Origin of the sequence: Mesorhizobium sp., from assembly GCF_004962245.1 — a bacterium.
In the GTDB taxonomy this organism is placed as follows: Bacteria; Pseudomonadota; Alphaproteobacteria; order Rhizobiales; family Rhizobiaceae; genus Mesorhizobium.
On sequence record NZ_SUHQ01000033.1, the window covers coordinates 1 to 57,671 of the forward strand.

The window sequence follows — 57,671 nt, forward strand, 5'->3', positions numbered from 1 at the left end:
GCGCTCGCGAGCGGCTTCGCTATCGCCGACCTACACCACGCGGTGGGACACGACCCGACGTGACCCGACGTGGCAATCGAGGCGGCGTCGACGACATGGCTTTCGATCCCCTCGGCCTCCAGGATTCGATGGATCCAGAAGCCGTCGAGACCCGCCTCCTGAATGACCACAAGCGCAAAGTGCCGGCCGGCGCGCGCCGGGCCTTGTCCTGAAGCTGGGCGCCAAGATCGGTGCGGATAGCGGCAGGCGCCGCAGACCGATCGGCTACAACACGCATGATTGGCCTCCACAGAGTTGTTGGTCAGCAACCCCACTCTGCCAGAGCGCAAGTCGCTATCCACCACCGGTCATGGGATCTTTGATGGGGCATCTTTATCCTCCGAATCAAAGGATGCACTATGGGCCAGGTTCTTCATGGGAGCGCCACGACGACAGAGGCGATCCGTCGAGCGATACAGCATAGTCAAGAGAGCCTAGGGCGCTGGCCAAACGCTATGGGATAAACCAGAAGACCGTCGCCAAATGGCGGGAGCGGGCCTCGGTGGCCGATCTGCCGACCGGTCCGAGAGAGCCGAGATCGACGGTGCTCTCGCCCGAGGAGGAGGCCGTCATCGTCGCCTTCCGACGCTACACTCTGTTGCCGCTCGATGACTGCCTCATGCCTTGCAACCGACGATCCCACACCTGACGCGCTCGTCACTGCATCGTGTCTGCAACGCCATGGCATCAGCCGCCTGCCGGACGTAGAAGGCGACAAGCCGGCGAAAGAAGTTCAAGAGCTATCCGATCGGCTACTTCCACATCGACGTCGCCGAGGTGCTCACCGAGCAGGGCAAGCTCCACATGTTCGTCGCCATCGATCGAACTCGAAGTTCGCCTTCGTCGAACTGCATGAGAAGGCCACCACTGCCGTCTCCAGAGACTTCCTGCTGCGCCTGGTCGCGGCCGTCCCCTACAGGATCCACACTGTGCTCACCGACAATGGCATCCAATTCACGACGCCCGGCGGCCGGCGGTTCGGCCGTGCCATTGATCAAGGAGGCCATCGCAAACGGCGAACGCTTCTGGGCCCATGCCTTCGAATACGCTTGCGCCACGAACGACATCGAGCACCGGACGACCAAGGCAAGGCACCCGTGGACCAACGGCCAGGTCGAGAGGATGAACCGGACCATCAAGGATGCGACCGTCAGGCGCTTCTACTATGAGAGCCATGATCAGCTGCGCCAGCACCTTGCCGACTTCATCTCGGCCTACAACTTCGGCCGCAGGCTCAAGACCCTCAAAGGCCTCACGCCCTTTGAGTTCATCTGCAACGCTTGGGCTGCACAGCCCGAACGCTTCAAGCTTAATCAGCTCCAGCAAATGCCGGGACTTAACATCTAGAGTCAAGGGCCGATGGGCGGTTCGTCGCCTGTCATGTGCGCGCTCCGGCCACAGATATCCCGGCCCAGTTAACTGTTGTGGCGGATTGTTCGCTCACCGGGGCATAACCGCATACCGTTTCAACTGCGATCGAAAACTGACAGGGAGCCGCTGACACTAACACTAACATTATGCCGAGTACGGCAAGAAGAAGATGAAGGAGAAGCCATGAAAAACCACTCACACCGAACGTTATTCTCCGGTCGAGCGGCAGGATCGGTATGATTTGGTTGGCTCGATTGCAACGAATGTTGCGGACGGCTTCACAATGGTAGCAGAATCGGGGATCTCATTGTCGCGGATAGCTACAATCCCGGTATCGGCGACGTCGTTACCACCCTGCGGGATCTTGCTGTGACGTTGGCAACATGGGCGGCGCTTAGTGACACGCCGGCAAGCGGTCGACTGATGGATCGCCCATGCCCGCATAACCCCAAACCAGCCCTTTCGGCGCCGATCCCTAGCTTTCCTGCCCGCAAAACAATCGGGTTGAGCAGGTAAACGAGCCTTGTAACGCGTGAAAAAAAAGGCCTTTATGGACGCGCACTAGGACCAGCGTTGAGGCGTGGCAAGCCGACATTGGCGCTTCTTACAAGTGGATATTGGTTAGGCTCGGAACTGACTCGAACCGGGCCTCGTACGTTCCCGTCGACCACGATAAGCGCTCGGGGCCTTGCCGAAAACTTCGCGGAAGCACTTCGAGAAATGGGAGGGCGAAACGAAGCCGCATGCGACTGCAATTTCAATAAGCGGCATCTCCGTCTGCTCGATTAGGCGCCTGGCCCATTCAAGCCTCAGGCGCAGATAGTACCGCATGGGTGAGCAGGAGACGTAGCGCTCGAACAGCCGCTCGATTTGACGCGGCGAAAGTCCGATGCATTTCCCGATGTCGTTCATGGGAATCGGGTCTTCGATGTGCTGTTCCATCAGGCGGACGACTTCAGCGAGCTTCTCGCTCATTCCTGCATGTTGAGCGCCGCTCGCCCATTGCCTTTCGGAACCGGAGCGCCACTGGCCGGCGGTCGTATGTCTAAAAACGGCCGATGCGCCTTCTTTCCCGAGGTTTTCGGAAATCAGTTCCAGCGCCAGATCGAAGGACGCGAACTCACCCGCGCAGGTCACCACGTCTCCATCCCGCACAAACAGGCTGTCTGTGACACGGAGGCGACCAAAAGTTTCGGAAAGTGCAGGCAGCTTCTCCCAATGGATTGTGCAGGCATTGTCGTTCAGAATGCCAGCCTCCGCGAGCAGCCAGGTTGCCGTGCCCAGCGCCGCAATCGGAATTCTGTGGCGTCTTGAGAGGCGCAGGAGCTTCATAAGCGAGGCCGGTGCCTGGTTTTCGACCCCTTCACCGGCGCAGACCACTATCATATCGGGCCTGTCGCTGCTCCGCAGGTCCGCCGCCACTCTGGCAAACATGCTCTTAGCAGACACAGATATGCCGCTGGCGCACTCAACTGGCCTGCCGTCCGAACTCGACACCAGCCATTCGAAGAAAGTGCGATCCGAGATCGAGTTCGCGACCCGAAGCGGGTCAACGAACGATGATAGAGTCAACTGCGAGAATCCGGGAACGAGCAGGATGACAATGCGACAGACAGTCGGCTCGGGGCGGGGAATGATGCCCTGCACTCTGCTGTCCCAGTCAAACGCATGCGTGTGGCCAATCGGCGGAAACATTGCATTCATTCAGCACTCACACTCGGATGCCCGCCACCGATCGCCACCGGGCTCGCCGAAGTTGACCTGCTTGTAACTTTGCTAGTCTGGATGTCATCGAACTGCAGTGCGTGGAGGATAGTATTTCCCGACTGAAACAGGAGAGACGGCCGAAACGATGCCGGGCTATCTGGGCAGGAAGCATGAGGACCATGATCTGGTCAGAGGGGCCCGTCATCACCGATCAGCCGGCTTTGCGGAGAAGGCCGCTCTCAGCTCGAAGGAGACGAGATCCTCCGCTTTGTGCCATTCACCTTTCACCCGGGTTCGACCCGCGTCATAAAAGCCCTTAAGCGACGCAACCGCCGGGTATCTTTCACCTGCAATCTCGATCTCGAAAGTTCCGTCGGAGAGCCATTGCGGGCTTACGCCGGTCTCGGCGTTCAGATAGCCCATGCCGATCCCACACCCGACGGTATGGCCGAAACCGGCCGATCGGAGATATCCGACAAGCGTTCCGTTGCGCCAGACAGGCTCCGTGCCGAACATCAGGGGCGCTGCGCCCGACACGGCAAGCTGGACAAGGCGGCGCCGTGGCGTTTTGCCGCGCTGGGCCTCCAATGCTGCGCGACCGATGAAGTCTTCCGCCTTGTTCCACGCAACCGTGAAGCCGAGCCCCGACTCCAGCGGAGAGTCTTCGTCCCCCACGTCGGACCCCCAGTCACGGTAACCGGCTTCAAGGCGCAGCGTATTCAGCGCCACATAGCCGGCGTGACGGAGGTCGAGGTCGCGGCCGGCGGCAACCAGCGCGTCATAGATTCCCAGGGTCTGCTCGGTCGGGACATGAAACTCCCACCCGAGCTCGCCGACGAAGGTCATGCGGAATGCCAGTGCCAGACCATAGCCGATTTCGATCTCGCGTGCCGTCGCGAACGGGAAGTTGGCTTCGGAGAAATCGGCCGGGCTGACACGGGCCAGCAGCTCCCTGGACCTCGGGCCCATCACCGACAGGGTGGCATAGCCTGAGGAGACGTCCGTGACGGCCACGTTGCCGGCACCCTTGGCATGCATCCTCAGCCACGCGAGATCTCGGATGCGCTGGACGGCCGCGGTGACGATGAGAAACTCCTCGTCGCCGATCCGCGCGATCGTCACGTCCGACTCCATGCCGCCGCGCTCGTTCAGCCAAGGTGTGTAAACGATTCGGCCGACCGGCACGTCGATGTCGTTGCTCGACAGTCGCTGCAGCAGCGCAAGCGCGTCGTTGCCCTGGACAAGAAGGTGGGCGAATGAGGTCTGGTCAAACAGCGCCACGCCAGACCGTGTCGCGTCGTGCTCCTCCCCGCTCTGCCCGAACCACTCGTCGCGAGTAAACGTGGCGTGGGAAGCCGGCGCCGAGTCGTTCGGTCCAAACCATTGTACCCGCTCCCAGCCTGCGACTTCACCGAAGTTTGCTCCCGCTTGTGCCAGTCGGTCATGCAACGGCGAAACACGCACTTCGCGGGCAGTCCTCGGGGACTTGTGCGGCCAGTGAAGGTTCCAGAGGTTGCCTACGGCCTCTTTCGTGCGGTCGTAAAGATACTTGCGGTTGCGTTGGAACGGCATGGCACGACGCACGTCCATCTCCCAATAGTCATTGGCGGGAACGCCGGTCGACATCCACTCCGCCATGACCTTGCCGGCGCCACCTGACGACTCTATGCCACAGGAATTGAAACCCGTGGCGACGAAAAGACCGGCAATGTCCGGAGCCGGTCCAAGCAGGAAGCGGTTGTCCGGGGTGAAGCTTTCTGGACCGTTGAAATTCAATTGCAGTCCAACATGCGCCAGCGCCGGCATGCGCGCGATCGCGGCCGCAAGGTAAGGCTCTATGTGGTCGAAATCTTCCGGCAGAGAATCGAAGCTGAAATCCCGCGGGATGCCGTCTATGCCCCATGGCTTGGCATGCGTTTCGAAGAACCCGACGAGGAGCTTTCCTGCGTCCGGCTTGGCATAGACCTTTCCGTCCATGTCACGGATCGTCGGCAGATCCGTGGGCAGACCGGGGATCGCCTCCGTCACGATGTAGAAGTGCTCCGCGGCATGCAGCGGAACCGTCCAGTTCAGATCCGCAGCGACATTCCGGCTCCACAGGCCCGTGCAGATGACGGCCTTCTCGGCACGGACCAAGCCTTCAGCGGTTTCGACACCGAGGAATCGCCCCTTCTCAACCACGATCCTTGTCACCTGGGATCGTTCCAGGATTTTCGCGCCACCCGATCGCGCGCCGGCGGCGAACGCCCGCGCCGTGTCGATGGGGTTGGTCATGCCGTCAGAAGCAATCCACGCCGCGCCGAGCACGTCAGTTATGTCAAGCAGTGGTACGCGTCTCTGAGCTTCGGCCGCGTCAATCATTTCGACTTCCAGGCCGAAAGACCTTCCCATCGAGGAGCCGCGTCTCAGTTCCTCCATGCGTGAAACCGTCGACGCGATCGTGATCGAGCCACTTTGCCGGAAGCCGGTCGGCTGACCCGTCAACTGCTCCAGATCCCGGAACAGTTCCGCTGAGTACTGGGCCAGCTTCGCCATGTTCTCGTTCGACCGAAGCTGCGTAACCAGCCCGGCCGCATGCCATGTTGTGCCACACGTCAGCTGGTCGCGCTCGAGCAGCAGGACGTCCCGATGGCCCAGACGTGTCAGATGATATGCAATCGAAAGGCCTATAATACCGCCGCCGACGATAACGTACTCTGTGTGTGAAGGCAGTTTGCTTTGCATTGAGGTCTCGGAAACTCGTGAACCGGTGGCTCTGCGGCTGGATCCGCATATTCTGCAAAACTATCAGGACGCGAGGATGATTTTCGCCGTTTTGGGAGGCGGAAAGCCGCAATTCTGCGTCTTTGACGGATACAGCGAAGGTGTTGGTCTTGTAAGTGTAGGCTGGCGAGGCTAAATAACGAGCGCTGGAGCATGCTGTATTCGCAGCAGGCTTCAATTGGGTCAGGGATTACGCTGGACCGAGATCCTTGCATCCACAGAACACGCGTCGCTATCGTAAGATTGCCGCACGAGCGATTGGAATCGGGCATTGAGATATCTGCCCTAGCAGTGGAAGGCCCTTTATGAACTATGACCGGATCGATGCTCGCATCCTTGAGCTTGTACAGAAGAACAATCGGCTGACATCCGAGGTCATCGGCGAGCAGGTGGGGCTTTCCGCAACCGCGTGCCAGAGGCGTCTAAAAAGGCTCCGCGCGGAAGGTATCATCGAAGCGGATGTCTCGATCGTCTCCGCAAAAGCGGTTGGCAGGCCGATTCAAATGATCGTGTTCGTCACCCTTGAGCGCGAGCGCGCAGATATCATCGATCGGTTCAAGAAAGAGATTAAGGCCACGCCCCAGATCGCCACTGGATTCTACATCACCGGCGAGTCCGACTTCCTGCTGTATATCACCGCGCGCAGCATGGAGGACTATGAGGAATTCACGCGCCATTTTTTCTATCAGAACGCCCATATAAAGAGCGTCAAGACAATGGTCATTGTCGACCGGGTCAAGATCGGCTTCGGCGTTCCGGTCGAGGATGGGATGGACGTCTGAAGAGCAGTCCTGGGCCGGCGTGGATAGCTGAGACGCTTCTCTATTCGGCGTGTTGAGGTCAAGCGCTACCGAGCTTTTCAGTGTCTCCGGCATTTTAACGTCTTCCGCAGGGCCTTGCTTCTCTCCGGGATCGGCGTTTCGCCCTCCCAATAAGTTTGGGTTGTCTAATCGCCGCTGGGACGTCAAGCATGTAATTGCGTCGAGACGACGCTGCCGGGTGCATGGTTGTCTTCGCGGTCGACATCATGCGGCAACCGATGTTGACCGCGAAGACAACCCGACACACGCACGGATACCCTGCACGACTGCGAGCACTTCCTTCTCCGCAAATCGCGCAAGCCCGGCGTCAGTGTACGCCCCATACCAAAGAAGGGCCCGCGCCCGAAAGCGCTGATCTTGAGCCGATCGGTACAGGATTCAGTTGCGATGCGCTCAAATACGCCCGAAATCGGCATTAGGATTTGTGATAATCGCGGCAAGCTGGCTGTAGGCGGTGAGCCTTGGCCGGATTTATTCTGCGACAAATCCGAGGGAGTTATGTATGGGAGTAGTTAAAGGTCCACAGGTATTCCCGCGCTCGGAATATCTGCGCAGGCTCGCTGCGGTGAAAGCGAAGATGGCTGAGTGTGATATCGCCGCGGTTGTCATCACCGACAATGCACATATCACTTACCTCACGGGTTCCGTGGCTCACTCTTATGACACGCGCGGTGTCGTCATCCTAGCTTCGCGGGAAGAGCCGGTCTTCATCCTACGGTGGATGGACGTTGCCGCGGCCGTGCAGGAGACGTTCATGGGACGCGACAGCATCATCGGCTACTCGGAAGAGTTGATGGGCGATCCCGACAAGAACGGCTACGACGCGGTGATCGATTTCCTGCTGGATCAGGGTCTTGGACAGAGCGGCCTTGGATTCGAGTTTTGCAACCTGACAGTGGATTCGGCGGAGAAGTTCAAGGGCCGCCTGCCGCAGGCGCGCATCGTTGACTTCTCGAACGTAGTCACCCGCATCCGTGCCCTCAAGTCCGACTTCGAAATTGCCGTCATGCGCGAAGCAGCGGCGATTTCGGACGCTGGTGTGCTCAGGGCTGCGGAGGTTATGCGCCCGGGCATGCGGGAGGCAGATGCCATCGCCGAAATTGTCGGGACGCTCGCCCGCGGAGCGAACGGCAAACCCGGAACTTGGATCGCAACACCTTATCTCTGCGCCACGTCCCGGATTGGAAATCCGCATACCACCTGGAGCGAAGACACCCTCAGGAAAGGTTCACAGGTCAATCTTGAGATCGCCGGCGTCCGGCATGACTACTACGCTCCGATCTGCCGGACCTATATCCTCGGCAAACCGTCCGATCGCTTGCTGCGCATCCATGAAGCGCAGCTCGCCGGCCTCGAGGCGGGGCTGAATCTAATCCGTGCCGGCGCCGTCAGCGGCGAAGTGGCCAAAGTGATTCACAACACAACCGAGAAACACGGATTCAAGAAGCGGTCGCGCGCCGGATATTCCATCGGTATCAACTGGATGGAAAAGACGACCAGCCTCAAGCTGGGCGATTCGACGGTTCTCGAGCCGAACATGACCTTCCACTTGCATCTCGGTTCATGGGTTGAGGAAGATTTCGGCTACGTGCTTAGCGAGAGTATTCGCGTCACCGAATCCGGGGTCGAGGTTATCACAAAGGCGCCGCGGCAACTTTTCATACTCGGCTGAGCCCACGAACAGCATCCCTCGATTGCTCTCAACTCGGAGCTAGGCCCGATGTCATTCATGAGCATGATTGCTTGCGAGGGAGCGGGCGCAGATGGTCGAGGCGTTCTTTTTCACCGCGGGTGACTCTGATATCGCGACATTCACCTCGTAGTGGCGGCGGCGCGGAACTAACAGTGCACTTCCCTCTTCGGGCAAATAGAAGTCCATAGACGGCATTGCCTTTTGCCCGAGCCTGCGCGACCTGTTCTGCGACCACCTTGGCATCTACATGTAGCGCCGAAAGGTATCGTAGGGATCTCTCGGCATTTGCGTCAATGATCTGCGCAGCGATGTCCGGTGAGAGCATCGATAAGAGGGCGACCCTGTCGGCGGCTACCCTTTGCGCTGTGATAACGTTCGTACGACACGGACGCCAACGTCAATGCGATAAAGGTCCGGTTATGTCGCAGACGGGCAGTTCTGTGGCGCTGCGGATCGCTGGTGTGACCAACGGAAATGCCGTGCATTCGAACAGGAGTCCGCGATTTCCGCATGCGCTGCGCGGAGCCGAGCAACGCAGGCCTTGATATCGGCCATGTTGATCGGCGGCCCGTCATTTATTTGCGGCATGAGCCCCGCATTCAAGTCCTGCAACAACTTGCTCCCGTCGATGCCGCCAATAACCACCCGCGCCCGATCGGTCGGATCAACGAATTCCTCCTCGCCGCCACCGCACAGAACCTAAAAAGGCTTGCAAGGTTGAGATCACTCATCCAGGCCGGACCGGCACCGGCCGGATGCGCCGAACTGGTACGATACACCGGCATAAAGCACAATGTTCCGTGCTGTTCCTGCTGGCGTGGCCTGCTCGACAATGGGAAGCCGCGCTGCATAGCCTTCGGCGGACTGCATCTAAATGATGCAATTGAGGAAGCACTCCTGCGTGTCGTCGAGCAGGGCGCGATCGCTGCCGCCGACGCCAAAGCACAAGCCGCCGTCATCAGGTTCGCGACGCGCTGATGCGCGATCTCGAAGCCGCCCGCTCCCGTGCCGACCGGGCCTTCCGGCAATATAATGCCGTCCGAGAACCGGCTGGTCGCGGCGGAACTGGAACAGCGCTGGAACCGGTCGCTCATTCATGTCAGCGAGATCGTGAGCAAGATCGCCGCGTACGATGCCGCCACTCCAAGGCCATCACCTGTGTTGGCGACGGACATCACGGCACTGGCTACAGACCTGTGGGCTGTCTGGTCGGCGCCGACGACTGATGACTACACTCTTGGTGCAGGCCCACAGGTCGAGATCTGGGACAACGAATTCGCTGCCTTGGCAGCCCGGATGGTCGTCGGGTAGCCAATCCTGCTGCACACTCACTCAAGCGTTGCCACGACCATCTTCGCCGCGGTAGCTGGGCAAGTAACGGGAGAGGTGTCCACGATCGTGAGAACATGCAGTTTCTTGCCCGTTGCGAGCTGTCGTGCACGAATTCCATTTACCAAACGTCACCTCGCCGGTGCGGCGAGGTAGAGCCTCAGGTTGTTCTTATTCGCCAAGAATCGGAAATGGTGTGATCGACCAATCGATTAAGTCGACGGCACGCTGAAGTATCGCCTCGGTCTCAGTAAGGCTGGGTGAAGTGGCGACGACATATCCCATACAGTCTCGGTAATCGCCTTTCCTGACGATCGGCGTCTTGGGTTCAATATAGAATTTGACCTCGGCGACACCTGGTATAGCAGCCGCCTGACTGTGGCCATCGATCCAATCAAGCGTGCCATCGCGATCAGCAATCAGGTGCCGCACGGCCGCAGTGTGCGTATGCCTTCTGCGCAAATTGCATTCCTCGCCGATGACAAGCTTGATGTGCTCGGTGACGGGATCGATACCGTAGGCCAGCTCGACCATCTGAGGAGTGGGTGCACCCGCAAGGCGCGGGTTGACTTCAATGACGACTGGGCCAAGCTCCGTCCACCGGAATTCAATGCAGGTTGGCCCCCAGCCAAGGCCGAGAGCTTGCAAACAGTTCAGCGAAACATCGGCGATATGTTTATGCTCGTCATCCCTTAGCGAGGCCGGATAGGTGAACTCACGATAGACGAAATGCGGTGGGCTGCCGAAGTCACCGGTGAAAATCCCAATGACCTCATCTCCCATTATGTCGGCGCAATAGTAGAGGCCTCGTGCGAATTCTTCGACCAGTATCCTCGGCGAAGACGCCCATATGTGCTTCCCGCCCAACAGATAGGTCGTATGCTCGGCTAATTCATCGACGTTGCGGCACAGTCGGACACCCATGCTGCCGATGCCTACAGCTGGCTTAAGAATCACCGGCAGGCCGATCTCCGCGGCAGAGCGTTCTACGTCCGTCGCATTCGCTGCTACGCGATAAGCAGGTATTGGAACGCCGGCCTCGGCGAGGAGTTGACGTTGAGCGAATTTGTCGCAGCATCGTTCAATCGACTCGGGATTCGGTCCGGGTAGATCGAAGTACCGGCAGAGCTTGCCGACTGTCGCATAGACCGACTCCTGGGCACTGGTTATGCCAGCAATGTCATACGTCGCAAGTAGCCGGGAACATTCGTGGATTAGCGCATCGAGATTGTCTGTATCGACACGGACTACCTCAATTCCTCCCGCTGCAAGATAGTCGTACTTAGCTGGATCAGCCAACAGGGTAATTGGATGAAGCGCAAGACGTTGGGCCGCTTGGACGTATCGCAGCATATTGCTTGCGCCTTCGACCAGGATGAGCGCTCTTGTTGCCATTGGATTTGACTCTCCGTTGCGTGCTTTGCGGCGGCCTGAGCGTAGTCGGCATCAGCTTATTCAGCCGTGCCTGACCTCAGACCTTGCGGTTAAGTACCATTGTCAGTGATTCCCGTTCGCAAAGATCCTGTAAATTCATTTGAAGGATCTGTTGCAGCGTTTGCCTAAGAGCCCGTGTGCCATCGAGCGTCTGAATCAATTTCGGAGGACAAATTGCATGTCACAATTCATTCGCGCGATCTTTGTAACTGCACCGGCGACTTACAGGCCGGTATCAAAGCTCTGGAACCTGATCGTGCCCTCGGCTACCCGGTTGCAATTGGGTTTCCCGATGATGCAGGGACTGAGTTAGTCTATTTCCGGCCTGGAGCTTACGAGCAGTTCAGGATGTTATGCTTGGCATCCTAACGCCCAAGCGGCTGGTCCGTGAGGCGTCGTGCTGAGCGCAGTCCGGACACAGAGCACGACCGGCATGCCAAGAGCGGGGCGAAGACGTGGATGAACATCGTCAAGCAGGTGAGCGGCGCCATCAGGCCGCCGGCACCCTCCACGGTCCGGTGAAATACCGGCCTGCTCGCAGGCAAACAGCGTGACCTCGTCGGAGATGAACAGGGTTAGATAGGATTCGGCGATGCACTTCAGTTCGGCCAGTTCGCGGGCGGGTACATCCGCATGCCGCCGGCGCCTAACACCAGCGGCTCGACAATGATCACCGCAGCCCTTTGGTTGCGGGTGAACGCCTCGAAGGCGCCGAGCGATCCACCATGCCGACGGCCAGAAAGGGGATTGTGTCGACCTCGAAGAGCAGCGCTCATAGCGGGATTGAAGGCGCCACGTGCACCGACGCTCATCGCCCCGATAACGTCCCAGGAGAGGTGACGGCTATCCGCCAAGCCGCTCGATCAAGAAAATGGCGTATGGAATTGACCGTTATGTGTTCGGTGGCCGCTTAGCAGGTTTTCAGTCGCGCGCAAGCTTCGATGCTGTGATGAACGTTGGGCGGAGCGGGATTCTACTGTCGGTCGCTGGCGGATAAATTTGCATCTGCGCTTGCGAAGATGTTCACGTCCGTGAAGCTCTCGGGCGTCGATGCCGTTTAAACTGCAGAGCCACCATTAGAAACGATCAGGCCTTGGCTTGGCAGGTTGCAGCGAGGTGACTGTCGTCCAGACCCTAGCCATCTGAAAACGCGATGGCGGGGTCCGGGACATTATATTGGCGAACTGAACGGCAAGTGGCGCATACTTAGCTTAGCGAGCAGCCGATCGAACTGCATCCGCCCGTCAACGCCGTCCGGAAAATTGAGCGAAGTGAAAGTGCACATCCAAGACATCCTTCTCGCGCCAGGTAGTGGCGCATTTTTCTATGACGACCAGGCTGCGATCGGCGCCGGCGCAACCCAGGATAGTCTCATTTATCCGGGCGAGCCGATAACGCCTGGGTTCACGTCAATTCGCGTTCCGGCATCTTCGCTCAGCATCGGGCTTGTTCTCACCGACGGCACCGTTGTTTGGGGCGACATGATGGGCGTTCAGTACTCTGGTGCCGGCGGACGTGATCCTTTGTTCGAAACTGCTCAAATCTCGGATTTGACGTCGCGGGTTGTGGTGCCCCGGCTTCTCGATGTCGACGTCTCTCGTTACCTCGATGCCTGCGTGAAGGTTTTCGAGCCCCTCGAGCACAAGCGGTTACCTCTCGCGATTGAGTATGGCGTCAGCCAGGCGCTCCTTCGCGCAACGTCCCATCTTCACCGTACGACGATGGCGGAAGTCGTATGCAGTGAATTTAACCTACCGCTACCAACGCGTAGGGTCCCGATCTACTGTCAGAGCGGCGATGCTCGCGAAATTAACGTCGATAAGATGATTCTGAAGGCCGTGGATGTGCTTCCCCACGGCCTGATCAACTCACGGCAGAAATTCGGCGTAGACGGCCAAACCTTCATGGGGTTCGTGAAGTGGGTTGCAATGCGTACGCGCGAAATCGGCCGCCCGGGGTACCATCCGGTGCTGCATTTCGATGTGTACGGCTGGATCGGCCAGGAAATCGGCCTGGAGCCGCAACGGATCGCCGATTTTATCTGCAAGGTTGCTGATACCGTCCCGGGGTTCACGCTCAACATCGAGTGCCCGGCGGATTTTGGTTCGAAGCAAGCTCAAATTGAGAACTACGCCAAGATCGTATCGAGTTTGGACAGCCGGGGTTCCAGTGCTCGCATTGTCGTGGATGAGAGATGCAACACGCTTGAGGATATTCGGCTCTTTGCCGAAGCGAGGGCCGCGCATCTCATCCAAATCAAGACCCCCGATGTCGGCTCATTGGCTGACACGGCACGCGCCGTGCTTCTGTGTAAGGAGAACAGGGTAGGGGCGTATGTCGGTGGAAGCTGTACCGAGACGGATCTCTCTGCTCAGGCATCGGTCCACATATCGGTGGCGACCCAGGCGGACATGATGCTGGCAAAGCCCGGAATGGGTGTTGACGAGGCGTTCTCGATTGTAGGCAATGAACAAAACCGGTTGCTGGCGATGCTGAATCGTCGGACGCAGGCCGAAAACGTTGGATGAAAAAGCACGGTGTCGCATGCAGAACTCTCTTGAGGGGATCACCGTCGTTGCTGTGGAGCAGGCTGTGGCCGCGCCCTATGTCTCATCTCGTCTTGCGGACGCGGGCGCCCGGGTCATCAAGGTCGAAAGGCCCGAAGGGGATTTTGCTCGAAACTACGATAAGTTGGTGCGGGGACAGAGCGCTTACTTCGTTTGGCTCAACCGAGGCAAGGAATCGGTTTGTTTGGACCTTAGGTCGGAGGCGGACCGTGCCGTTCTGGACTCACTTGTTGCTGCTGCTGACGTCTTTATCCAGAACCTGAAGCCGGGCAGTATCGAGAAACTGGGTTTCGGGTCTGCGGATCTGCGCCGACGCTTTCCGCGGCTGATCACCTGCGACATTTCGGGGTTTGGGGAGGGGGGGCCATTTTCCCACCTGAAGGCTTATGATCTCATCGTCCAGGCCGAAACTGGTCTGTGTGCTATCACCGGTACGCATCAGGGGCCCGCCCGGGTAGGGGTTTCGGTTTGCGACATTTCGGCAGGCATGACAGCACATAGTGCCGTCCTACAAGCGCTGTATCACCGCGAGGTCACCGGCGAGGGGACTAGCATTCAGGTGTCACTGTTCGATGCCGTCGCCGACTGGATGAATGTACCGGTTCTGCAACACGACTACAGCAGCTACCATACGGTGCGCGCGGGCGTCAAACACCCCTCACTGGCGCCGTATGGCGCCTATCGCTGCGGCGATGGCAAGGACGTCATCTTCTCCGTCCAGAATGACCGGGAATGGGTGAATTTCTGCGAGAAATTCCTGAAGCGGCCTGAACTCACACGTGCACTTGGTTTCGCCGACAACATGGAGCGCCTCGGTCACCGTCCGCAACTTGATGCGATCATCGAAGCGCGTTTCTCCAAACTGTCCAGCGAGGAGGCGATGCAGGAGCTTGAGGCGGCCGGTTTGGCATATGGGCGACTGAACGAAGTGGCGGATATTTCAAGGCATCCACATGTTCGCAGGGTTGAGATTGGTACCCCTGAAGGAACCGTGGAGGCGATAGCCCCGGCTGCGATCTTCAACTCTGAGCGACCCTCATTACGGCCAGTTCCGGCTCTTGGCGCCCATACAGACGCTGTCCGAGAGGAGGTTCGAGCAGGTTTGCGCGGAAGAGCCGCGTCAGCATGAGCGTGCCTCTTTTCGGGAAGGGAGCGCGATCGCGATTTACAGAGTGCATGCCTAGTCCTGCGTCCTCCGAGTGCCACGGCCGCCCAGCAAGCTCACTGACACCGCCCGCGCTAGAATCGACCGCAGAGGCGACTTCATGAACGACGCCGTTCAGGCCGTTGAAAGCCCGATGTCTGTTCCCCGCTGGAGATCTCTCCTCTTCGTTCCTTCTCATGTTCCGCGTTTTGTGGAGGCCGCTCATGAGCGCGGGGCAGATGGCATCATACTCGACCTCGAGGACTCCGTTCCCCAGGATCAAAAAGATGAGTCACGAAGGCAGCTTTCTGCGTCCGTGACAAAGGTGGGCCGCAAGGGCGGATATGTTTTAGTTCGCGTGAATCGTGGTTTGCGCGCCTTGGCGGCAGATCTCGATGCAGCCGTGATTGCGGGTGTTGATGCACTCGTTCTTCCGAAGACGGCTTCGGCAGAGTGGGTATCAGAGATCGCGAATGCGGTTTCGGAACTTGAACGAGAAAGAAATCTTGCCCAGGGACGCATTCGATTCGTTGCCCAAATAGAGACTCCTGGAGCATTGCAAAGTCTCTCAGCCATTGCGTCGGCCCATCCCAGGATGGTTGCAATGGCGCTGGGTCCTGAAGACTTCAGTGCCTCTGTTGGCGGTGCCCCGGAACTCGACCTTCTTTTGACACCGAACCTTTCTGTTCTGTTTGCCGCTCGCGCCGCAGGCTTGCTACCGCTTGGCTTCGTAGGAAGTATCGGCGAGTTCTCAGACAATGATAGACTTCGTGAAGCCGCGGCGCATGCGCGGCGGCTTGGCTTTGCCGGAGCTTTGGCGATCCATCCAAACCAGGTTGCCATATTCAATGAGGCTTTTTCGCCAAGCCCACAGGAACTCGAATGGGCCCGTCGTGTCCTCGCGGCGGAAAAAGATGCGACGGCGCAGGGCAGAGGCGCGTTCGCCTTGGACGGAAAGATGGTCGATCCACCGGTTATCCGAAGGGCACGAGAAATCATCGCCACGGATCCGGGCACCGAGTTGGCCGTTTGAGGCCTCAGCAGGTTGGTCAAACCAGATTGGGACGACACGACAGCAAGGCGTCATGCAGCTCGGCACAATTATTGCTGTCGCGCCATCACATTTCGAGATAGATTACGTCAATTGCAGTCCGCCCTCGGAAGAGTACCCGTGGAAATCAGGCAGTTAAGATACTTCGTTGGCGTGGTCGAAGCAGGCAGTTTCACGAAGGCCGCTGGCTTTCTGAATGTCGCCCAGAGTGCGCTGAGTCTGCATGTGCGCCAATTGGAGGAAGGCTTCGGGACTCAGCTGCTGATACGCGACAGGACCGGCGTGAGCGTGACGGCGTCAGGAGCCAAACTGCTCGAGCGGGCGCGGGCAATTCTCAAAGAAATTCGACTTACCGAGGTGGAATTGACCAACACAGCCGCTTCCCCTGCCGGGGAGGTGACTATTGGCATTCCGTCTGGAGCTGCTCGCGTCCTGAGCGGTCCGCTGCTTGAGGCGGTGAGAAACGAACTGCCCAAGGTTTCCCTCAAGATGGTCGAGGGCATGACGGGACCGTTGGAGGAGTGGATGGCCGCTGGACGCTTCAATCTGGCGGTTCTGTACCGCACCGCAGACAGTGTGGGGCGAATGACGGTGCTAGCGCGCGAAGACCTTTGTCTGGTGGTTCCGTCCGGCGAGCCACCGTTTGAAGATGCGATATCTCTGGCTGACCTGCATGCATTCCCCCTGGCGGTTCCCATGCGCAACAACAATGTCAGGCGTTCGGTGGCTGATGTCGTCGCACAACACGGTTGCGCGCTGGACGTCAAGTTTGAAGTGGACTCCCTCTCAACGATCATCAACATGGTCGTAGAGGGAAAAGCGCATTCTATTCTCGCCCCGTCTGCGGTTCAGAAAGAAGCCTCCCAAGGGCTGGTCCGGACTGTCAAGATCGTCGATCCGGTGATTACCCGCTCCGTGGTGCTTGCTGTAAATCCCAAAGATGAGCGTTCTGCGGCCGTTTCTGCGGTCCGCAAGCTCATTCCGAAGGTCGCCAGAGCATTGATTGAAACCCGGGACTGGGCAGCGGTGGCGCCTGAGGCGACCTGACAACCTAACCTGTAAAGCTGGGCATAATCTTTTGCGGCCATCAGGACCAGCCCGATCTGGATTCGAGATGGATTTCGGCAATATTCGATATTTGACCCGCCGCGACCATCGCGATGAAACTGGCTCAAGCGAGTTCAGCAGTTTCGATATCGAAACTGCGCTCGTATGGCAAGAATTCAGTCAAGTGGAGCCCGCGATGTCCGACGCTAAGAGTTACGAGCTCTTCATTAACGGCAAATGGCGAGCCGGTGGTAGCCGAGCCACTTTGCCGGTGATCAACCCGGCGACGGAGGAGGTATTTGCCTCAGTGGCCTCGGCTACGGTTTCAGACTTGGATGAAGCTCTTGCTTCGGCAGAACGCAGCCGCAGGGCGTGGTCCTCACGACCCGCCAAAGAGCGTGGCGAGATCCTCGTCTCTGCCGCCAGCATTCTGGCAGAGAAAGCTGGCGCCGCAGCCAGGGACCTGTCGTGCGAACAGGGAAAGACGATTGCCGAAGCGACAGGAGAATACGCGCGCGCAGTCGAAACGCTGGAATGGAATGGCCGGCATGCCGATGAGTTGTCGGCCCCGATTCCGTTGGGCTCGAACAGGATGATAGCCCCCGAGCCGCTCGGTGTCGTCGCTGCATTTACGCCATGGAACTATCCGGCCGTTCTTATCGCCCGCAAGCTCGCCCCCGCGCTGGCGGCAGGCTGCCCGGTGATCCTCAAAGGGGCCGAGGAGACGCCAAGCGTGGCTGTCCATATCGTGGAATCTTTGCGTCAAGCAGGGATACCGGAAGGCGTGGTCAACCTGGTGTTCGGTGTTCCTGTGCATATATCGCGGCATCTGCTCAGTTCGCCAATTGTGAAAGTCTTGACGTTCACGGGGTCGACCGCTGTTGGAAAACAGCTGGCCACGCTGGCCGCGAATAATTTGCAGCGCTGCATCCTTGAGCTCGGTGGACATTCCCCGGTTATTGTGTGCGAAGATGCGGATCTGGCAAAGGTGATACCGGCTATTTCGGAATACAAATTCGAGTGCGCGGGCCAGAGTTGTAATGCGCCCAGCAGGATTCTTGTCGCCCGATCCCGCTGGGAGGAATTCCTGTTCCGGATGACGGAGGCGGTCCGAAAAATCAGGATCGGTCCACCAGATGACCCTGCAACGCAAATGGGGCCAATGGCAAACGCGCGGCGAATCGAGGCCATGCAACGCCTGACCAAAGATGCGGTAGAGGGCGGCGCCCGCATCGAGACCGGTGGCACCCCCCTTGACCGACCGGGGTTTTACTGGCCGCCAACCATCCTGACGGGCGTACCGAAGGAAGCGAGAGTGCTTCATGAAGAGCCGTTCGGACCGATTCTCACCGTGGCGCCTTTCGATACGATCGAAGAGGCGATCGAGGAAGCCAACGCCACCGAGTACGGGCTGGCCGCCTACTTGTTCACTGGCGTTGCCGATACGCAAGAGAAGCTTATCAATGGTCTTTCTGCGGGCGCTGTTAGTGTGAATTACCTGAAAGGGGTTTCCGCTGATGCCCCTTATGGAGGAGTCAAGCAAAGCGGCTATGGATATGAAGGCGGCGAGCAGGGGGTGCGAAGCTTCCAAATCCTTAAAATGGTGAATGGCCTCGGTTCATTTGGATAAAATCCGGTGGGAAATAGAACACGGACCATCGCGGGCAAGGACATCACAAGAAGCGTCGCCGACGCCCTTCAGTACATCTCATACTACCACCCTCCAGATTATATCCGGTCTCTTTCTCACGCATACACGCGAGAACGGAGCCCGTCGGCGAAGAACGCCATAGGTCAGATTCTGCTGAACTCCCGCATGGCGGCCTTTGGGCGGCGCCCGATCTGTCAGGACACCGGACTTGTGGTGGTCTTCGCAAAGGTCGGCATGGATGCCCGCATCAAGTCAACCGCCAGTTTCGCTGATCTTGTGAATGAGGGCGTACGCCAAGCCTATCTCGATCCGGACAATCCCCTTCGGGCATCGATCGTTGCGGATCCGCTCGCCACACGGATCAACACCCGCGACAACACACCGGCAGTTGTCCATGTCGACCTGGTGCAAGGTAACCAGATTGAGATCACCATCGCCGCGAAAGGCGGCGGGTCGGAGAACAAGGCACGTTTTACCACCCTCAATCCCAGCGCCTCCGTTTCCGACTGGGTGGTCAATACCGTTTCGACCCTTGGCAGCGGGTGGTGTCCACCTGGACTGATCTCTGTCGGCATCGGTGGTAGCGCTGAAAAGGCGATGCTGCTGGCCAAGGAAGCCATGAACGAGCCCATCGATATGGCGGAACTGATCGCAAGGGGGGCGATAAGCCCAGAAGAGGGACTGCGGATTGAGCTTTATGAGCGGATCAATGCGCTTGGCATCGGCGCCCAAGGCCTTGGTGGTCTGACAACAGTCGTTGACGTCAAGGTTGCGACCTATCCTACTCATGCGGCTTCCAAGCCCGTGGCGCTCATCCCGCAATGCGCCGCCAACCGGCACCTGAAGTTTACTTTGGACGGCTCTGGACCCATCAGCCTCCAGCCGCCCGATTTGCGCGAATGGCCCGACATCGGAGCCGACGAATTGAACCCAGCCGGCGTCCGGCGGGTCAATTTAGATACGCTGACGAAGGAAGAGACGGCATCGTGGCGCTGCGGTGAAACGCTCCTGCTGTCTGGAAAGATACTGACGGGCCGTGACGCTGCCCACAAACGAATGATCGAGCTGCTCGATGCCGGCAAGCCGCTTCCGGTCAACCTGCGGGGACGCGTGATCTACTACGTCGGCCCCGTCCGGGCAGTGAGGAATGAGGTCGTTGGACCCGCTGGTCCAACAACCTCCAGCCGCTTGGACGATTTTACGGACAAGGTGCTCGCCGAAACCGGCCTTTTCGCGATGGTCGGCAAAGCGGAAAGGGGACCGGCGGCCATCGAGTCGATTGTAAGACACAAAACGCCCTATCTTGCTGCAGTGGGTGGCGCTGCGTACCTGATTTCAAAATCGATTAAGAAGGCGCGGATCGTTGCCTTTGAAGACCTGGGCATGGAAGCCATCTATGAATTCGATGTGCAGGACATGCCTGTTATCATGGCCGTCGATGTTGAGGGAAACTCCATTCACAATTCCGGGCCTCTTGAGTGGCGTAAGCGTATGGCGGCCGACAGCATCGCACGCAACATCGGCGTTTGAGTCTTCCCAGTTGGGCGATTTCGGCCAGACTCCAGCGTCAAATTGTTGGGCACACCGTAAGACGAGCGGCATTTGCGGTGCCTTGCGCCTCGGCGAGCCGGACGAGCAAGGCCTTCAATTCACCCCAATAGCTGAATGTGCCACTGAATACTGCATTGAGTATGCCGTCCACGCGATCGAGGCTCGAATGCTGTCGCGCGTCTATCAAGTACGGCAGCGGAGATTCAAGAAAATGGGTTATCTATTTATTCGGAGGTCTCCGCCGCCGCCGACTATTCTCTCCAGCTGCATCATTGCCCCGTTAGGCGTCGGGGCGATAGCCAAAGTACTTCTGCAGCTTTTCTCAGCGGATCGCTCTCCCTCAGCTGATTGCCGTACCCATTCTGGCACATCTCGGGCCGAGAACGGATGCCTTCCACTACTACATTCGGTCATTCAAGATGGATAGAATTGATCGGCGCACAACGCGCTGTCATCGCTGCTTGAGAGCAACAGGTTATGAAGTCGAAACCCGATCCCGTGCAACTCGACAGTTGGGACGTCCGGATTCTCTCCGAGATTCAGGCAGACGGTCGGATTTCAAAAAGTGAGCTTGCAAAACGAGTTCATCTTTCGGCGTCGGCCTGTTCGGAGCGGCTCCGAGCACTCAAGGCCGCAGGGATTATTGAGGGATTCTATGCGCGACTGAGTCCTGCCCTCATTGGCGGCATGATCTTTGTGATGGTAGAGGTCGTGCTGGATCGCCATCGTCTTGAGGACCAACGACACTTCGAAACTGCAATCCAAGAGATTCCGGAAATCCTGGACTGCTGGGCAATTGGGGGGCGCGTCGATTATCTGATGCGGGTCGCATCTCGTTCTATGGCCGCCTATCAGGATTTCATGGAGGGGCTGCTGCAGGCAGGCTTAGGGATTGATCAATACTATAGCCTTGTCGTTACGAAACCAGTGAAGTCCAATTCACCGATACCCTTGTCCGCCCTGAGGCAACGGTAAAACCCGAAAAGCTTTAGTTTCTACGGCGTTTGGCATGGATCCCGTAGATTCGTTTGCAAAAAGCGTCCATTCCGACGAAACTCAAGGGACATTTGCGGTATACTAATTGCTGGAAAAGGTGGCCGAGCGCTATCCGCCAGTTGATGGCGAGGAAGGACGATGCGCTTGAGCAATCTGGAACCGATCAATTCCAGGAGACGGATCGAAGCAGCCATCGGACGCACTTGGCCAGCACGGTTGCGGCGAGAAGCCAAACCGGATCGTGCCTGGGGAGGAGGCGTCCATATCTGAGATGCGAAGTGCCGAAAAGTGCCTCTACAGCTATCTCAAGGGGGAACCTTCGCCCTGGATTGGCGATCAGTGGCGATTGAGCTTAGTCGCGGTCAGCGCATCCGTGTAGGGGGCGAAATCTACAGCGAGGAATTGGCAAGCCGACGGGTAGCGGGAGTGCAAGCTGGCCCGCTCGGCCTTGGCGAGCAAACCGGCCCTCGACGCCTGCGGATATTCGGAGATCGCTCCATCTCCTTTTTACGTCGTAAATTCGTTGCTGTTCGAGATTAGGAGATTGTCTGTCCTGTTTGACATTGCTGGTCTCCGCAGGCTTCTGAGCGAGGAGCATCGCTGAGCCGCGGTCGCGTAGGTGGGTGACAAGGCCGGTCACGCCCGCCAGCCGAGTGGTCTTCGAGAAGGTGGAGGTTGCGCTACCGGCTGGAGAGAATGGTGCCAGTTTTCACAAGACAAGGGGTCGCTTAATCGAATGGGCGTCTAGTTCATAGATTGCGAACAGATCATGGGGGATTTGAATAGTGCTACTGACCGAGGCAGAGCTGAAAAAAGTTGCGAATGCCAGTCGAGGACATAGAGCCGCATCGATCGTTCTAAAGGAAGAGATGGCCGCAGCTACAGCTAGATCGTCATTCGACGTTTTTCTGTCACATTCGTTCAAGGACGCAGAGATCGTTCTCGGTGTGAAGCGAATTTTTGAGGAGCTTGGGTTCACTGCTTATGTAGATTGGATCGAAGATTCACAATTGGACCGCACAAAGGTCTCCTCTGCCACTGCCGAGTTGCTGCGGACCCGTATGAGGCAGTCAAAGACGCTAATCTATGTGCATTCAAACAATTCTCCAGGATCCAGATGGATGCCTTGGGAGCTTGGCTTTTTCGATGGCTTTCGGACCGCGGTAGCAGTTCTCCCCGTGGCAAAAAATTCTTCGGAAACATTCTGTGGGCAAGAATTTTTGGGCCTATACCCGTACATCGATGGGACCGGACCTGCAGTCCTGTTTATAAACAGAGGGACCGCGTCTAGCTCAAGACTAGGCTCTGTAAGCTCGACTGCAAACGTTACGTTTGCCAAATCATGGCTTAAAGAATTTGCTGGCACAAAATAGAGGTGCTCTGAAGTGAAATATCCTGGACTTTATAATAGCGCCGACATGGCGTCTAACGAGCAGCAGGCGACATTTCTTAGCCTGATCCGGGCAGAGTACGTTCTTCTTTTTTCGGCGTCTGTTCTCTCTTTGGATTTGTGGCCATCAAAGGCCTATTTCGGTGTGTATGCTGCGGTGTTTCTTTGCTCAATGGGAATCCTAATTTTCCGGTCGGTCACAAAGCCCGAGCAGGTCTGGTATCAAGCTAGAGCTTTGGCAGAGTCAGTAAAGACATTGACCTGGCGCTTTGCGATGCGAGCACAGCCGTTCGATGACACGCGTGCGGCCGACGCTAGAGCTGATTTTCGCAAGCTCATGGAAGGTATCCTTGATAGCAATCGTCACCTTGGCAGCGCGTTGAGCGGCACCGATTCAGCATCCCCTCAAACAACCGACGAAATGATGTCAATAAGGGACTCCCCGCTAAAAGAACGAAAAGAGCTATATCTGCAGAAACGAATTTGCGAGCAACGTAAGTGGTACGAGAAGAAAGCGCGCTCGAACAAGAGATCCGCAAAAATTTGGATGGGCCTTGGTGTCATTGCTTACGCTCTGGGGTTCTCGTTCATCGTAGTACGCATCGCTGACCCAGCGATACCAGGCTGGCCGACAGAGCCGTTAATCGTTATTGCCGCCTCGCTTATCGGGTGGACCCAAATCAAGAAATTCAACGAATTGGCATCGGCTTACACGTTGACAGCTCACGAGATCGGATTGACTGCCGACCTTATTACGGACGCCAACTCTGATGAGGCATTCTCCGCAGCGGTGAACGAAGCCGAACTGGCTTTCTCAAGGGAGCACACCCAGTGGGTTGCTCGTCAAAACAACTAAGAGACAACAATGGCATACAGCGATCCGACCTATGTAATATTTGACGGCGATGAAGACGCTTGGGCATACCGCTTTATGAAAGGGTGGAATGCCAGCGAGAATGTGAGTTTTGAATTCGCGAACGCTCACGATCTGGACAATATGACGAGCCGAGCACAGGACGAAGATTATGTTAAACGCAATCTTCGCAACAGAATGAATGGATCGAGCCAGGTACTTGTCCTGATCGGTGAGAAAACGAAAAACCTTTTTCGCTTCGTGCGCTGGGAAATGGAATTGGCCCTTGATCTAGGTCTGCCGATAATCGCAGCAAACCTTAACGGCTCGCGACAACAAGATGCGAGCTGTCCGCCCATCATCAGGGACAAATGTGTTGTGCACGTGCCGTTCAAGATGAAGGCTATCAAGCACGCGCTTGCCAATTGGCCGAGCGAATTTCATCGGCTTTCAAACGCTCAGCGTGGCGATGGCGCCAGGAGCTATGGCGAAAGCACCTATCGGGATCTCGGCTTATAATCGCCCACTTAAAAGTACTTAGCCGTCAAAACATCCTCGCCATCCGCTGGCGGCGACTAGCCTTAGGAGCGTCCGCCAGCGTGTTCCGAGCTTGCCGAGCCGATGATAAAAAGAGACGTCCGATTTGCTGAGTTTGGCTGAAGGGTGCAGGTCATGAGCGCAACCATTGGGAGGAGCCCTGCTCGAAGCATCAGATCGAGTGATCACGTCGGTCGAGGGGGCGCTGGTATCGAGAGGAAAAGGAGCGGCTGCTCGACGTTTGAGGCTTGAGCCAGGGTTTCAAGACTGCACGATCGGCCGGCATTGATCGAGGCAGCTTTTCAGGCGGCGCAAAGAGTTCATCGGTTCGCCCGCGTCCCGCGAGCCGCAGCTCGGCTCGCCCTGCGCAGCAACCAAGAATTTGCGATCGCAAGAAGGGCAACACACTGACGACAGAACTTGGCGGCGCTGGTCGGCTGCGAATCAAGATGTCGATGGCGAGGCGCTCTCGCCGCGCGTCTTTGCCGGGCCGAACCTGCTGGCTATGTTCCTTTGAGAAGTCTGCCGAGCACCAGCCGCTGCACCGACAAAGCGATCGCTATGCGCGAGGGCACGACCTCAGCCTATCAGCGCTGGCCAACCAGGTTGGCGCCTGTGCCGCGGCACGGAACCCGTGCCTGCTGATCGAGACGAATGTGATTTTCCCCCTGATCACCTGCGTTACCCCCTGGGGAAGGGCAAGACCGATCCGGACCATCAGAATGTAAAGGGATGACCGGCAGTTCGGCGGAACATGGCCGGCGGCGCTCTATCGTGCCTCGTGCGGCCGGCGGGAACAGCATCCCGAGCGCTATTCATCCTTCAATATTGCCCGTGACCTTGCCCCTCAGATCTAATCCGGTTTGAAGTTCGTTCTGGCCCATCGAGAGGACCAGGACCGAAACGTAGCCGCTTCTCTGAAGAGCAGATCATCGGAATTTGAAGGAATTTGAGGCCGGGGTATCGGTTGCCGATCTGTGCCGCACACACCGGGTCGGCGACGCCTCGATTTACAACTGGAAGGCCCGCTTCGGCGGGATGGATGTCTCCGAGGCTCGGCGACTGAAGGCTCTGGAGGACGAGGACACCCGGCTGAAGCGGCTTCTGGCCGACGCCATGCTCGACAATGCCGCGTTGAAGGATCTTATGGGAAAGAATGTATGGTCCGCCCCGTCCGTGCAAGGGTTCACGACATCGCCGACGACGATTCCAGTTGCATAAATGTATCCGGCCTCTCGCGAGTGGACTGCTGTTGCAGCCAGGCCATGATGAGATCCGCGCACGCCGTTCCCAATAAATGGTTCGGGCACGAAGCCCGCTTTTTTGCACAGGGCTTACGGCATGCTGATCCACTGTTTCGTCATCGCTATTCCCGAGCCTTGCAATCGAGCCGGACGCGTCAGATGAATACAGGGTCCCTGCGTTCGTAGAGCGCCCCCGGCTTGGTCAGGACAACCCAAACAATGCGCGCCATCTTGGCGGCAAGCGCGACAACAGCCTTGTTCGGGTGCATTCGGCTCTGCAGCCCATCAAGCCAGCTTCCCAGGCGATCCCGGGTTCGATCCAGGTGACGAAAGCAGGATCGCGCGCCATGAACGAGGAGCTTGCGGACGTAGCGGTTCCCGCGCTTGCTGATACCGAGGAGCTTCTGCTTGCCACCGGTCGAGTGTTCTCGCGGGACGAGGCCCAGCCATGCGGCCAGATCGCGAGCCTTCTGGAACTGGCGTCCGCCGCCAACAGCTGCCAGAAGTGCCGTGGCACCCAATGCGCCAATTCCTGGAATCGTCATGAGCCGACGGGCAACATCGTCTCCATCTGCGATCGCAGCGATCTCCCTCGTCACATCGCTGATTCGCTGCTCCAGCCGGCGCAGGTCGGCAAACAAATCCGTGAGCAGTTTGCGCATCGCCGGCGAGAGGTCGTTCGATAGGTCGTCGAGAACCATCGGCAGGTCGAGCTTGAACAGGCCTGCTCCCTGTCGCAGTGCTATGCCGTATTCCAGGCAGAACGCTCGCATCTGATTAATGAGGCGGGTTCGGGTGCCGATCATCTGGTCGCGCACTCGATGCAAGGCCTGGAGGTCGGCTTGCTCCTCGCTCTTGATCGCGCGCATTGTTGGTCGCGTGGCGGCTTCGGCGATGGCCTCGGCATCGATGATGTCGCTCTTGTTCGACTTCACGTAGGGCTTCACGAACTGCGCCGGGATCAGGCGAACCTTGTGCCCCAACGCATGCAGTCTCCTGGCGATCCATTGTGATCCTGCGCACGATTCCATCCCCACGATCGCCGGCGCTGCTCGCTCAAAGAAACGCAGCAACGTATCGCGTCGGAAGCGAGCCCGCTGGACGGGCTCGCCGCCGCTGTCCAAGCCGACGACGTGGAAGACGTTCTTGCTGATATCGATGCCATAGATGGCCGCAGGGCACGGCGCATTGCGTAGGGACATTCCAACCTCCTTTGCTTGACTGACGAATAATGGGCGGTGAGGACGGGGCGGACCATCCCATCAGAGCGTGATGATTTTAGGTTGGGGCATAGCCGGCCTCGGTGAAGTAGTTGGCGCATTCCTTTGATGTGACGGTGTCGAGGATTTGGCCGATGGCGCTGCAGACGGCGTCGGTGGTGCGTCTGGCGGCCTTTCGCAGCAGGTGCTTGAGCTTGGCGAAGAGCAGCTCGATTGGATTCAGGTCCGGCGAGTATTTGGGCAGGAAGAAGAGCTTGGCGCCGGCTTTGCGGATGGCGTGCCGGACGGCCTTGCCCTTGTGCGAGCCGAGATTGTCGATGACGCCGATGTCGCCCGGCTTGAGGGTGGGCAGGAGCACCTTCTCGACGTAGAGCCGGAAGCGCTCGCCGTTGATCGGCCCGTCGATGAGCCATGGGGCGTCGACGCGGTCGTGGCGCATGGCAGCTAGGAAGGTCATGGTCTTCCAGCGTCGATGCGGCACCTTGGCTTTCAGGCGCTGGCCGCGCGGCGCCCAGCCCCGGAGCGGAGCCATGTTGGTCTTGGTCCAGGTCTCGTCGATGAAGACCAGGCGGGAGGGGGCGATCCGGCCCTGATGGGCCTTCCACTGCGCCCGCCGACGCGCCACATCGGGCCGATCCTGCTCGGCGGCGATCAGCGTCTTTTTTTGTGCGTCAGCTTCTCGGCACGGACGAACTCCCACACCGAGCGGTAGTCGACCTTCAGCCCGCGCTCGGCCAGCTCTGCCACAAGGCCGCGCAGCGTGAAGTCTGTATTGCGGCAGCGCTCGATAAGCCAGTCGCGGTGCGCACCGGCAATCTTCTTCGGCCGTCGCCCGCCCATCTTGCCGGGCTCCACCATGCCCGTTTCCCGCAGCCGGCGAACCCACCGGATGACCGTGCTGATGCCGACCCCAAAACGCGCCGCCGCCTGCCGCCGCGACAGGCCCTCCTGCTCAACCGCACCAACAACCCGCTCGCGCAGATCCATCGAATAAGGCTTGCCCATCCATGCTGGCCTCCATCCCCAGCCAGTCCCCGCTGATTTGGGAATCCCCCTTCGATTCAGCCTCTCTTCATCCCGCTCTAATGGTGACGCCCGCGGCCAAGCGGAAAGCTGTCGCTCGCCTGAAGGAAAGCTTCGGGATGAGGAACGGCGGGCATGTAAAGCCATCGGCTGTTGCCGCATGACGGTTCGCTACGAGACCAGCAGGCCGGACCGCGAGGTTCGCTACAAACCGCGCGGCCGCACTCCCAAATCGCCTGGCAGACACCGGCCGAGTTCGCCAGCACCTTCAATCCGCGACGGTCGCTCGCGCTGCGCTATGCCAAAGGCTCCGCGCCAGCGCCCGTCGCTTCACCCGCCCAGCAGGGCACAACCCACGCCGGAAACGAACTCAAAACTGGATAGAAACTGGCGGCAACGTCAAGCCCAGCCCATCTGGCTGCTAGATGGCGCCGATATGCAAACTGAATTTGATTTAAGGCCGTCCGGGATTGATCTTGGTAGATACGGTTGCGAGTTGATGTGTACTCATCGCCGGCAAATTTGGGAGCCTCCAACGTGCACAGCGTTCAAACCTTCCGGCACTTACATGATGAAGCTACGGCTTGGCGCCGCTATCTCCACCAAAACCCTGAACTGGACTATCGGGTCCATAATACAGCGGCGTTCGTGACCGAAAAACTGGCGTCGTTCGGCATCAATCATATCGAGACAGGGATTGCTGAGACCGGCATCGTCGCATTGATTCAGGGCGAGGGTGGAGATGGACCCACCATCGGTTTGAGGGCAGACATGGACGCCTTGCCGATAGTTGAATCGTCCAACAAATCCTGGTCGTCGAAAATACCGGGAAAAATGCATGCATGCGGGCATGACGGCCACACGGCCATGCTGCTGGGAGCTGCGAGGTACCTTGCAAATACGCACAACTTCAAGGGTACCGTGGCCCTGATTTTCCAACCTGCGGAAGAAGATGGCCAGGGTGCTCAAAGGATGGTTCAAGAGGGCATCATGGACCGATTTGGTATTTCGCAGGTCTTCGGCATGCATAATATGCCGGGCATGGATGTGGGAAAGTTTGGCATTTGCGATGGTTCAATCATGGCTGCGCTTGATGAATTCGACATCATCGTGAAGGGGAAGGGGGGGCATGCGGCCGCGCCGCATCTGACCATCGATCCGGTCGTAGTTGGAGCGCAGATCATCGTCGCCCTGCAAACCTTGATTTCCCGTAACACGAACCCTATTGACGCCCTCGTGATCTCCGTCACGAGGTTGAGTGCTAGTGAAGCCTACAACATTATCCCGGAGCAGGTCGAATTGGGCGGCACGGTCCGGAGCCTCTCGTCCGCCCTTCGGGACTTCGCGGAGCGACAGATCAAGGCGTGCGCCGAAGGTATTGCGCGCGGATTGGGCGCGGAGATCGAGTTCAGGTACCGACGGCTCGAACCGCTCACGATCAACCACACGGAAGGCACCAACCAAGCGATCAAGGCTGCCCGCGGTCTTGTAGGCCATTGCGCAGTCGACGAGAAGATCAAGCCTCTGATGGGCTCGGAGGATTTCGCGTATATGCTTCAGGCGCGGCCGGGTGCCTTCATTTTCATAGGCAATGGACCCACCGCCGGGTTGCACAACCCGGCCTATGATTTTGATGATGAGGTCCTGCCTTATGGCATCGGTTATTGGGTAAACCTTGTCGAAACGGCTCTGGCCCTTTGAGGCGATAGTGAAAATGGGTCGAATGCCATGATGCGGCATTTGTTTCGAACTAGCGATCGAACTCCGATCCAATCGCCAACCGTAGCCGCTCCGGGTCAATGTAAGTAAACAGCGCCGGCTCGCGACGGTGGACTAGCTCTTATGACCGTGGTCACGCGTGGTAGATGAACCTGTTCCGTCCCATGTCTTTGCCATAGGATGTTTGCCTTTGATGGACAGCCTGGAGACGGGATGAGCCCTTGAGACGACGGTCGACCATGCTCTTATCCGCGGGTTGGCTACCGCACTTCCGTAATCCGACTTGGGCTATCCTTGTCTAGAATCGGGCGTTGGGCCGAGGCCCAGCCACATAGCTAGCGCGGGAATTCCCCACCGTGGCCAAATCCCTTCTCCGCTCTGATCGAGCACCCGGCACGTCTCGCCCATGGTGGCGCTAGTCGAGCGTGGATTGTTGGCGTAACTTGAGATTGAAGCCGCGTTCAAAAAGCTGACCGGCCAGCGCGTTTGATGGATTTGAGGATGTGGCTTCGCGAGCGTTTTTCCCCCATGACGGCAATGCGGACGGGTCCGGCGAAACTCGGCAGCAATGCAGCTTCAGGTCCGACTGTCCGCTGCTGTTTTCACGGCAACGACGCCATCTTCGCCTCGTCCCTGCATGGCCGATGCCTTCAGCATCGGCCATGTCGGTAGAAATGTTGATAGGCGGGCGGTATCAGACGAACTGTGTGCATAAAACGGCCAACCTCGCGCATCCAGTGATGCTCCGTTGCAACTCCGACGAGGCACAGCGGAAGGTTGCCAGCATAACCCACAACCTCAAAACATTTAAGGCAAGGCGGACGACACCGTTGCCGTCTTACTTCGAGATGCGCATCCGGTAACGCACGTGCCCATCATGCTCGACATAGGAATCATAGAGTTTGCGGGCGCGGGTATTGGCCTCGTAGGCGTGCCAGTAAAGCCGCTCCCAACCATTCTTTTTGCAGACTGCGACGAGATCGTCGAGGAGCGCTCGGCCGATGCCGAAACCGCGGAAACGCTCGTCAATAAAAAGATCGTCGAGATAGCAGTCGTTGCTCTTGACCCAAGATGAAGGGTGGGAGAGATAGATAGCGAAGCCCGCAAGCGCACCGTCCTGCTCGGCAACGCGCATGTTGACCGGCGAGGCGGGATCGAGAATGCGCTTCCAGGTGAACGCGGTCACCTCGGGATCGAGCGGCATCCTATAGAAGTGCACGTGGCGGTCCCAAAGTTTCCGCCAGGCGCATTCGTGGTCCGGTTGTGCATCCCTGATCTCAAGCGCCATGGCGATCCTCAAATGAAAGAACGGGAAACACCTTCGACCGATGGCTTTCCCTGGGTTGGTTATACCGGCGGCTGTTCCGATCGGCTCAATTGTTGCGGCTACGCCGTTTCCATTCTCAGGTATTATATCCTCTGAAGATGCGCAGCGGCGGCGGTCAGAAATCGTCTTCCAGCCTCACCTAAGCAAGTGCCCATCAACTTGCTGCACGCCGTTTGGTTCACCAGCTTTCCGCTATTTGCTCACGGCCCGCTTGGCAGTTGTGCCGATTTGTGCTTCGTTCGTTGGAACATCTTTCGCAACGATGCTTGCGTCAAACACTGTTTGCGTATCGTCGCCCTCTACGATCGAGATGGGCTCGATAATGCCTGAGATGGCCGATGTCGTTGACGGCGTACGCGCATCGAGGTCGCTAAGGAGATCGTCAGCGGCTTGCCCGTCATGCGTCTGCCCTGCAGGCAGGCAGATCTTTATAGGCAACCCCTTTGCATCCACCACGGCATGGATTTTAGTTGTGAGAGCGCCTCGGCTTCGACCAAGGCAATTGTCCGGATTTCCCTTCAACGTGGCTCAATGCTGGTGTGCTCTGATCGACGTGCTGTCGATCATTTGAATGCCGCGATCGGCACTCCCGGAGATCGCCCCCATTATTCTATGACCTAGCCATCCCTTCCGCTTTATGGGTCACCACCTAGTCACGTGAATTTAAAGTTCGCCACATGAGGACTGCTCTGTTTTTGACAGAAGCGTTTGACTGATGAGAGGATCTCGTCGGCGGACTTGGTCCATTTGTAGGGTTTGGGTTTTTCGTTGTGCCGCTCGATGAAGGTGCGGATATCGGCTTCGAGCTGGCTGGTCGAGGTGTGAACGCCGCGCCGTAGCCGCTTGCGGGTAAGCTCGGCGAACCAGCGTTCGACCTGGTTGATCCAGGAGGCCGACGTCGGCGTGAAATGCACATGATAGTGCGGCCGCCGCGACCAGCCAGGTCCGGATCGCCGCCGCCTTATGAGTGGCATAGTTATCCATGATGATGTGGACATTGAGACCTTGCGGGACATGGGCGTCGATCTGCTTGAGAGTCGAGAAACTCGGCCGCGCGGTGGCGCTTGTGGCATTTGCCGATCACGAAGCCCGAGGCGACATCGAGGCTGCGAACAAGCAAGTGGTGCCGTGACGGATATGCCTATGGGTCCGGCGCTTGGGAATGCCGGGCATCATCGGCAGGACGGGCTGTTCGCGGTCGAGCGCCTGGATCTGGCTCTTCTCATCGACGCTGAGAACCAGCGCCCTGTTGGGCGGTGACAGGTAAAGGCCGACGATATCGCGGACTTTGTCGACGAACAGCGGATCGCTGGAAAGCTTGAATGTCTGCGAGCGATGCGGCTGCAAGCCGAACGCGGTCCAGATCCTGCGGATCGTCGTGTGCAGTGGCATTGCCCGTGGAGCGGATCGACCAGTGGGTGGCGTCCGCCGGGGTCGATCGCAGCGTGCGCTCGATCACGGCAACGACCTGATCGTCATCGATCGTGCGCGGCCTGCCAGGGCGCGCTTCATCCAGCAGGCCGTCAACGCGCTCCTTCAAAAAGCGCCGCCGCCACTTGCCGACGGTATGCTATGAACGCCGAGCTCGGCTGCCACGGACTTGCTGGGAAGGCCATCTGCGCACCGCAGAATGGCGGTTTTTGGGGAGGTCGGCGAAGGCCATGCCGTTATCGGTGAGCACGATGTGGCCTGGTAAGGGAAGACCTCGACCACCTTCCTGATGAAGGCCGAGCCTTCCATCTTGCCGGCGCAGTCGTGGAATTCGACATAGGTGAACTTCGACACGAGGTCGATCGCCAGAAACATAATCAGCTTGCCGTCAGCATGGCCATGGCGCTGGAGGCAACGGTGCAAGGCGCTCCGGCTGAGGTTGGGATCTCTCAGGCAACCGAGCACATCGTCCAGCGGCAACAGCGTCTTCTGGCGGAACGTCACCACGATGGCTTCTTCAGCCGGTGTCAGCACCGTGCGCTTGGGCGCCTTGGGTCCCATCGGCGCATCGACCGTCGTGGTCCGCTTGCGCCACTTGGCCACCGTCTTCGGGTTCAGGCCGTAGCGGGCGGCAAGGGCCGGGTGCTCTCTTGCGACGCTTGGAACTCGGCTCGAAGACACGGCGTCGTGCGGGCGCTGCCGTGAAGAACACTTCCCATAGCGCATCCTCCTGCTGACGACTCAGCGTTAATGCTGCACCATCACTCCACGGGACTACACACCTAGGTTCAACCCGGACAACCCAAAAGGGGCAGGCCAAGATCATTGAGACCGAGGTTGGCGGGTCAGTTCGCGGCACTTGGGATTGGGAACTGAGCTTTTGACTCCGACCGCTGCCACACCACGCACATGCCAATCAACCAGAGCATAGGCAGAACCGTAAGCAACGACGCCACTGCGGCGAGTGTCGGATCGATCGCGTTTCGTATGTTCTCCCACATCTTCAGCGGCAGCGTGGTAACGGAAAATCCGCTGACCAACGAGGTGATGACCACCTCGTCGAACGAGTGGATAAACGCCAGGAAAGCGCCGCCAATAATGCCCGGCCGGATCAATGGCAGCGTTACCCTCGCAAAAGTTTGCAGCGGTCCGGCCCGCATGCTTTGGGCCGCCTGCTCCAGCCGGCGGTCGAAATTTGCTAGCGTCGCTGAGACGATCACGACGACATAGCTGATGGCACCGATGCTTTGCGCTAGAATAACGCCAGTGCGGGAGCCGATAAGGCCCAAATTCGCCAAGCCAAAATAACATGCGACTCCCACAACAATAACAGGAATCGTTATCGGTGTGAGGATCACCACGTTCAAGGTGCTGCGAAGGCGCGGGGAAGTCCTGCTGAGCCCGTATGCGGCAAGCGTACCGACGATCGTTGACAATAAAGCGACGGCAAGACCTATTTCCATGCTGGTCCAGGCGGCACCATACCAAGCCGTATTGCCGAAGAAGGAACGGTACCACCGCAACGAAAGGCCCGAAGGAGGAAATTCTATATAAGAGCCAGAGCTGAACGACATCACGATGACCACAACTGATGGCGCCAATAGGTATGTTAACACAAGCAGTACAAGCACCTTGCCGCCGATCTCCGGCAACCAGCCTTCGCCTCTGGGGCGATAGCGGTGAGCAGTCCAACGCTTGGCTCGGAATCCCGTAGAAAATTCAGTAAGAGAACGCGTTAGCCAGCCGATAAGGGATGGTCTAGCAAACCTGGATCTGCGCGGGACCTGCGCCGCGAGGCCCTGCGTACCGGAAAGGTCCAGCCCGAGTATCGAGAGCACAACTATGGCGATTGCCAGGAGAACGAAGGAGCCGGTAGCGACAGAAACCAAATCGAACGTAGTCGTCACTTGCGAGGCGAGGAAATTCGATAGCATGACATCTCCCAGCCCGCCGAGAGACGCCGGTATTATATAAAAGCCGAGGCAGATAACAAACACCAAAAGGGTAGCACTGCGAACGCCCGGGATGCTGAGAGGAAAGAAAACACGACAGAAAGCAGTGAACGGCGGCGCACCCATGCTGCGGGCGGCTGCCATTAGTGACTTGTCGATTCCCAGCATCACGCTGACCAACGAAAGAACCATCATAGGCAACATGATGTGCACCATCCCTACATAGAGGGCCATGCGATTGTAGATGAGAAGCAGGGGACTTGAGATAATCCCGAACTGAAGTAAAAGATTGTTTATCAAGCCACTATCGCCAAGGATCATTATCCAGGCGTAAGTCCGAGCCAACCCGCTGGTCAGATATGGAATCATTACCAGCACAATTAGCACTATGCGCAGACGCTTCGGGGCGGCAACTATCAAATAGGCGGTAGGATAGCCGACGATGAGGCAGGCAGCCGTCGCGATGACGCTTATTTGGACGGTCTGGAGAACCACACGTACGTTGGCGGGGTCCTGTAGAAATCTCAAATAGTTAGAGACCGAAAACATCGGGGCATTCAGGCTAGTCAGGAAAAGCTGAACGAGTGGTATCCCAAAAACGACAACCAGGACGATGAGAACTGGCAGAGCAAGCCCGATGCCCGTTAGCCGCTGTTTTTGAAGCGTTTGCAATCGCCTTCCCCTTCTGAGACTAAGCCGTCACAAATCGGAGATCGGACCGCAGCCAGTCGAGCCGCACCTTGTCACCGGGTTTGAATATTTGCTGCCCCGAGGCGACATGCTCGCGTACCACGAGCACGCCGCCCCCGACACGCACATGATATTTCCGCAGCGGTCCGGCGTAGATCATGTCGTCGACTATGCCGGCGACGTACTGGCGGCGGTCACCATCGGCGCTCTTCGGTGTCGCGGTATTGGCGATGCCGAGACGCTCCGGCCTGATCATAGGAACAGTGCCGGTCGGCTGCGCTGAATCGGACTCCACCACGTAATCGAGATTTTCGAGAATGTTGGCTTCGCCTAAGAAATTCGCTACGAACTGGGTCGCGGGCCGATCATAAAGGGTTTCTGGCGTGTCGGTTTGCTCAATCTGTCCTGCGCGCATGACGACAATCCGATCCGACAGGGTTAGCGCCTCCTCCTGATCATGCGTGACACATACTGTCGTCTTGCCGAATTCTTTATGTAGGCTCTTGATCTCGCCCTGCATCTCCTCTCGAAGATTTCGATCTAGGGCGCCGAGCGGCTCATCGAGTAAGAGAATCGGCGGATCAGCAATTAGCGCGCGGGCCAAGGCTACGCGCTGCTGCTGACCGCCGCTTAATTGAGACGGAAAACGGTCGCCGAAATCCTGAAGGTGTACACGCTCAAGGATGAGTCCGACCCGCTGCGCCCTCTCGGCGACTTTCATGCCTCGCATTTCGAGGGGAAATTCCAAGTTCCGGCGCACTGTTAGGTGCGGAAACAACGCGTAGCTCTGAAAGACGATTCCTTGATCACGCCGGTAGGCCGGCACAGCGGCCACCGATTTGCCAGAGATAAGGATGTCTCCCCTGCTTGGCGCCACAAACCCTGCAAGCAGCATTAGCACGGTGGTCTTGCCGGAACCGCTCGGACCGAGAATGGTCAGGAACTCGCCGCGCTCAACGGTCAGGGACATGTCACGAACTGCTGCGATCTGTCCATATAGCTTGGTTACCGTACGGAATTCGATCTGCGCGTTGATTGGGCTTTGGTCCAATGCGTAATCCTCTACAACTGGCGCCGCCGCGGCATCGCCGACTGCCACCCTGCCGGATACTACCCGTCTCGTCAAAAGACGACTGGCTATTGAAGGCCAAGGCGTCCGGCATCGCGGCTCCGTCAGATTATCAGGTGGCGGCAAGCTTAGACACACAAAATGGTCGGGTCGCCGCCAAACTGCTATCGGGATCTACTGAAGTATCCACTGATTCCAGCGCTGAATGAGCCGTTCCACATTAGTCCGCCCATCCGAGCCGACTTCGACGTACCACCCGCCATTTAGGGGAATGCTGTTCGCCATATATTCAGGGTAAGTGGGGAGTTTGCGGGCTAGGTCTGCAGGTATATGTTTAAACGCGTTTCGGTTCGTGGGGCCTTCGGGGTAGAGCTTGACGAACGTCGCCTGGCGATCGCCGCGGGTAGCGAATTCGATGAACTTCTGCGCATTTTCAGAGTTCGGGCAACCTTTCGGGATAACCCAATGAGCCCACGTCATCTTGGCCTGATTGCGGTTGATTTCGAGCGGCGCCCCAGCGTCGATCGCCGCGAGCGCCCGGCCGTCATAGGACTCCATGACATCGCCACCTCCACTCTGCATTAGCTGCTGGATCTCAGACCCACTACTCCACCACTTGCGAATGTGTGGCTTTATCTTGTCCAGACTGGCAAATATGCGGTCTATGTCCATCGGGTAAATCTTGTCAGGAGCAACGCCATCCGCCATTAGAGCCTCTTCCCAGGGGCCTTCAGTTCCATATAGCCCGGCCACAAGGTAGCGGACGCCGGGAAACTTCTCGACGTCCCAGAATTCAGCCCAGTTAGCGGGACGCGGCTTGCCAGCTGGATATTTCTTGGTATTGTAAATCATATTAAAGGAATAGATCAATTGGCCAGCGCCATACTTGTCCTTCGCGAAATCAAGGAAGCCGTCCAACTCTTCCTTCTTGTAAAGAGAGTAATCGATTTCCTCAAGAAGTCCTTTTTCTTTCGCAGTAAGAGTCAAGGTTTGCTCCATACCGGCCACATCCACCGTTACATTTTTCGCTTTCACCATCAACTCAAGCTGAGCCAATGTGAAATCTTGGGTGATTGGAATCATCTTGATTCCGGTCTCCGCCTCGAAGGGCTTGAGCAACGTTTCGACGATCGCATCTCCGATTTGGCCGCCATAGACAGAGACACGAAGTTCATTCGAAGACGCTGCCAAAGCCCGGCCCGACACAGTCGGTAACGCACCTGCCGCGATAGCGGAAGATGTCGTCTGCATGAAACGTCTGCGATTCATTTGAAAGGTCATTTCTTGTTCTCCCTCTAGTTTGCCGCGCCAGTCTCACGCGACGGCAGCGGTGAAGCTGTTCCTCGCCAAAGAAAAATGTCCCAGGCGGCTTTCGATTGCATAAGCCGCTGCAAGAACGGTCGTATCGGAATATCTCGCACCCACCAGTTGGAGCCCAACAGGGAGCTCTTGGTCATCCAGGCCAGAGGGCACGGATGCCGCTGGCTGCTGTGTCAGGTTAAAGGGATAAGTGAAGGGGGTCCAGTCCATCCACCCATTGAACTCGTCGGGTGCGTTTTGCCCGACCGGGAATGGCGGGATAGGCACCGTGGGAGTGACCAGAAGATCATAGTCCTCGTGGAACTTCGCCATGAGGGCGGAAAGCTCAAACCGAACCGCCTCCGCCTCCTGAAGTTCCGCTAGAGTGATCGTCAGACCCCGTTCTGCTGCCTGCAGAAAGCCGCGGTCTAAGAGCTGCCTTTGCTTCTTGTCTATTCGCGACAGGATACGTGCGACACCGGCGAACCAAAATGTAACAAATGCCTCGACCGGGTTCGTGAACCCAGGATTCGTCTCGACCACCTCGGCTCCAAGATCCCGAAGTTGGTCAACCGCCTTATCGATAACTCTTTGAATGTCGTGCGCCACCTTCACATACCCAAGGTCTCGACTGTAGCCGATACGCAGACCCTTGAGAGTTTTTGCGGGATCGAGGTCGATTCCGGGATAAGCGGGTCCCGCATAACCATCGCGAGAGTCCTTCTGGGCGATGACGCTCATCATGAGGATCGCATCTGCAACCGTGCGGGTCATCGGCCCCAAATGAGACAGTGTGGTCATGGCGCTGGCGGGCCATTGCGGAACAAGACCGAAGGTCGGCTTGAAGCCGAAGGTTCCTGTGAAGCTCGCCGGTATCCGGATTGATCCTCCACCGTCGCTACCCTGATGAAGAAAGCCAAGGTTGAGGGCCGCCGCGACTCCGGCGCCGCCCGACGACCCACCCGGTGTCAGGTCAGGGTTCCAAGGGTTGCGTGTGATGCCGTAGAGCGGGCTATCTGTAACACCTTTCCAGCCAAATTCTGGAGTGGTTGTCTTGCCTATAATAACTGCACCGGCCTCGCGAAGTCGCGCCGTAACGGGTGCGTCCGCTGTCCAAGGCCCGTTAACATCACTGGACAGTGACCCTCGCCTTGTGGGCAAACCCCGTGTCAAGGTGAGATCTTTGATGGTGGCCGGAATGCCATCCAGAACTCCGGCCGGCTCACCTTTCATCCATCGCCCCTCCGAAACCCGCGCAATAGACCTCGCGTTTTCGTGGTCGACGACGCAGAATGCGTTCAGCGTCGGGTTGCTAGCATCTATACGGCTAAGACATTCATTGACGATTTCAACGGGCGAGACTTGCCGCCTTCGGTATAGTTCTAAGCACTCGCACGCCGTCAGGCCGTCAAGAGATGAAGGCACGGATAAACGACTCTTCATTTTCACAAGGTTCCGCTATATATTCTTCAGGATCACGGCGGTATCTATTGATATTCTGCGGCCATCTCGGCCTCAGTTGGCGCAGTTGCGTCTCTCTTTCATCGATCGTTAACGAGTCGACAGTGCGCGTCAAATTCAGTTTGCGTATCATTGTCATCTGGTAACGAGATGGCTTGGAGCCGCGGAAACCGTGGCCAGCGACATCCCGTCAGCTTCCAGACAAGAATAGGGCCAGCTCGACGAGAAGAAGACAGCTCGTCAAGCCGACCATGATCATCCGCGTGGCGGCCGGAGAGAGAAAATAATCCTGCCGTCGTATCGACGGACAAAGCTGCGACCGTTCCGTGATTTTCCTGACTGCGGCACTTCACCTTTCATGGTGTTCCCACTATGGCATCTTCCTTAAGGCGGTAGGTGAGGCCGCGGATTGCTCCTCTTCGCCAAGGGTCCGCAATGGTGTGATCGACCAATTGATTAAGTCGACGGCACGTTGAAGGATCGTTTCCGTCTGAGCAAGGCTGGGTGAAGCGGCCAGGATATGTCCAATGCAGTCTCGATAATCGCCTTTCCTGACGATCGGCGTCTTGGATTCAACATACAATCTGGCCTCGACGACACCTGGTACAGCAGCGGCTCGATTGTCGCCCTCGATGCAATCGAGGATGCCATCGCGATCAGGAACTAGGAACCGCGCGGCCGCAGTTTGCGAATGTCTTCTGCGTAAATCCCATTCCTCGCCGGTGGCAAGTTTGATGTGCTCGGTGATGAGGTCAATTCCGAAAGCCAGATGAACCAGTTGAGGCTCAAGCGCGCCAGCAAGACGCGGATTGACTTCGATGACGACGGGGCCACGTTTCGTCCACCGGAATTCTATGTTCGTTGGGCCCCAGCCTAGACCGAGCGCTCGCAAACAACTCAGCGAAACGTCGGTGATATGTTTGTGCTCGTCATCCCTCAGCGGGGCTGGAAAGGTCGTATTACGGAAGACGAAATGCGGTGGGGCGCCGAAATCAGCGGCGACAATTCCAATGACCTCATCTCCCATTATCTCAACGCTATAAAAGGGCCCTTGTGCGAATTCTTCGACTAATATCCTCGGCGAAGATCGCCAAATGTGCTTCCCGCCCAACAGATAGTTCGTGTGTTCGGCTATTTCATCCGCGTTGCAGCACAATCGGACGCCGCTGCTACCGCTGCCTACAATTGGCTTGACAATCACCGGCAGCCCGATCTCCGCGGCACAGCCATCGACGTCCGTCGCGTTCACTGCCAAGCGACAGGCAGGTGTTGGGACGCCAGCCTGGGCGAGGAGCTGACGTTGAACGAATTTGTCGCAACATCGTTCAATGGACACGGGGTTCGGTCCCGGTAGATCGAAATGCCGACACAGTCTTACAACTGTAGCATAGATCGATTCGTCGAAGTCGCTAAAGCCAGTAATACCTGCAATGTGATAGTTCCCACGTAGCCCCAAACATTCGCGGATCAGCGCATCAAAATCGTCAGTATCGACACGGATTGCCTCAACCTGTTCCGCCGCAAGGTAGTCGTAGCAAGCTGGATCAGCCGCTAGGGCAATTGGATGAAGTCCAAGACGCTTGGCCGCTTGTACGTATAGCAGACCACTAGTCCTGTGACCTTCAACCAGGATGAGCGCTTGTCTTGCCATTGGAATTGTCCTCCGTTGCGTTCTGAGTGGCGGCCTGGGCACGAACCGGCATCATTTCTTTGGCCGTTCCTGACCTTAGACTCTGTGGTGATCTTACAGTGCCTACGATTTGCAATCATGAAAGTTCAATGAATTTAGTTGGAAATTCTATTGCTTTACCGGCCGCATCGCATGGAGCGCCCCAACTTATTTCGACGCTTTACCACGTTAGCTTCAATAGGTGGGGATCGCATCAGTGCAATGTCTCTCGCGTCAATTTGAATTTTCGAGCTAAAGCTGCAAATTCGCGGAGGCGATCATCGCGGCTGGGCAATGTTGAACACGTGATACCATTGCTAGGTCGCGATCATGACCGAGACCGCCAGCTCTGTTGTCAAAGACATTCTGCTGTCGCAGCCTTACGAACTGCGAGGTGATTCCCACCGTGCTGCAGAAAGTGTTCGAGGCCGAGATGGAATAAGGCGCTGTCGCGCCTCGAAAGGCGAGCGCACGGCCGAGCGCATCAGCTACGCTTGGGTCGATGTTGCCTCACGCCGATTATCGGGTGGGCGAGTTGGAGCTCAGGGATGCTTCAGGACCAGCACGAGCGCTTCTCCACAGACCTCTTCGGGCGCTTTGGGCGGGCCTTGTGGCGACCTTGGCGGAGATGATGTGCAGGCTTATCTACCCGCAGGTCAAGGCAATCACTCGAGGGGCTGTGCGGCCACGCCTCCTTTGCGTCTGCCATTTCGGCCATCTAACAACCGGCTCACCAGAGCCTGAAGGGCTTTGCCTGGAGGCCGCTGCATGAGCTCTTTCCTCATGTCATCCTCGACGCCTGCTACGAGAAGCCGGCGCAGTGCTAATCGCGGTCGGTATCAACTGGAGCGGCCGGCGCCAGATCTTAGCCGTCGAGATGGCGCGCGGCGAGAGCCGCTCAGCCTGGAAGGAGCTCCTCGTGGCGCTGAAAGGGAAAGCGCGGACGACATCGATAAGCGCTGGCCAGCTCATATACAATTTCCCCCGGCCCGGTTCGGCCAAGTGACAAGCACGAGAGGTGAACGCGCCGCCACGCAGCCTTATATTGTGGGTGCAGATCACACCAACGGGCATCCAGCAGCCGCAAACCTACCAACCAAGGTAGGTGCGTGTATTCGTGCTGATTGGTAAATGAAGCACGCGGATCCGTAGGTCAAATCAAGATTGGTATCGCCACGCTCCTGACTCACATGGATCGCGACACAGTCCGGCCAGATTGGGAAAATACCGATGATCACATATCATACCGAACGTTTGATCCTCACCTCCGCCCGACCCGAACACGAGGCGGAATTGTTCAAGCTTCACAACGATCCGCTGGTTCAGACGACGATCTACAGGAATGTGCCGCAGACCACGGAGGATGTGCGTAAGAGGCTCGTTTGGTTATTGTCTCAGTGGCGCAAGAACGGCTTCGGTGATTGGATGGTCTACGAAAAGGTCAATCATGATCCGATTTTTATTGGGCGCTGTGGTTTGCGCGACTACGAGGACACCAATAATCTCGAATTTGCGTTTGCATTTTTGCAAGATAGGGTAGGACGAGGTTTGGGGCCGGAGGCCGCACGCTTCACAATCACGCATGCCTTACAAAATTCGACCAATGAAAAGGTTATCGCCTTCATCGAACATGGCAATACGCGGTCAGAGAAGGCGATAACGAAGCTTGGTATGCGCTATGTTGATGACAGATTATACGATGGAAAACTGTGTCAATACTATGAAATGACTCGAGATGACTATCTACTCAGAGGCCATTTTTGCTCTGGACTCCCAAGATGAAGGATCGCCGGCTTGCGACGTGTTTCCAAACGGTGGTCGAAGCGTTTGGAGAATTTCGTGTGGATGCTGGCCACCGGTCGCAATCAATAGCCGCGATCACCTGCGTTGCAAGCAGAAGGGACCTGAGCGACGCGGAGTGAGAACTCTTCCTCGCCTACATGCCGCTGCCGGCCGGTACAGGTCGGCCGCGCAGCGCATCGAGACGACCAACGTCACGTTGGCTTGACGCGCCAGCCTTGATAGCGAGTTGCCGCCGCCATCGCCGGCCGGACCCAGAAGTAATCCTGTCTTTTAGTCAACATGTGCCAGATTAGCATGGGCTTGGGCGCTTTGTCGCCAAGGCGGCCTTGATTAGAATGGCGCGGCCATGGGAGCGCCATACTTTGCTGATCCCCTCATATTGCACGATGCCTAGCCCGCATTTGAGCACGAGCGGATAGAGGCCAAAGTAGCTCGCCAGCTGCAACGGCTCGCTAGACGGCGGTCGTCGCCGACAGCGGCCATGATGCCGGTGGCGACAAATGCGTTATCGGGACCTGGTCATCATCAGTCGCTTCCCGGGCGATTTCGCGATCAGATCGTTCTTAACGCGAGCTATCCTTCTTCAACTCTTCAACTGCATCGGATGGGCGACAATCACCCGGTCGACACCGGCCACAGCACGGGCGCACCGCTAGCTAGCGTCCTCGATAGCCTCGACAACAACGTTATCCCGTCCGTGGTTTTGTCGGGTTCGCGACACTCTCGAACCAAATTTGCGGTTTTGTCTCGGGTTAAATAGCTGAAATGTGATCAGAAAATTCTGCCAATGCCCGATCAGCCAAATTGGCATAAGATTTGCCCGACTTGTTACGAAGGCTGCGGAGGTTGCCGACTGGGTGTTCATGTCGTGTAGATGAATGGAGTGGAGGAATATGTCAGGTCAGCGTTGGATCTTATTCTGGGGACAAATGGCAACTGCAGACGGCAATGTCTCCGCCTCCTGATGGGGCAACCTCCTCATACGGGCTATGACCACGATCTCCATCGTGGCTGCCGATATGCCACTCTATCGCGGCACATCGACTAATCCCCTGCCCCTCGACTAAGACACTCCGGTCGCTCGTCGCCAGTGTCCACAACCGAAAAGGAAACCAGTAGATGAGAAAAGTCGTTGCTGCCAAGCTTCATGGCATCATCATAACCGACGCAGACCTGAACTACCACGGTTCAATAACTCTGGATCCCGATCATTGCGACGAAGCGGGTATCCTTCCGATGGAATTCGTTGATATCTGGAACAAGGCTTCAGGCGCGCGCATCAGCACGTACGTAATTTACGGTGAGAGGGGTTCGCGTTGCTGCGTGCTGAACGGAGCCGCCGCTCGCACGTGCCAGATCGGAGATGAGATAATTGTTTGCTCCTCCACATATGTTGAGGAGCATCGAATCGCAGAGATCAAACCGCGAGTGCTGACGTTCAACCGAGACAATTCTGTACGCGACCGCATGTTTTACGATGGCGGGACGAAGGAGGATGGTACAATGACGTTCACGGTTCGCGAAGGCTCGCCTGGCGACGTCTTCTAAATCTCCGGTCCTGCCGCTTGCCGTGACGGCAGGCAAGACGCAGTGGTTACATCCATCAGACGAGATCAGCCGGGAGATTTCATATCGGCAAGCAATCTTGAACGTTTCAACGTACCGCATCTAACGCTTGATGGCCGGTGTTACGCGGCGTTCTGCAGCGCCGTGTGGCTTGGTGGTGCCTGATGCGAGAGGACGCGTCTTTTTTCGGATCCGATGATCCGTTGCATGCCCAGGATAGCCGTTGCCCTGGATATGGCCGTCGAGTTCCGCAGGAGCGCCGTGGCGTGCGGGGGAACTGATGGCGCTGCCTGTGCTCCAAATTGATCGAGGCCTAATCCAAGCAGAGGGGCCAGCGGATGATGGCTCGAGCACCGCCCTGATCCTGCTGGAGTTGTCCCGGATGGTGCGTCCCAGCTAGGTCCTGGGTCTGCGCAGGCGACGAAGACCGACTGTCGAGCCGGTAATCGGCCAAATCAAGCGAATAGAATGGGTCGCAACTACCTCGTCGGCCGTGAACTATCCGCAAATCGTTGATCTGGCATCCTGGTTAGGGCGGACGTCGGCTTTGGAATTGCAGGATTTGCGGTGTTTGGGCACTGTTTTCTTGCAATTCGATTTCGATTGATCGGGATAGGGGGACGCCTCGCAGCGCCGCCCCTCCCACACCACCGCCGAGCGACTCGAAGTGGTGGTTGCGCAGGCCTGTTGGACCGCCGGGTGTACTGAGATGCGCCAGAATCCCGTCGGTGAACCGGCAGCAACCGCGGCCCGGACTTTGGCACGCCATGACGGCGCAGCTCCTTGTAGCGGTTATGCCCGTTCCCCCATTGCCGCCAAAGATACATGCGTAATCTTTGGCGGGTCCATGCTTTGGCGCGGAACAGACCCTGTTCTCCCGCGTCGCGCCATTCGCGTGATCTGAGTTCCAAATGTCCGAATCCAGCGATTTCTGCAGAATATCAGCAGCTTCCGAATTCTTCGCGGTTGACGGAAGCCGATCAGTCGCTGCGACATCCAACTTTAGGTCCACCAGAGAACAAGATCAGGCCGGGCAAATCCGAAAAAGCAATTCAGCACCAGGCGACGCTTTCCGTCTGATTGACCGGTAACCCCGTGAACGAAGCCGCCATCGATTAGGGCGATATCCCCGGCCTTGAGCTGGAACTCGCGGCAAGGGAAGGCCTCAAGATAGGCTGCCGAATAGGGATATCCAGTGGTCTCCACACCCTGCGACTTTCGGTCCGCAACTGTCGGCTTATGGCTCCAGAGCCTCAGATTGCCCCCGTTCTCGGACATGCTGGGATAGAGGTTGAGCGCTGCGACCGTATTGTGCGCCACCGCAGAAAGCTCGTAATCATCGCCAGCACGTAAGACTTGAGCGACATCGTCGTGGGGATCCAAGGAAAACGTGCCACTGCCTGACCAACTGAGAGCGCGACAGACGTTGGCCTGACCGCGTTCCGAACGGGCGAGCCGCAATTCAATGCCCTGGTTGTGAAGCTCTCGCTTCAACGCGCCGAATATTGCTCGGACCGGGTCAACCAAATTCTTAAAAAGGGCCTCGACGTAAGGTCGCGCAGCTTCCGCATCTGCGAAATAGGTGGCTGCATCCTTCCTGTAGTGAGATGCGCCGACATATTGTCCGGGCACACCATCTCTACGCTCTCTGAGACCGGAGCTTCCAATAAAGTTCGTGGTGATCTCCTCGGCTACTTCGGTGCTGAAAGCTTGCTTGACGTGCAGTGCGGTGAGCTCACCTTTCAGGACCGAGATGATCTCCGCCGTGTTGATCGACCCGGTCCGTTCTTTGATTGAAACCGGGGAGATGGCTGGCACCTGAGTTATCTGCTTAGGCATTGTCTTGCTCCTGTAGTGCGTGATCAAGGATGGTGATGCCACGATCGAGTTCGGCATCGGTGATGGTTATCGGCGGGAGGACTTTGATAACGTCGCGATTTGGCCCCGAGGATTCGATAAGAAGGCCATTTTCGAATGCGACATCGTGCACGCGGCCGACAAGTGCCGGTGAACGGCATTTCAGGCCGGCCATCAGGCCGCGCCCGCGCTTTTGTTCGATGTATCTGGGAAATTTCGCAACGAGGCGATCGAGGTGCGTTTGCAGCCTGACGGCTGTCCGCTCGATACCTGCAGTAAATTTTCTATCCGACCACATCTTGCACATGGCTCCTGCCGTCACGAAGGCGAAATTGTTGCCTCTGAATGTCCCGCTATGCTCTCCCGGCTTCCATATGTCCAAGTCGGGTCGAATCAGAACGATGGACAACGGACTACCTGAGCCGCTTAGGGACTTGGAAAGACACACAATGTCCGGTTTGATTTTTGCGGACTCGAATGAAAAGAAATCGCCAGTTCGGCCCGCACCCGCCTGAATATCGTCGACGATAAAAACAATGCCGTGAGTACGGCAAATGCGCTGAATTTCCGTGAGCCAAGCTGCAGATGCGGCGTTCATGCCGCCTTCCGCCTGGATCGTCTCCAGAATGATTGCGGCAGGCTTTTCTATGCCGCTCCCCGGGTCGCTCAAAACGTGGTCGATGTAACTGGCGGAATCGAAAGCTTGGCTCGGATAGCCGTCATAGGGAACACGGATCACATCGTGGCGAGCAACGCCTCCCAGTTCCCTGGTTGAGGCCGAGCCCGACACCGCCAGAGAGCCGAGCGACATGCCGTGGAACGCATTCGTAAAGGCCATCACGCTCGAGCGGCCGGTGTATTTTCGCGCCAGCGCCAGCGCCGCTTCGTTGGCGTTCGTGCCGGTCGGGCCGGGAAACTGAATCTTGTACGAAAGACCTCTGGGTTTCAGGATCCAATCGACGAACCCTTCAATGAAGCCACGCTTTGCGGCCGTATGCATATCGAGCGACAGAAGAACGTTCTCACCGACGAGATATTCAATTGCTGGCGCCATGATATCCGGATTGTTGTGCCCGTAATTAAGCGCCCCGGACCCAACTAGGAAGTCGATATATGCGTTACCGGTCTCGTCCCAGATGGTCGCCCCAAGTGCCCTCGTAAAGACCGCGGGAAACGACCGTCCATAGCGACGAACGTTGGACTCATGGGCCGTGAAAGGGTCGGTGTTCATTTTAAGTCCTCTGCACGTAGGTCGTTCAACGAAGAGTGCGTTAAAGCGCTTGCCGCTCGCGGTAGTTGATCTTCACGGCACATGGAGATCAGAATGGCCGGACGGAACTTCTTTGGGTCGGCACTTTTGCGAAGTCGGCTGGTTATGGCCATCCACTTCAAAACGCCATCCGTCGTTACGTTGCGCTCCAAGCCGTTTCACGGGGAATGCGATGAAACAAACCGTTTCTAGAATTTTTGGGCAAGTACCGATACTACGGCATCGGGTAGTTGACGGATCAGCCCCATCGCTCATGCAGGCAATTGCGGCCGATGACTCGTAAGCTTAGTGACGATCCGCAGGGTCCCGTCCCCACAGGTTGTATAGCTCGGCGGTAGCGAGCGAGCGGTTTGCGTGCGGTGGTCGATGTCCCCGATAAAGGTGGGGTTGCGGACACCAATCTGGGTTTGAAGGAACGATTTATGACCTGACATGACGAACCTGCGGGCGCTGTTGGAAAAGCTGTGGATTCCGATCTCTTGGGCGAGATTCCCGCCGAGCGGCTGATGGATCTGAGGTCGGGCCGCCAAGGGTACCATCTATGGCGAGAAGCCCGTTGCGCACGGCCCGGGCAAGCTCAGTAATAGCTCCCTTTTCTCGATTCCTCCGAACCGCGTCGCATGGTGACAAGGCGCTGATCTGCATCCAAGAGCCCTACGTCCAGGGTCTCTCGACTCGTTCGGTCGACGACAAGGGATGGCCATGGACGGGAGCGGCATCTCCAAAAGCCAGGACAGCAGGCTGTGTGAAGAGACCGATGGCAAGGCCCAAGCGCTCTCTAAATCCCATAGTTCGGCCATACTTGCCCGCCGCGTTGCTCGGATCGTCTCGGTAGCCGTAACCACGGGCGTCAGCGTCAACGCGGACTGACGGCGCGAGGTACTGGGGCATGCAGGTAGGAAAGTCCAAGGCCGATGCATAGCTAACCAAATCCGGCCGAAGGTGCGGAAGCTGGCGACAGTCATGGACGTCGCCGAGCCCGATCTGCTTACCTACATGACTTTCCCAACCTTCAGTGGCCTAATCTCGACGTTGCGACGCTCGAGCGAGTTGGTGCTGTCGAGCTTGGCGGGGTGTCATCGGCATCTTCATTCTTATGGTTCGATAATTCTTAGTTTTAGAGCTTTTACTGCAGCTACCGTTCTGCTGGTCGTGCCCAGCTTGCGCATCGCGTTTTTTAAATGGAAATCTACGGTATTTGGTGATCTTCCTAGAATAGTCCCTATTTCCCATGACGACTTTCCTCTCGATACCCAAAAAATGCACTCTATTTCTTTAGGAGAGAGGCCATAAACTTGTTCAGATACCATCGGAGTACCGAGCTTCACAAGCCTCAGATGAAATTGTAGCGCGGCAATTTGCAAGTATGTGATGGTTCTATTTTGCAATTCGCAGCCCGAGGACTGAGCGAAACTCATAAACCTAAAGCTGTCAGCAGGGCCATGTAACGGAACGGTAACGCCTGACCTCAAGCCGAATGTTGCTGCTTCGTCCAGGACACGGCGTTCATCTTCAGTCGTGTTTTCGTCTGTATACACCTCGCTCCATCGAAAGGCCCCTACCCCCCTTCGACCTTTCTTGATGAGTGGGTCTATTTTGGCATAGCCCATTTTCGAGTAGTGCTCCTGCCATTCGTCAGGGTAATTCCACATCACCGCAGAATCCTGTCGGGCCGGCTTGAAAACCCGTTGTTCTGATGCAAGTGGGCCATAGGCAATCCACGGGCAATCGAAATTCAGCGCAAACGCAGACAACAGTTCGAACAACTGTTCGGATTGAGCGATGTCATCAGTTGTGTCGAGGAATAGGCCTAACTCGACCGCTATCAGCCGGAGTCCCATGATCTCTCCTTCAGTTTCATTCTCATGGATGCAGAGTTTGCTCCAGCCCAGGATCGCAGCTTGCGCAGGCAATGGGAATCCGAGTCGGAGCTCTTCCGCCACTTGGAGATGGACCCTCAAGAGTCGTGCCAGCTTGGGAGCAATGCTTTTCCTTCAGATTGTCAAGCGATGGGGGTGAGGTAGGCAGAAGACGAACCAACAGCACTGTCGCGGAGTGCACAATCCGAGCAATCGATATGGCTGGGAAGTATCCGCGGCGCGTTTATGAATCCGCACCTAAGCCCCGGCCATGTGAGCCTCCACGTGACCCATGATAGATAACATGATTATATCAGGACAAAGCCGCCGATGCAGACGGCTATGTCTCAACGTGCTTTTGCAGCTAGAACGGCAAGGAAGCCGCACTGCAGCTGATCCTCAGTTGATCGAGGCAACGTGTTGCACCACGTGATGATCGACAGCGACTACGGTGCATTCGTGACCCAGCGAACGGATCAGCCGATAGAGACCATAGCCGGTCGGGCCGGCCTCGTAGCAGAAATGGACGCGATCGAACCTGTTGGCGATCCGTTGGATAAGTCGGCGCATGGTCTCATCCGAGGCGTCGACCTCGCCGAAGAAGCGAACTTCTCCCTCCCGGCCGGCATCCGCAATCGCGATGGCGTTCCTAAGCTTTGCGACATCGATTCCGACAAATGCTTCCATATAATCTGACACGGCTCGTCCTCCTGTGATGAGGATCGGCTCGGCCCGCCCGAGATGGGGTATTCGGCTTGAGCCTTATCTTCGGGCGACAATGCATGGTGGATAGGTGAAGGTGCTGCGCTTCGAGCTGATGGTTAAACGTGGTCTGCATGCCCGCAGCCACAAGCATCAGAAGGAGAAGCGCAGCATGAAACATTATGCCGGATTGGACGTCGCGGTAAAAGAGACCGCGATTTGCATCGTCGACGAAACCGGCAAGATCTGCCGGGAGATGAAGGTGGAGAGCCATCCCGAGGATCTTGTGCGGGTGCTCTCGGATCCTGCCGGGGCCTTTGAGCGGATCGGGCTTGAAGCCGGGCCATTGTCGCAATGGCTGTTCAGCGGCCTGGCCGAAGCCCTGCCGGTGGTGTGCTTCGAAACCCGCCACACCAAGGCCTTCCTGGAGGCGCAGCCGAACAAATCCGACCGCATTGACGCCCGTGGCATTGCCCAGATGATGCGGGTCAACCTGTTTCGTCCGGTCCATGTCAAGACGCTGACGAGCCAGAAGCGCCGGGCCCTGCTGATGGCGCGCAAACTCTTGCAGGATAAGGCGATCGCCATCGAAAACGACATCCGCGGGCTGTTGCGCAACTTCGGCCTCAAGGTTGGGATGGTCGGCGCCGTCAAGTTCGAGCACCGCATCCGCGAGCTCACCGAAGGGATGCCAGATCTGGCCGAAATCGTCGAACCGCTGCTCGAGGCGCGCAGCAAGCTGCGCGAGAATTTTGCCGCGCTCACCGCAAGCTTCTGGCGATCGTCCGGGATAACGAGGTCTGCCGGCGGCTGACGACGATACCGGGCGTCGGTCCGGTGGTGGCGCTGGCCTATACGGCGACCATCGACATTCCGGCCCGCTTCCGCAACTCCAAGGCGGTCGGACCGATCTTGGGGCTGACGCCGGTGCTCCATGAGTCGGGCGAAAGTCGCCGCATCGGCCGGATCTCCCGCTGCGGCGATGGCATGATGCGAACGCTGCTTTATGAAGCCGCTCAGACCCTGCTAACGCGCGTGACGAAATGGTCGTGGCTGAAGGCGTGGGCGATGAATGTCGCCAGGCGGCGCGGCCGACAGTAGGCCATCGTCGCATTGGCTCGCCGGCTGGCGGTGATCATGCATCGCATGTGGCGCGACGGCACAGAGTTTCGTTGGACGCGACAAGACATCATGCCGAAAGCCGCCTGATTGTGCGCCCGACCTTGCAGCCTGCCGGCGCGCGCAGTGGGCCCGTCAAGGGCAAGTCGCGGCGCGCTGACCTTCGGCCACCCTTGACCGACCACTGCGCGCGCCGGCCAAGCCGAAACCAGGTCGGGGACGGCCAAACACGGAGATGAAACATGATCGCAGAGCGAGCGTGACAAGGATCACCCCGATAAGGTTCCACCAGCCGGTGGAAAGAGCGTCCTTCGCGGAACGATGAATGAGGTGAGTTCGCGAGGGTTGCAGTACCGGTCGCATCACAACGATCAGGACGCGTCCGAGATTGTTCCGCCTCATTCTTCGGATCCCCATCAAGGCGACGCCCGAGCGCCGATCCCGCAGAGAAGCAAGACCCCGCGAAAGACGTCACGCACCGGCGAAGCGGAAAGCTCGACAAGCGCTTGACTTCAACACGCCGAATAGAGAAGCAACCCTCGGACGCGCACTGTAGGGCGAGCCACCTCACCGGCAGAAGCGGACATACGGTCTTACCATGCAGACGCCCGGCGGGTCGCCGCCATTCCATGGTCGGTAATCGCGGACATAATGAGATGGACGGCCTCCACCGACCGTCCGATGACGTGCGACAGAAACAGGAGGAATTGTCATGACAATAATCACAATTGGCCTCGACACCTCGAAGAGCTGGTTCCAGGTGCATGGTGTTGACGAAGATGGGCAGGCTGTTGTCCGACGCAAGCTGCCTCGTAGCAAGGTTTTAAACTTTTTCGCCAACCTTCCGCCTTGCACGATCGGGCTTGAGGCCTGTGGTGGCGCGCACTACTGGGCACGAGAGTTGGCCAACGGACACATGCCGCGTCTGATGCCGGCCCGCTACGTTCGCCCTTATGTGAAGACAAATAAACATAATGCCGCTGATGCAGAAGCCTGTTGCGAAGCAGTCCAGCGGCCGGGAATGCGATTTGTTCCCACAAAGACAGTCGAGCAGCAGAGCATGCTCATGGTGCATCGCGTTCGCGACTTGCTGATCCGGCAAAGGACCGCGGCGGTAAATGCCCTACGCGGCCACCTTTCAGAATTTGGCATCGTTCGGCCAAAGGGAACAGCTAGCGCCCGAGAGTTGATGAGCCTCGTGCCACCGATGAGCGCGTTCCACCATGCGCTCGTGAAGCGCTCGATGGACTTGTTGATCAGATCCGCGATACCGAGCAAAAGATCGCGGCGTTCAATGAGCGGATCGTGTGGCGATGGCTAAAAATGATGACGTCTGCCGCCGTCTTCTTACGATCGGCCCCTTCGTGGCCACAGCGTTGGTCGCCACCGCCGGTGATCCCAATTATTTTTCCTCTGGCCGACACTTTGCGGCGTGGCTAGGTCTGACGCCAAAGCAACACTCTACAGCCAGAAAGGAGAGGTTCGGCGGGATCAGCAAGCGTGGCGACAGCTACGTCCGAAAGCTGCTGATCCACGGCGCCCGTGCGACTGTTCACAACATTCGAAGCGGCCGGGTGAAAGGGGCATGGGTCGCCGGTCGGCTTGCGCGGGGACATTTTAGCGTCGCCACGGTCGCGCTGAATAAGACTGCCAGAATCGCCTGGGCGGTTATGACAACAGGTCAGAACTATCGCGTGGCTGTTTGAAGAAACGATACGCCAAAGATCGGCAATGCGAGGGCGATTGAAGTGTGATGGCAAACCGGTCGGACCGGAATCGACTGAACCCGTTGGACCTATCGGGCGACTGTGCCCGTCAACGTAATTGGGTGTCGATCCGCGTATCTCATCGAGGTCAGCAGCATGCGCTGCACCAAAGACCGAATAGATAGCAGCAACCGAGAGCTTGTCAGATCGCTACAGCGCACTTGCAGAAAGGAGGCCGTCCATAGCCCAGAGCTGGTCTGTCTTCGTTTTGCCTACCGAGACGAATGCTCTCAACGACACTGTGTTTTGACGCTAACCGAGCCCGCAACCCATCAACTCATAGAAAAAGGATTCCAACGTTCAACGGTCTCACTCGGCCATCGCCAACTTGACGCGGCCGATTCACTGAAATCCACGCTGGGAAGAAGGTCGCCTAAAACTCATTAGCGTAACCAAGATTTCCCTCAAGTCGGAGGAGATTGGGCTCTCAGGTCACAGATTCTATCTGGAGCTTCATTGCTCAACAATCTTTCACGCTTTATCACCTCTACAAATGTATCCAAAATCGCTGACTGTCGCGAAAGATAATCACTGCCCCTGCGCCAAAATACTACGTACTCGTATCTCCTTGCCGGTTGAAAAGGAACGATCTTCACTCCGAACATCTGATATTGCCGAGCAATAAATTCATTATCGATTGCGATTCCTATCCCGTGGGCCACAAACGACACGTCCAAGCCTATTGTGTCCGAGTGGATCTTTGGTCGCAACGGAATTTTTCTTTGGCCGTACGATAATAAACCCAGCTTGTTTGAAGTGTATTCTCTCTCTAGAACGATAAGGGGCTCATTTGAGATATCTTCCAAAGTTATGATTTCTTTTTGAGCAAGGCGATGGTCTGGGTGCACTACACAGACGCTCTTGCTTTCAGCGACTATCTGCCACTCAAAAAAACGCTCGTCCAACGGCAGTCGAGAAATTCCGATATCGGCCTCCCCCGTCATCATGCTCTGCGCTATCTCATCGTATCGCTGTGCCCTGAAATGAAACTCCAGAGACGGATCCAGATTATCAAGCGCAAGAATGATTTTTGGAATGAGTCTCAACGAGAGTATATGCGGTGCGGCGATCGTCAGGCCGTTTCGCTTGGTGCTGAAAGAGTCGGTGATTTCCCTCTCGATGTGACTTAGCGTCTCAAAGTATCTGTCAACTCGATTGTAAAGTTCAATTGCTCGTGTGGTTGGAACAAGGCCACGATGATCTCGCGCGAAAAGCCTCTCACCAACAGCCTCCTCAAACAGCTTGAGATGCTGGCTTACGGCCGACTGAGTAATACCCAGTTCTCTGGCAGCCCGCCTTGTGGAGCCGGTCCGAATGATCTCCCGGAAAGACTGAGCGCACCTGAACCCAGCCTTGCTGTTTCGGCCTGAAATCTCTTCCATGGCTTTTCGCTCGAGTTTGCAGCTGCGGACCCCCCAAGGGTCCGTTCTGCTGTATATAAACAAATTAATATGGGTGTCACAAAGACTTAATAAATTACTATCTTTGCAATTCCTCTCACCCGCTCGCATGCAAGCTAGTGACCAAAACTCGTAAGAGGGAAAACGTCAAATCTGACTCTCAACAACTTCCGAAGGGAATGTGCCCGCCGCCTACCCCGGCAACCTGGCGCTAAGGCAGCTCATTCCGCTACTCTCCGTGGAGAAACGCTTCCAGCCGGCGTAAATTTATCTAACCTTGCAATCGGTGGGGCCGCTCTTTCAGAGTTGTAGCCCGCACGGTCTGGTCTGCGCCGGCTGCCAATATGTCGTGAGCGTCACGAGCACCCCAACTTGCCTGAGGGCTATGCACTGGCGAGATTTGCCGCCTGATTTGCGAGGAGCGCAGGCGCATGGAGTGGGACGACCCTGATGCCAGTCTTCAAGACAGTCATCAAGGCAGGCATAAAGAGGGTCGCTATCGCCGGATCGAGGTGATCACCGGCCGCCGGCGGCGGCGCAACTGGACGCCGGCGGAGAAGGCTCGGGTCATCGCGGAGAGTGCGGAGTCGGCCGCCAACATCTCGGCAGCCGCGCGACATTGGGGCGTAAGTCGTGGCCTTCTTCCCGTCTGGCGGCGACAGTGGTGCAGGCGAAAGCGGCTGCGGAGACGCGTCCCTGCTGATCAAGTAGATTCGCGGCCTCATAAATGGTACCCATCCGGTGAAGACCGCAGACGTGCGTATCCGGCGGCCATGAGGACCTGAGCACCGGAGTGCTGGCGTCAAGTTTTTGATGGGGAGATGCGATGATATTCTTCGAGGAGGAGTTTGACCTCCTCGATGCCTTCATCGGTGAAGGCCAAGATCCCGTCGTCATCGTTGGTGCCGTACACCCAGATGACGCCGTCCTCCGGCTCGAGACCGAGGGTCAAGTCGTGGATGAGCGCTTCGCTGACGCCGAGGTCGCTGGCGACACGGCCGACGGTGTAGACGTGATGCACCTTATTGCGCTGCATGATCAGGCGGCAACTGGTTGGGTCCGCAGTTTTGCGGACCTCCAATTCCACGGCAGCAGATCATCGATCCGATGGGCCGGATAGGCGGGCAGTCGGGCGAGGACGTCGGCGAGCCAGGCCTGCGGGTCGATATCGTTCATCTTGGCGCTGACGATCAGGCTGTAGAGAACGGCAGCGCGCTGTCCGCCGCGATCGGAACCGCAGAACAGCCAGGACTTTCTGCCGAGAGCGATGCCGCGCAGGGCTCGCTCGGCTGCATTGTTCGATAGGCAAATCCGCCCATCGTCGAGGAAGCGGGTGAAGGATGACCAGCGGCGCAGCATGTAGTTGAAGGCCTTGCTCGGATCGTGTCCGCGCGAAAGCTTGTCGCGCGTCTCGATCATCCAGCGCTCAAGCTCGGTGACTAAGCGCGCGCTCCGCTCCTGACGCACGGCGTGACGTTGGGCTGGCGACAGGCCGTTGATCTCGCGTTCGATATCGAACAGGGCATCGATGCGCTTCACGGCTTCAACCGCCGGCGGATAGACCAGGTTGGGCTTCTCGCCGCGCGCCTTCTTGCGCGCCGCCGCTTCGACATCGGCCAGCTCAAACACTTTGCGCCGGCTGCGGGCCCAGCAACTGGCCTCCAGAACAGGCGCCGGCTGACGACCCGTCGCATAGAGATCGCCGTAACCACCAAAGGCATCGGCCTGCAGAATGCCGCTCCAGCCGGCGAGATGCGCCGCGGGATGTTCGCCTCGGCGATCGCGGGAATAGTAGAACACTGCCGCCGGCGGATCGGCGCCGCCGAACGGTCGGTCATCGCGCTTATGTAGAGGTCTACATAATGCAGAGCGTTTTTAGCTTGGCGTCGCGCAGAAAGGCGGGTGGCGAGAGCGCACTGAGGCCGATCGCGGCGGTGAGCTAAAAACGTGTTGGACTAAGCCGCCGGCACGGGTGGCCGCTATGGGCGTTCAATCGAGGCGGTGCCCATGAACAGGCGTCGTGTGGTTTGGGGATGCCGTCGCGGAGGCCGCGATTGCAAGGGTCGCATGCGCCGAAGCGGCACGGATATGGGTTGCGGCAAAGTGAGGACCGGCGTCGCGCCCTGCCGGCAGAGGCGGCCGGGGGTGACGGCGCGCAGCTTCGCGGGACCGGCTCGGTTTTCCGGCCGAACGGCTCGTGCGATGCGGTGACGGCGAAAGCGGAGCGGTTCTTTCATGACGTATCCCAGTATGGCGGGGGGCCAGTGGCGCCGTCGAAGATTTCGACGATGATCATCTGGCCTTGACGACAGGCCGGGCATTGCCTGATGCAATGACCGGTGAGATCCTCGTAGCGGTCGCGGTAGTCCCTTTCGGATGAGCCATCCGACGGCTCGGGAACCGGCATGCCGAGCAGGTCGCGGCAGTGGGCGAGCTTTTGCGCGCGGTAACGATTGCCGAGAAAGCCGTAGTAGCGGATGCGATGGAAGCCCTCGGGCAGGACGTGCAACAAGAAGCGGCGAATGAACTCGTCGGCCGCAACGGTCATGACCTTTTGCCGATTGCCGTGCCGGTAGTCCTTCCAGCGGAAACGAACGGCGTTGTCCTCGATGTCGATGAGACGGTTGTTGGAGATGGCGACGCGGTGCGTATAGCGCCCGACATAGTCGAGCACCTGTTCGGGTCCGGCGAAAGGCGGCTTGGCAAAGACGACCCACTCAGCCTTTCGTAGCGGCGCCAAATAACGCCGGAAGGCGTCGCGCTCGCTCAGATGCTGCAGGCCAGAGAAAAACTGCAACTGGCTGGCGTCGAAGGCTTTCTTCAGATGTTCCAGGAACAATCGTCGGAACAGGCGTGAGAGCACCCGGATGGGCAAGAAGAAGCCGGGCTTGCAGGCGATCCATCGATTGCCGTCGGCAGACAGGCCGCCGCCGGCGACGACGCAATGCAGGTGCGGATGATGGAGCAGGTTCTGGCCCCAGGTGTGCAGCACGGCGAAGAAGCCGATCTCGGCGCCCAGGTGCTTGGGGTCGGCAGCAATGGTGCGCAGGGTCTCGGCGGCGGCACGGAAGAGCAGGCCGTAGACGAGTGCCTTGTTCTGATAGGCGATGGCGGCAATGTCGCCGGGCAGCGTGAAGACGACGTGAAAGTATTGTGTGTCGAGAAGTTCGGCGCGACGATCCTCCAGCCATTGCGCGCGGGCCAGCGACTGGCAGCGGGGGCAATGCCGGTCGCGGCAGCTGTTGAAGGCGATGCGGTTATGGCCGCAGTGATCGCACTGCTCGACATGCCCGCCGAGCGCGGCGGTCCGGCACAGTTCGATCGCCGTCATGACGCGGCGCTGGGCGGTCGACAGCGACGCGTCATGCTGCTCGCGATAGGCTTCGCCGTAGTAGCGGAAGATATCCGCCACTTCCGGCCCCGAGCGGGCCATCGTCGCGCGCTCAGAAGTACTGAGGCTTGGCGGGTGGCGGCAGGATGGGCGCCGGACGCGGTAAGAGCTCAAAAGGGCTCGATGTGGCGCAGACCTTGTTGGTGGCGATCCGCAGGTAATGGGCGGTGGTCGCGAGGCTGCGGTGACCGAGCAGCAGTTGAATGGTGCGCACGTCGGCGCCGGCCTCCAACAGATGGACGGCGAAGGCGTGCCGCAAACTGTGCGGCGTGACCGGCTTGGACAATCCGGAGAGGTCGCGCGCTTTCGCGCAGGCTTGTCCCACCGCATCCCTGGTGATCGGCTGGCCAGCACGATCGCCGGGGAAGAGCCACGCCTCTGGGCGGCGCACCTTCCAGTAGGTGCGCAGGATCTCCAAGAGCTTGGGCGACAGCATCACGTAGCGATCCTTTTGGCCTTTGCCCTGCTCGACGCGGACGACCATCCGCTGGCTGTCGATGTCCGTGATCTTCAGCTGAACCGCCTCCGAGATGCGCAAGCCGGCGGCGTAGCAAGTGGTCAGGACGGCGTGGTGTTTGACGTCGAGGATGCAACCGAGGAACCGCTGAACTTCCTCGGGACTGAGGACGATCGGCAACTTCTGCGGCTTCTTGGGAAGCGGCAGGACCTCTTCAGGCGCCCAGTCCCTTTCGAGCGTCACACTGTAGAGAAAGCGCAGCGCCGCAATGGCGGTGTGAATCGAACCGGGCGACAGCTTCTTCTCATTGGTCAGATAGACCTGGTAGGTCCGAATGTCCTCGCGCCCGAGCAAGTCCGGCGACTTGCTAAAATAGCGGGCGAACAGCGACACCTGCTGCAGATACGACAGCTGGGTGTTGAGCGCGAAGTTG

General features: G+C 57.8%; 36 protein-coding genes and 11 pseudogenes (1 of these 47 running past the window's edge). 22 read left to right on the forward strand and 25 right to left on the reverse strand.

Annotated elements, in window-relative coordinates; all coding sequences use genetic code 11:
* Positions 1 to 65: 65 nt before the first annotated feature.
* Positions 66 to 217 (reverse strand): annotated as a pseudogene (locus E5X88_RS27685) (IS110 family transposase); the annotation flags it as partial.
* A 181-nt stretch (positions 218 to 398) separates the two neighbouring features.
* Here E5X88_RS27685 and E5X88_RS27690 point away from each other — a divergent pair.
* A pseudogene (locus E5X88_RS27690) lies at positions 399 to 1,386 on the forward strand (IS481 family transposase).
* A gap of 645 nt (positions 1,387 to 2,031) precedes the next feature.
* On the opposite strand, the gene E5X88_RS27695 reads toward E5X88_RS27690, so the two are convergent.
* Both E5X88_RS27695 and E5X88_RS27700 read right to left on the reverse strand, forming a co-directional pair.
* On the reverse strand, positions 2,032 to 3,114 hold the full coding sequence (locus E5X88_RS27695; RefSeq protein ID WP_292166987.1) for a GlxA family transcriptional regulator: 1,083 nt from the start codon (positions 3,112 to 3,114) through the stop codon (positions 2,032 to 2,034).
* 207 nt (positions 3,115 to 3,321) lie between these two features.
* Entirely contained in the window at positions 3,322 to 5,841 is a 2,520-nt protein-coding gene (locus E5X88_RS27700) for an FAD-dependent oxidoreductase (protein WP_292166990.1), read from the reverse strand.
* A gap of 344 nt (positions 5,842 to 6,185) precedes the next feature.
* Between E5X88_RS27700 and E5X88_RS27705 the strand changes: the two genes are divergently transcribed.
* The 4 genes from E5X88_RS27705 (at position 6,186) to E5X88_RS27720 (ending at position 9,705) form a co-directional block, all read left to right on the forward strand.
* The gene (locus E5X88_RS27705; RefSeq protein ID WP_292166992.1) at positions 6,186 to 6,662 is read left to right on the forward strand and encodes an Lrp/AsnC family transcriptional regulator; all 477 of its coding nucleotides are present in this window, start codon (positions 6,186 to 6,188) and stop codon (positions 6,660 to 6,662) included.
* Positions 6,663 to 7,203: 541 nt separating this feature from the next.
* Positions 7,204 to 8,373 carry a Xaa-Pro peptidase family protein gene (locus E5X88_RS27710; RefSeq protein ID WP_292166993.1) on the forward strand — a complete coding sequence of 390 codons (1,170 nt, stop codon included), beginning with the start codon at positions 7,204 to 7,206 and terminating at the stop codon, positions 8,371 to 8,373.
* Between the two features lie 531 nt (positions 8,374 to 8,904).
* Complete coding sequence (locus tag E5X88_RS27715; protein ID WP_292166997.1) at positions 8,905 to 9,372, forward strand: hypothetical protein; 468 nt, start codon at positions 8,905 to 8,907, stop codon at positions 9,370 to 9,372.
* Between the two features lie 54 nt (positions 9,373 to 9,426).
* Positions 9,427 to 9,705, forward strand: coding sequence for a hypothetical protein (locus tag E5X88_RS27720; protein ID WP_292166999.1), 279 nt, complete (start codon positions 9,427 to 9,429; stop codon positions 9,703 to 9,705).
* 189 nt (positions 9,706 to 9,894) lie between these two features.
* Here the strand turns inward: E5X88_RS27720 and E5X88_RS27725 are convergent, their stop codons facing one another.
* On the reverse strand, positions 9,895 to 11,118 hold the full coding sequence (locus E5X88_RS27725) for an acetyl-CoA carboxylase biotin carboxylase subunit family protein (RefSeq protein ID WP_292167000.1): 1,224 nt from the start codon (positions 11,116 to 11,118) through the stop codon (positions 9,895 to 9,897).
* A 552-nt stretch (positions 11,119 to 11,670) separates the two neighbouring features.
* Positions 11,671 to 11,984: pseudogene (locus E5X88_RS27730) on the reverse strand (aminotransferase class III-fold pyridoxal phosphate-dependent enzyme); the annotation flags it as partial.
* A gap of 450 nt (positions 11,985 to 12,434) precedes the next feature.
* Here E5X88_RS27730 and E5X88_RS27735 point away from each other — a divergent pair.
* The 10 genes and pseudogenes from E5X88_RS27735 to E5X88_RS27780 all read left to right on the forward strand — a co-directional run.
* On the forward strand, positions 12,435 to 13,685 hold the full coding sequence (locus E5X88_RS27735) for a methylaspartate ammonia-lyase (protein WP_292167102.1): 1,251 nt from the start codon (positions 12,435 to 12,437) through the stop codon (positions 13,683 to 13,685).
* 16 nt (positions 13,686 to 13,701) lie between these two features.
* On the forward strand, positions 13,702 to 14,853 hold the full coding sequence (locus E5X88_RS27740; RefSeq protein WP_292167002.1) for a CaiB/BaiF CoA-transferase family protein: 1,152 nt from the start codon (positions 13,702 to 13,704) through the stop codon (positions 14,851 to 14,853).
* A 136-nt stretch (positions 14,854 to 14,989) separates the two neighbouring features.
* Positions 14,990 to 15,901 (forward strand): CoA ester lyase, encoded by a 912-nt coding sequence (locus tag E5X88_RS27745; RefSeq protein ID WP_292167004.1) that lies wholly within the window; start codon positions 14,990 to 14,992, stop codon positions 15,899 to 15,901.
* 138 nt (positions 15,902 to 16,039) lie between these two features.
* Positions 16,040 to 16,966, forward strand: coding sequence for a LysR family transcriptional regulator (locus E5X88_RS27750; RefSeq protein WP_292167005.1), 927 nt, complete (start codon positions 16,040 to 16,042; stop codon positions 16,964 to 16,966).
* A 196-nt stretch (positions 16,967 to 17,162) separates the two neighbouring features.
* Positions 17,163 to 18,596, forward strand: a complete 1,434-nt coding sequence (locus E5X88_RS27755) for an NAD-dependent succinate-semialdehyde dehydrogenase (RefSeq protein WP_292167104.1) — start codon at positions 17,163 to 17,165, stop codon at positions 18,594 to 18,596.
* Between the two features lie 6 nt (positions 18,597 to 18,602).
* On the forward strand, positions 18,603 to 20,147 hold the full coding sequence (locus tag E5X88_RS27760; RefSeq protein WP_292167007.1) for a fumarate hydratase: 1,545 nt from the start codon (positions 18,603 to 18,605) through the stop codon (positions 20,145 to 20,147).
* A gap of 498 nt (positions 20,148 to 20,645) precedes the next feature.
* Positions 20,646 to 21,143, forward strand: coding sequence for an Lrp/AsnC family transcriptional regulator (locus E5X88_RS27765; RefSeq protein WP_126038228.1), 498 nt, complete (start codon positions 20,646 to 20,648; stop codon positions 21,141 to 21,143).
* A gap of 1,406 nt (positions 21,144 to 22,549) precedes the next feature.
* Entirely contained in the window at positions 22,550 to 23,410 is an 861-nt protein-coding gene (locus E5X88_RS27770; protein WP_292167010.1) for a DUF4231 domain-containing protein, read from the forward strand.
* A gap of 9 nt (positions 23,411 to 23,419) precedes the next feature.
* On the forward strand, positions 23,420 to 23,926 hold the full coding sequence (locus E5X88_RS27775; protein WP_126080675.1) for a TIR domain-containing protein: 507 nt from the start codon (positions 23,420 to 23,422) through the stop codon (positions 23,924 to 23,926).
* Between the two features lie 874 nt (positions 23,927 to 24,800).
* A pseudogene (locus E5X88_RS27780) lies at positions 24,801 to 25,099 on the forward strand (transposase); the annotation flags it as partial.
* 244 nt (positions 25,100 to 25,343) lie between these two features.
* On the opposite strand, the gene E5X88_RS27785 reads toward E5X88_RS27780, so the two are convergent.
* The gene (locus E5X88_RS27785; RefSeq protein WP_292167011.1) at positions 25,344 to 26,390 is read right to left on the reverse strand and encodes an IS110 family transposase; all 1,047 of its coding nucleotides are present in this window, start codon (positions 26,388 to 26,390) and stop codon (positions 25,344 to 25,346) included.
* A 76-nt stretch (positions 26,391 to 26,466) separates the two neighbouring features.
* A protein-coding gene (locus E5X88_RS27790; protein ID WP_292167013.1) for an IS630 family transposase occupies positions 26,467 to 27,413 on the reverse strand; the annotation gives its coding sequence in 2 pieces (ribosomal slippage) (positions 26,467 to 27,072 and positions 27,075 to 27,413; 945 coding nt in all).
* A 555-nt stretch (positions 27,414 to 27,968) separates the two neighbouring features.
* On the opposite strand from E5X88_RS27790, the gene E5X88_RS27795 reads away from it, so the two are divergent.
* The gene (locus E5X88_RS27795; protein WP_292167015.1) at positions 27,969 to 29,132 is read left to right on the forward strand and encodes a M20 aminoacylase family protein; all 1,164 of its coding nucleotides are present in this window, start codon (positions 27,969 to 27,971) and stop codon (positions 29,130 to 29,132) included.
* Between the two features lie 856 nt (positions 29,133 to 29,988).
* Here the strand turns inward: E5X88_RS27795 and E5X88_RS27800 are convergent.
* The 9 genes and pseudogenes from E5X88_RS27800 to E5X88_RS27840 form a co-directional block, all read right to left on the reverse strand.
* A complete protein-coding gene (locus E5X88_RS27800) occupies positions 29,989 to 30,438 on the reverse strand; it encodes a GNAT family N-acetyltransferase (RefSeq protein WP_292167017.1) in 450 nt (149 codons plus the stop codon).
* Positions 30,439 to 30,882: 444 nt separating this feature from the next.
* Positions 30,883 to 30,975: pseudogene (locus tag E5X88_RS27805) on the reverse strand (IS5/IS1182 family transposase); the annotation flags it as partial.
* A gap of 165 nt (positions 30,976 to 31,140) precedes the next feature.
* Positions 31,141 to 32,112, reverse strand: a pseudogene (locus E5X88_RS27810) (IS630 family transposase); the annotation flags it as partial.
* Positions 32,111 to 32,627 (reverse strand): annotated as a pseudogene (locus E5X88_RS27815) (IS481 family transposase); the annotation flags it as partial. The pseudogenes E5X88_RS27810 and E5X88_RS27815, both read right to left, overlap by 2 nt.
* Positions 32,628 to 32,753: 126 nt before the next feature.
* Positions 32,754 to 34,532, reverse strand: a complete 1,779-nt coding sequence (locus E5X88_RS27820; RefSeq protein WP_292167019.1) for an ABC transporter permease subunit — start codon at positions 34,530 to 34,532, stop codon at positions 32,754 to 32,756.
* Positions 34,533 to 34,551: 19 nt separating this feature from the next.
* Positions 34,552 to 35,601, reverse strand: a complete 1,050-nt coding sequence (locus tag E5X88_RS27825) for an ABC transporter ATP-binding protein (RefSeq protein ID WP_292167022.1) — start codon at positions 35,599 to 35,601, stop codon at positions 34,552 to 34,554.
* 192 nt (positions 35,602 to 35,793) lie between these two features.
* Positions 35,794 to 36,900, reverse strand: a complete 1,107-nt coding sequence (locus E5X88_RS27830; protein ID WP_292167025.1) for an ABC transporter substrate-binding protein — start codon at positions 36,898 to 36,900, stop codon at positions 35,794 to 35,796.
* 33 nt (positions 36,901 to 36,933) lie between these two features.
* Positions 36,934 to 38,361, reverse strand: a complete 1,428-nt coding sequence (locus E5X88_RS27835; RefSeq protein ID WP_292167028.1) for an amidase — start codon at positions 38,359 to 38,361, stop codon at positions 36,934 to 36,936.
* Positions 38,362 to 38,749: 388 nt separating this feature from the next.
* Positions 38,750 to 40,030 (reverse strand): acetyl-CoA carboxylase biotin carboxylase subunit family protein, encoded by a 1,281-nt coding sequence (locus E5X88_RS27840; protein WP_292167031.1) that lies wholly within the window; start codon positions 40,028 to 40,030, stop codon positions 38,750 to 38,752.
* A gap of 838 nt (positions 40,031 to 40,868) precedes the next feature.
* On the opposite strand from E5X88_RS27840, the gene E5X88_RS33710 reads away from it, so the two are divergent.
* The 3 genes from E5X88_RS33710 to panD all read left to right on the forward strand — a co-directional run bounded on the left by E5X88_RS33710 (position 40,869) and on the right by panD (position 43,399).
* A complete protein-coding gene (locus E5X88_RS33710) occupies positions 40,869 to 41,054 on the forward strand; it encodes a transposase (protein WP_365950684.1) in 186 nt (61 codons plus the stop codon).
* A 224-nt stretch (positions 41,055 to 41,278) separates the two neighbouring features.
* Complete coding sequence (locus tag E5X88_RS27845) at positions 41,279 to 41,830, forward strand: GNAT family N-acetyltransferase (RefSeq protein WP_292167034.1); 552 nt, start codon at positions 41,279 to 41,281, stop codon at positions 41,828 to 41,830.
* A gap of 1,140 nt (positions 41,831 to 42,970) precedes the next feature.
* On the forward strand, positions 42,971 to 43,399 hold the full coding sequence (panD, locus tag E5X88_RS27850) for an aspartate 1-decarboxylase (protein WP_292167037.1): 429 nt from the start codon (positions 42,971 to 42,973) through the stop codon (positions 43,397 to 43,399).
* A gap of 1,020 nt (positions 43,400 to 44,419) precedes the next feature.
* On the opposite strand, the gene E5X88_RS27855 is transcribed toward panD, so the two are convergent.
* The 4 genes and pseudogenes from E5X88_RS27855 to E5X88_RS27870 all read right to left on the reverse strand — a co-directional run.
* Positions 44,420 to 45,256 carry a hypothetical protein gene (locus E5X88_RS27855; protein WP_292167040.1) on the reverse strand — a complete coding sequence of 279 codons (837 nt, stop codon included), beginning with the start codon at positions 45,254 to 45,256 and terminating at the stop codon, positions 44,420 to 44,422.
* Entirely contained in the window at positions 45,249 to 46,505 is a 1,257-nt protein-coding gene (ectB, locus tag E5X88_RS27860) for a diaminobutyrate--2-oxoglutarate transaminase (protein WP_292167043.1), read from the reverse strand. Before ectB ends, E5X88_RS27855 begins: the two co-directional genes overlap by 8 nt.
* Before the next feature lie 1,133 nt (positions 46,506 to 47,638).
* A complete protein-coding gene (locus tag E5X88_RS27865; protein ID WP_292167046.1) occupies positions 47,639 to 48,487 on the reverse strand; it encodes a LuxR family transcriptional regulator in 849 nt (282 codons plus the stop codon).
* Positions 48,488 to 48,844: 357 nt separating this feature from the next.
* Positions 48,845 to 49,090: pseudogene (locus E5X88_RS27870) on the reverse strand (IS110 family transposase); the annotation flags it as partial.
* 187 nt (positions 49,091 to 49,277) lie between these two features.
* On the opposite strand from E5X88_RS27870, the pseudogene E5X88_RS27875 reads away from it, so the two are divergent.
* Both E5X88_RS27875 and E5X88_RS27880 read left to right on the forward strand, forming a co-directional pair.
* Positions 49,278 to 50,314 (forward strand): annotated as a pseudogene (locus E5X88_RS27875) (IS110 family transposase).
* A 622-nt stretch (positions 50,315 to 50,936) separates the two neighbouring features.
* Positions 50,937 to 51,930 (forward strand): annotated as a pseudogene (locus tag E5X88_RS27880) (IS110 family transposase).
* 464 nt (positions 51,931 to 52,394) lie between these two features.
* Here the strand turns inward: E5X88_RS27880 and E5X88_RS27885 are convergent.
* Positions 52,395 to 53,372, reverse strand: coding sequence for a LysR family transcriptional regulator (locus E5X88_RS27885; protein WP_292167049.1), 978 nt, complete (start codon positions 53,370 to 53,372; stop codon positions 52,395 to 52,397).
* Between the two features lie 449 nt (positions 53,373 to 53,821).
* On the opposite strand from E5X88_RS27885, the gene E5X88_RS27890 reads away from it, so the two are divergent.
* Positions 53,822 to 54,175 (forward strand): transposase, encoded by a 354-nt coding sequence (locus E5X88_RS27890; RefSeq protein ID WP_292167052.1) that lies wholly within the window; start codon positions 53,822 to 53,824, stop codon positions 54,173 to 54,175.
* A gap of 17 nt (positions 54,176 to 54,192) precedes the next feature.
* Here E5X88_RS27890 and E5X88_RS27895 read toward each other — a convergent pair whose 3' ends face one another.
* The 4 genes and pseudogenes from E5X88_RS27895 to E5X88_RS27910 all read right to left on the reverse strand — a co-directional run.
* Complete coding sequence (locus E5X88_RS27895; protein ID WP_292167056.1) at positions 54,193 to 54,426, reverse strand: hypothetical protein; 234 nt, start codon at positions 54,424 to 54,426, stop codon at positions 54,193 to 54,195.
* A gap of 2 nt (positions 54,427 to 54,428) precedes the next feature.
* A pseudogene (locus E5X88_RS27900) lies at positions 54,429 to 55,241 on the reverse strand (IS66 family transposase); the annotation flags it as partial.
* Positions 55,242 to 55,623: 382 nt separating this feature from the next.
* Positions 55,624 to 56,823: an IS91 family transposase gene (locus E5X88_RS27905; RefSeq protein WP_292167058.1), complete on the reverse strand. Its 1,200-nt coding sequence runs from the start codon at positions 56,821 to 56,823 to the stop codon at positions 55,624 to 55,626.
* Positions 56,824 to 56,833: 10 nt separating this feature from the next.
* Positions 56,834 to 57,671: the 3' portion of a tyrosine-type recombinase/integrase gene (locus tag E5X88_RS27910; RefSeq protein WP_292167061.1), read on the reverse strand. Its footprint extends 44 nt past the window's final position; 838 of the gene's 882 nt are visible here — the last part of the coding sequence; the start codon falls outside the window, past its right edge — the gene reads right to left on this strand; the stop codon is at positions 56,834 to 56,836.

Excerpts from the sequence above, each read along its gene's own strand:
- E5X88_RS27695 (WP_292166987.1), bottom strand. The coding sequence starts at position 3,114 with ATGAATGCAATGTTTCCGCCGATTGGCCACACGCATGCGTTTGACTGG.
- E5X88_RS27700 (WP_292166990.1), bottom strand. The coding sequence starts at position 5,841 with ATGCAAAGCAAACTGCCTTCACACACAGAGTACGTTATCGTCGGCGGC.
- E5X88_RS27705 (WP_292166992.1), top strand. The coding sequence starts at position 6,186 with ATGAACTATGACCGGATCGATGCTCGCATCCTTGAGCTTGTACAGAAG.
- E5X88_RS27710 (WP_292166993.1), top strand. The coding sequence starts at position 7,204 with ATGGGAGTAGTTAAAGGTCCACAGGTATTCCCGCGCTCGGAATATCTG.
- E5X88_RS27715 (WP_292166997.1), top strand. The coding sequence starts at position 8,905 with ATGCGCTGCGCGGAGCCGAGCAACGCAGGCCTTGATATCGGCCATGTT.
- E5X88_RS27720 (WP_292166999.1), top strand. The coding sequence starts at position 9,427 with ATGCCGTCCGAGAACCGGCTGGTCGCGGCGGAACTGGAACAGCGCTGG.
- E5X88_RS27725 (WP_292167000.1), bottom strand. The coding sequence starts at position 11,118 with ATGGCAACAAGAGCGCTCATCCTGGTCGAAGGCGCAAGCAATATGCTG.
- E5X88_RS27740 (WP_292167002.1), top strand. The coding sequence starts at position 13,702 with ATGCAGAACTCTCTTGAGGGGATCACCGTCGTTGCTGTGGAGCAGGCT.
- E5X88_RS27745 (WP_292167004.1), top strand. The coding sequence starts at position 14,990 with ATGAACGACGCCGTTCAGGCCGTTGAAAGCCCGATGTCTGTTCCCCGC.
- E5X88_RS27755 (WP_292167104.1), top strand. The coding sequence starts at position 17,163 with ATGTCCGACGCTAAGAGTTACGAGCTCTTCATTAACGGCAAATGGCGA.
- E5X88_RS27765 (WP_126038228.1), top strand. The coding sequence starts at position 20,646 with ATGAAGTCGAAACCCGATCCCGTGCAACTCGACAGTTGGGACGTCCGG.
- E5X88_RS27775 (WP_126080675.1), top strand. The coding sequence starts at position 23,420 with ATGGCATACAGCGATCCGACCTATGTAATATTTGACGGCGATGAAGAC.
- E5X88_RS27785 (WP_292167011.1), bottom strand. The coding sequence starts at position 26,390 with ATGTCCCTACGCAATGCGCCGTGCCCTGCGGCCATCTATGGCATCGAT.
- E5X88_RS27800 (WP_292167017.1), bottom strand. The coding sequence starts at position 30,438 with ATGGCGCTTGAGATCAGGGATGCACAACCGGACCACGAATGCGCCTGG.
- E5X88_RS27830 (WP_292167025.1), bottom strand. The coding sequence starts at position 36,900 with ATGACCTTTCAAATGAATCGCAGACGTTTCATGCAGACGACATCTTCC.
- E5X88_RS27835 (WP_292167028.1), bottom strand. The coding sequence starts at position 38,361 with ATGAAGAGTCGTTTATCCGTGCCTTCATCTCTTGACGGCCTGACGGCG.
- E5X88_RS27840 (WP_292167031.1), bottom strand. The coding sequence starts at position 40,030 with ATGGCAAGACAAGCGCTCATCCTGGTTGAAGGTCACAGGACTAGTGGT.
- E5X88_RS27845 (WP_292167034.1), top strand. The coding sequence starts at position 41,279 with ATGATCACATATCATACCGAACGTTTGATCCTCACCTCCGCCCGACCC.
- panD (WP_292167037.1), top strand. The coding sequence starts at position 42,971 with ATGAGAAAAGTCGTTGCTGCCAAGCTTCATGGCATCATCATAACCGAC.
- E5X88_RS27855 (WP_292167040.1), bottom strand. The coding sequence starts at position 45,256 with ATGCCTAAGCAGATAACTCAGGTGCCAGCCATCTCCCCGGTTTCAATC.
- ectB (WP_292167043.1), bottom strand. The coding sequence starts at position 46,505 with ATGAACACCGACCCTTTCACGGCCCATGAGTCCAACGTTCGTCGCTAT.
- E5X88_RS27885 (WP_292167049.1), bottom strand. The coding sequence starts at position 53,372 with ATGGAAGAGATTTCAGGCCGAAACAGCAAGGCTGGGTTCAGGTGCGCT.
- E5X88_RS27890 (WP_292167052.1), top strand. The coding sequence starts at position 53,822 with ATGGAGTGGGACGACCCTGATGCCAGTCTTCAAGACAGTCATCAAGGC.
- E5X88_RS27895 (WP_292167056.1), bottom strand. The coding sequence starts at position 54,426 with ATGCAGCGCAATAAGGTGCATCACGTCTACACCGTCGGCCGTGTCGCC.
- E5X88_RS27905 (WP_292167058.1), bottom strand. The coding sequence starts at position 56,823 with ATGGCCCGCTCGGGGCCGGAAGTGGCGGATATCTTCCGCTACTACGGC.